Below are 56536 nucleotides of genomic sequence, written 5' to 3' on the forward strand. Positions count from 1 at the left end.
TGCGTCAGGACCGATTGCCGCTCGCTCTGCGCCCAGACCCCGCAAACAAGGGTGCGGCCCTGCGCCTCGCGCAGATCGACCGCGACGGTCACACCACCACCGCTGTCATAACTGCCACCGTCCACAACCGGGTTGGGTCCGAGCCGTGCCACCACCTGCGGGCCGGTGGCGGCAGAGCAGGCGGCCAGTCCGAGACCGGCGACAAGGGTAAGGGCGATACGCGTCATGCTGGCCTCCGTGATCATCCGTGTCTGACCAGAACATAGGCAATCGCGCGGGATATGCCAGCGCCACCGCCTAGCCAGAGGTGGCGAACGCCTCGGTTTCCTTCAACATTTCGGGATACCAGCGTTCGAGCGCGGGCAGGAACCCCGCGCGCAGCCGCGCCGCCTGCGCGGGCGTCAGGTCCTCGCGCCAGACACCCGCCTGTCCGCGCGCAAAGAATTTCTGCATCCCTTGAGGCCGTTCGATAAAGCCGAGCGTCTCTTCCTGTCGCTTCATCGCCTCGAAACTCGTGGCCTTGATCGCGCGCGCCAGCTTCGGCCCGTCCACCTTGACGCGCAGGAATTTCTCCAGCAGGGCGCGCATCGCCTTGCCGGGGCTGGCAAGCAGATCCTCGTAGCGCACCACATGCAGCGGCAGGCCACCGGCATGGGTCCAGGTGTGGATATGGTCGTCCCAGCGGCCCAGAAGATCGACGATCCCCGACGGCGTGCCGGTGACCGTATCGGGGTTGAGCATCTGGGTAATCGCAGTGTCCAGATCGCAATTCTGATGTCGCGCGAAGGACGGGGCCAGATCGAACGGGTTGCGCAGGATGTAGATCGCCGCCGCCGTCACCTCGGGGGGGATCACATCCTGATCGAAAAGGCGGACCGGCTGGCAATGGGTCTTGACGAAATGATGGTCGGGTTTCGAGGCCGCGATGAGGCGCAGCGCCTTGCCGCGCACCGCCATCCACTCTTCCAGATTGGTGCCGTGATATTTGCCCCCGGCGGCGGCATCAAAGAAATCCGCGCGCGTATCACCGGTGGTGAACTGCCGCAGGTTGTTGATATCGGGCGCCTTTCCCGGCGGCATGAAGTAATGCGCCAGAAGCGACCGCATCCAGGTGTTGCCGGATTTGGGATAGCTCGCCAGCCAGATGATGCGCCTCAGATCGCTCATTCCAGATATCCGTAACGCTTCATCGTCGTGCCCAGCTTGTCGCGGATGATGTCCGCCAGCGCCGGATCGAGATCGGTTTTCCACTGATCCTTCTGGCCCTTGCCGAAGAACTTTTCGCTTTCCTTCGGCTTTTCGATGAAGCCGGACTGCTCTTCCTGCCTGGACAATTCGTCGAAGCTTGAAAACCGGATCGCCCGTTGCAGGCGCTCGGGGTCCACCGGCACGCCGATCAGCTCCAGAGCCTTGGAAAAGTGCGTCTCGGGGTCTTCAAGAAGGTCTTCGTAGCGCAGCACAAGCTGCGGCCAGGGCGCGTATTTCACCCAACTGCGCACATGACCTTCCCATGTCCCGAGAAAGTCGGCGACCGAGGTTTCAACCGGGAGGTTGGCGTTCTCGGGATGGGTGATGCGTTCGACCGCAACCTCGTGGGTCATCCGGTAATGGCGCGCGTAAGACAGCACCATGTCGAGCGGATTGCGCATGATGTAGATCGACGCGCGGGTGAATTTCTCGGGGATAAGCTCCACCTCGTAGGCGGTGACGCGGGCATTGTGGGTCTTGACGAGGTTGATGTCGGCATTGTTGTTCACGATGCCGCGCAACACCTTGTGGCGGTATTGCAGGGTGAGCGCCACGCGGTTGAGGTCAAGCTTGCGGCCCGCCACCGCGTGATAGGCGGCGGCCATGGAATCGCCGCTGCCAACGCGGCGAACCTCGTTGATATCAAGCGGCTTTTGGGTGTTCAGCAGGTAATTGGCGAGAAACACCCGCGTCCAGGTGTTGCCGGATTTCGGGTAGGAGGCCAGCCAGACGATGCTGCGTTTCATGCTTTGGGCGATCCTCTTGTCATGCGGAACCCTCTCCCAATAGAAAAGGCGGGGGATAATGTCACCCCCCGCCCCGGTATTAAAGACCCGTCAGATCAGAACGACAGGTTGATCGAGGTTGCGATCAGAGTGCCTTCGACTTCGGTGTTCGGGTTTGCGAACCCTGCATCGGTCGAGCCTTCTGCATAGAGCGCGTAGACCGTCCAACGGACGCCTTTGCCCAGCGTGCGGCTGGCGGCGAGCTGGTAGGCTTCATACTCGGCTTCGCCACCGGCATTGTTGTCCCACTCACCCTGGAAGGTGTCGAAACCGATCGACCACGGGCCAGGGATGTCATAGGTCACGCCAAGGCTCCAGCCTTCCTGGTCGTTTGCCAGGCCGCCGTTGTCGTTCGAGCCGTAGTGGCCGCCGAACTCGAACCCGGCAAAGCCGATGGTCGCGCCGATTGCCCAGGCTTCGGGATCGTCCGTGCCTGCGATGCCGGTGTTGTTCTCGGCAGTGCCGTAACGGGCTGCGAAGTTGATGTCGACGCCGTTGAACGACTGCGAATAGGCAAGGCCGATATCCCAGATGTCGGTCACGCCGATATTGCGGTCAACACCACCGTTGTTACCGGCGTTGTTCGCGCTGTTGGCTGCCGAAAAACCACCGTTGACCGTGGCGGCGTAGGAAACGCCGAGGGTCAGGCCGTTGAACGACGGGGTGTAGTAGGTGATGCGCGGAACGTCGTTGTTGCCGAGAACCTCGATATAGGACGAGATTGCCGCCTGACGGAAGTTCCAGGGCAGGTTACCACCGTTGCCGGTCGAGATCGGGATGAAGCCCGACAGCGACGGCGAGTTGATGCCGATCACGCCGCCGACCTGCGGTGCTGCGACCATCATCTTGTAGCCGGCCGAGTTCTCGTTGCCGAGGTCGATGCGGCCAAGCGTGTCGGACGAAATCGACATGAAAGATTCGTCGACGATCGCGCCGCCGGTGTTCTTCGATTCGTACTGAACGTCGATACCGAAGGTCAGGCCGTTGTCGAGCGTGACCGACGGCTTGAAGTGGATTTCCGCGTTGGTGAAGGTGTCAACGCCGTCGAAATCGGCACCGGCCTGGGCAGCGGTGTTCGAATCAACCGAAACGTAACCGACGTGGGTGTTGTGGAAACCGCCCCACTTCATGTTCCATTCCTGGGCCGAAGCCGGTGCAGCCATGGCGACGCCGAGTGCGATCGCGCTGGTGCTCAGAAGATGCTTTTTCAAGGGTGTCCCTCCTCAGAAGCAAGATTTCATATCCGCCGCACCAGTCATTGACACGGCTTGGAGATGGAATGCGCCAAACCCACCATGTGAGTCAACGCAGCCACCCCTGCCCGCGTGCTTCCTGTCGGGAATGTGGCTCAGAAACCACACACCTTTCGGACAGGCGGCCAAGGGCAGAAAATGCCGGAATTGAAAGGAAGTTACATCATGGGGCCGATGCCGTGATCCTGGCCCGCTGAAACGGGGGCGCGCGTTCGCCGCGCCCCCGTCGTCTGGCGTCGTTTCAGAAGCTCAGATTGATCGAGGTGGCGATGATCGTGCCCTCGACCTCGGTGTTGGGATTGGCCGAGCCGCCGCCGCCGGGACCCGCCGCAAGCCCGTTCGCATTGACCGTGCCTTCGGTGTAGATCGCATAGACCGCCCAACGGACACCTTTGCCGAGCGACCGGCTTGCCCCCAGTTGATAGGCCTCGTATTCGGCCTCGCCGCCGATATTGTCGTCCCATTCGCCCTGGAACGTGTCGAACCCGATGTCCCACGGGCCGGGAAGGTCATAGGTCACGCCGAGGCTCCAACCCTCCTGATCCGGCATCAGCCCGCCGTTGTCGTTCTCGCCGTAGTGGCCACCAAAGGTCCACCCGGCGACACCGAAAGTCGCGCCGAGGGCCCAGACATCGGGATCGTCCGTGCCCGGCAGACCGGTGTTGTTCTCGGCGGTGCCATAGCGCGCGGCAAGGTTCACATCGACGCCGTTGAAGGACTGCTTGTAGACCAGACCGATATCCCAGATGTCGGTCACGCCGATATTGCGATCCACACCACCGTTGTTGCCGGCGTTGGCGTTGCTGTTCCCGGCACCGAGGTTGCCGTTGATCGTGGCCGCATAGGACACCCCGAGGGTCAGGCCGTTGAACGAGGGCGTGTAATAGGTGATGCGCGGCACGTCGTTGTTGCCCAGCACCTCGATCCCCGAAGAAATCGCCGCCTGACGGAAGTTCCACGGCAGGTTGCCGCCCGAGCCGGTGTTGAGCGGGATGAACCCCGAGAGCGTGCCGGTGTTGATGCCGAGCACGCCTTTGACCTGCGGTGCAGAGACCATCATCTTGTAGCCGGCCGAGTTCTCGTTGCCGAGGTCAATGCGGCCGAGCGTTTCCGACGAGATCGACAGGAACGATTCGTCAACCGTCGCGCCCCCCGTATTCAACGCCTCGTATTGCACGTCGATACCGAAGGTCAGGCCGTTATCGAGCGTGATCGACGGCTTGAAGTGGATTTCCGCGTTGGTGAAGGTGCCGACACCGTCGAAATCGGATCCCACATGGGCGGCGGTGTCCGAATCAAAGGAAGAATAGGCGACATGGAAGTTATAAAAACCGCCCCATTTCATGTTCCATTCCTGGGCCGCCGCAGGCGCGCCCAACGCGACGCCAAGGGCGATCGCGCTTGTTCCAAGCAGGTGTTTGTTCATGAGTGATGTCCTAGGTGAGTGGATAAGGCCGCTGCGCGGAATCGGCGCTTTGGCTCACATGAGGGTGAGCGACGCGGACCTCACGAACAAAGCAACTCCCCGTGAGCAGCCCCTGGACCGGTGCGACTGTGGCGCTTGGGATACAAAACGGTCACGCGCGAGGCTGAGCCGAGGCCATGCCAGGAAAAACCAGGCGCGCACAGGTTGCCCCGCGCGCGCCCTTTTTTATCGTCACTCAGAAGCTGAGGTTGATCGAGGTGGCAATCAAGGTGCCTTCGACTTCGGTATTGGCGTTCTGCGGGCCAACGGGAACCGCGATGTTGGCGGGATCGTTGTTGAAGCCATTGCCGTTCACGCTGCCCTCGGCATAAAGCGCATAGATGGTCCAGCGCACGCCCTTGCCGAGCGAACGGCTGGCGGCAAGCTGATAGCCCTCGTATTCGGCCTTGCCGCCCTGATTGTCGTCCCATTCGCCCTGGAACGTATCAAAGCCGATATCCCAGGGGCCGGGGATGTCATAGGTGATCCCAAGGCTCCAGCCCTCTTCGTCGGGCATCAGCCCGCCATTGTCGTTCTCGCCGTAATGGCCGCCAAAGGCCCAGCCGGCAAAGCCGATGGTCGCGCCCACGCCCCAGACATCGGGATCGTCGGTGCCCGGCAGACCGGTGTTGTTCTCGGCGGTGCCGTAACGCGCGGCGAGGTTGATATCGACGCCGTTGAACGACTGCGAATAGGACGCGCCGATATCCCAGATGTCGCTCACGCCGATATTGCGGTTCACGCCGCCGTTGTTCCCGGCGTTGCCGTTGCTGTTGGCCGCCGAGAAGCCGCCATTGACCGACGCGGCATAGGAGATGCCGAGGGTCAGGCCGTTGAACGAGGGCGTATAGTAGGTGATGCGCGGTACGTCGTTGTTGCCCATGACCTCGGTAAAGGACGAGATCGCCGACTGGCGGAAGTTCCACGGCAGGTTGCCGCCCACACCGATCGAGATCGGGATGAAGCCCGACAGCGACGGCGAGTTGATGAGGATCGTGCCGCCGACCTGCGGCGCCTCGAGCATCAGCTTGTAGCCCGCCGAGTTCTCGTTGCCGAGCTCGATCTTGCCGAGCGTGTCGCTCTGGATGAACATGAACGATTCGTCGATGATGGCGCCGCCGGTGTTCTTGGCCTCATACTGGACGTTGACGCCGAAGGTCAGGCCGTTGTCGAGGGTGACCGACGGCAGGAAGTGGATTTCCGCATCGGTGAAGGTGTCGACGCCGTCAAAATCGCTCCCCGCCTGCGCGGCGGTGTCCGTATCCACGCTGACATAGCCGACATGCGTGCTGTGAAAGCCGCCCCATTTCATGTTCCATTCCTGGGCCGCCACCGGCGCGCCCATGGCGACGCCCAAGGCAATCGCGCTTGTTCCAAGCAGGTGTTTGTTCATGAGTAATGTCCTCGCTGAGTGGGTCAGGCCGTTGCGCGCGAGCGGCGCGTTGGCTCACAGCAGGGTGAGGGACAGAGACCTCACGGGCAAAGCAACTCCCCGTGAGCGGCCCGAAGAGACATAAAACTGTGACGCGCAGGACACGTGGACGCCCCGCGCAAGGCAGAACCGATGCCATGCCATAGAACAGCAAGGGCGCGCAGGTTGCCCCGCGCGCCCACTGTCCTGCACCCCCGGTGTCCAGCGCCCTGAGGCCCGGTGCCGAGGGATCAGAACGAGAGGTTGATCGAGGTGCCGATCAGCGTCCCCTCGACCGAAGTATTCGCCACCGGCGCGCCGGCGATGGCCGCAAACGTGCCGCCCGCATCGCCATTGACCGTTCCCTCGGCATAGATCGCGTAGATCGTCCAGTTCACACCCGGCCCCAGATCGCGGCTTCCGATGATCTGGTAGGCCTCGTATTCGGCCTTGTCGCCCGAACCCGCGCCGGTGCCGGACCATTCCCCCTGATAGGTGTCGACGCCGATCAGCCAGGGACCGGGAAAGTCGTAGGTGACACCAAGGCTCCAGCCTTCCTCGTCAGGGGTGAGATTGCCGTTGTCGTTCTCGCCGTAAGAGCCGCCGACCACGAACCCGGCAAAGCCGATCGTGCCGCCGACGCCCCACACTTCGGGATCGCTGGTGCCGGCAATGCCGGTGTTGTTCTCCGCCATGCCGTAGCGCGCGGCGAGATTGAGGTCGATGCCATTGAACGACCGCTCATAGGCCGCCGCAATGTCGATGATGTCCGTAACCCCGATATTGCGGTCCACGCCGCCGTTATTGCCGGCCTTGCCGGGGCTGTTGGCCGACGAAAACGCCGTGTCCGTCGCGGTCGCGGCGTAGGAAATGCCCAGCGTCAGCCCCGAGAAGGAGGGCGAGTAATAGCTGATGCGCGGCACCTGTTCGTTGCCCAGAACCTCGGTGAAGGAGGACAGCGCCGACTGCTGGAAATTCCACGGCAGGTTGCCGCCCACCCCAGCCGAAAGCGGGATGAAGCCCGACAGCGAGGGCGAGTTGATCCAGAGCGAGCCATCGACCTGCGGGGCCGACACGATCATCTTGTAACCGACCGAATCCGTATTGCCGAGTTCGAACCGCCCCATGCGCTCGCTCTCGATCGTCATGAAGGAAGTGTCGACAAAGGCGGCGGCATTGTTCTTGGTCTCGTATTCGACGTTGATACCGAAGGTCAGGCCGTTATCGAGCGTCACCGACGGCGTAAAGCTGATCTGCGCCTCGCCATAGGTGTCCACGCCGTCGAAATCGGTGCCCGCGAGTGCGGCCGTGTCCGAATCGACCGAAGCAAAAGCCACATGGGCGGTATAATAGCCGCCCCATGTCATGTCCCATTCCTGCGCACCGGCCGGCGCGGCCATGGCCAGACCTGCGGCAATGGCAGTTGTGCTCAGAAGCTGCTTTTTCAAAGGATGTCCCTCCTGGTATGCGGCTCTTGTCGACCGCACTGTTTCTGCCCTTGGGCGATGCGCTACTGTGTGCTTCGGCATGGAGGTGTCAACGCCTCTCGAATGGCGGGCCTCATGCAACTCACGCCTGTGGCGCGAAAATCACAGACCCCCCGCATGGCGCAGGATCCGCGCCACCGCCGTGTCGAACGCCGCGTCATCGACCGTGAGCGCCACACGCACCCAGGTGCGCAGCGTGTCGCCGAAGGAGGTGCCGGGCATGAGGGCGACGCCCTCCCGCGCCAGCAGATCAAAGGCGTATGCCTCTCCGTCCATGCCGGTCGCGCTCACGTCGATCATGGCGAACATGCCCGCCTCGGGGCGGTGCACCCGCAGCCGACCTGCGTCCTGGAGCGCCGCAGCCAGTCGCGCGGCCCGCGCCGCATAGCGCGCGCGCATTCCGCCCGCGACCTCCGAACCGTCACGAATCGCCGCCTCGGTCATGTCGGCAAGGAAGGGCTGATTGCCGAACAGCATCACCTCCGCCAGCGGCAGGAGCGCCTCGATGAAAGGCTGCGGGCCGACGCACCAGCCGCTGCGCATCCCCGGCGCGGCGTGGCTTTTGGAGATCGACGACACGGCGATCACCCGGTCGGCCAGATCCGGCATCGCGAGAGGCGAGGCAAAGCGCGCGCCCTCGAACACAAGCTCCTCGTAGACCTCGTCCACCACGATCCAGAGGTCGTGCGCCCGTGCCACAGCGCCAAGCGCGGCGATATCCTCGGGGGCCAGCAGCGCGCCGGTCGGGTTGTGCGGCGTGTTGAGCAAAAGCACCCGCGCGCGCCCCTCCACCCGCGCCGCCACATCCCCCGCCGCCACGTCCCCCGCCGCCATGCGAAACCCGCGCGCAGGGTCAAGCGGCACCGGCACCATCCCGGCCCCGGTGGCGCGGATCACCCCCTCATAGGTGGCATACATCGGATCGCCCACAAGGACCGTGTCGCCCGGCCCGGCCAGCGCCGCCATCACCGCGTAAAGCGCCGTCTGCGTGCCGGGAAAGCAGATCACCTGATCGGGGCTGAAGGCGCGTCCGCGCCGCGCGGAATACTGCGCGGCCAGCGCCGCGCGCAGCCCAAGCTCGCCGCGCCCGTTGGAATAGCCCGTGCGCCCCGCGCGCATCGCCCGCGCCGCCGCCTCGATGAGCGCCTCGGGCGCGGGCACGTCCGGCTCGCCGATGGTCAGCCGGATCACGTCGCGCCCCTCGGCGGCCATTTCGGCGGCGCGCGTGTGCACCGCCCATTTCGCGCCACCAAGCCCCGCCAACCGCTCCGTCACCGCCGCAAATCGCATCTCGCCCTCCAGATTTGCGCCGGACCATGGCGCGGGTCGCGTCCGGGCGCAAGCCGCCCCGTCGCCGGATCGTGATGCGACGCAGGGTGCCGCGCGTGGTAGGCTAGCCGCGTCAACCATCAGGGGAGGACGCGATGGCACGGACAATCGGAAACCCGCTGAGCTGGCTTGCAGAGGCCGCCATCGGCGCGGGCCGCGAAGCCGCCGAGGCGCATGACGGGCTGAGCGGCACACAGACCGCCCCTCCCGCCGTGCGCGCCCTGACCGAGGCCGACCTGCGCGAGGCCCTGCGCAAGGGGCTGGCCGATTTCACCGCCCTGCGCAGCGACGTGATCTTTCTGGTCGCGATCTATCCGGTGATCGGCCTCGTGCTGACGCTGGTGGCGTTTCACGGCGCGCGGCTCGAGATGGTGTTTCCGCTGGCGGGCGGGTTCATCCTGCTGGGGCCGGTGGTGGCAACGGGGCTCTACGAGATGAGCCGCCAGCGCGAGAGCGGCACGGCCGTAGGCTGGGGCGCGGCCTTTGACGTGATGCGCACCCGCGTGATCGTGCCGGTGGTCGTGTTGGGCGCGGGGCTTGTGGCGCTCTTTCTGACATGGCTTTACGCCGCGCATGTCATCCATGCGCTGACCCTCGGCGCGGCAATGCCGGACACGGCCGGGGCCTTCCTTCGCGAGGTTCTGACCACCGGCGCGGGCTGGCTCATGATCGTGCTCGGCATGGGCGTGGGGCTGGTTTTTGCCGCGCTCGTTCTGGCGACAAGCCTCGTGGCCTTTCCCATGCTGATCGACCGGCGCGCGGGCGTCATGCAGGCTGTGGTCACCTCGATTGCCGTGGCCCGCGCCAGCCCCGCCGTGGTGGCCCGTTGGGGGCTGATCGTGGGCGTGGCGATGTTTCTGGGCGCGCTGCCCGCCTTTCTGGGGCTGGCGCTGGTGCTGCCGGTGCTGGGACACGCGACATGGCATCTCTACCGCGCCGCCGTGCCGCAAGACTGAGGCGGCAAAAGGCGCTCAACCCGCCTCGGCCAGCCGCGCCACGTAGCGCGCCAGCGTGTCGATCTCGAGGTTGACGCGGTCGCCCTCGGCGACCTCTCCCCATGTCGTCACCGTCTGCGTGTGCGGGATGAGGTTGACGCCGAACGTATCGCCCGAAACCTCGTTCACCGTCAGCGAGGTGCCGTTGAGCGCGACCGACCCCTTGGGCGCGATGAACCGCGCAAGCGAGGCTGGCGCGCGGAAGGTGAGGCGCGTGCTGTCGCCCTCCTCGCGCCGCCCGATCACCTCGGCCAGCCCGTCCACATGCCCCGAGACGATATGCCCGCCCAACTCGTCGCCCACGCGCAGCGCGCGCTCCAGATTGACCCGGCCCCCTTCGGCCCAATCGCCCAGATTGGTTTTCGACAGGGTTTCGGCAGAGATATCGACCTCGAACCAGTCCGCCCCGAGCGCCACGACCGTCAGGCACACGCCGTCACAGGCAATCGACGCCCCGATGTCGATGCGTCCCGTGTCATACCCCGTGCCCAATCGCACCCGCATGTCGCCGCGCCGCTCGATCCTTGCGATGCGCCCGATATCGGTGATGATGCCCGTGAACATGGCCTGCCCTCCGCTCTTTGCCCCATGGCCTAGCCCCGCGCGCGGACCAAGACAAGCGGCAGTGCCGCAAAAGGCTTATTTTCGCCGGATTTCCGCGCTATGACACGTCGTCAAGAGCAGTCAAACGGTCCATCCAACCATGCCCCAAGCCCCCCGCGCCTTTCTGTTCCTTCAGGGACCGCACGGGCCGTTCTTCTGGCGGCTGGGGCAGATGCTGCGTCGGGCGGGGGCGCGCGTCCACCGCGTCGGCTTCAATGCCGGTGACCGGGTATTCTGGCCCGAGCGTGCAAGCTACACGCCCTACCGCGACGCGCCCGAGCACTGGCCCGCAACCCTGCGCCGCCTCATCGCCGGGCACAGCATCACCGATATCGTCCTTTACGGCGATACCCGCCCGATCCATGCCGAGGCGGTGGCCATCGCACGCGCGGCAAACATCACCGTGCATGTCTTCGAAGAGGGCTATATGCGCCCCTACTGGATCACCTATGAACGCGGCGGCAGCAACGGCCATTCGCGCCTGATGGAGACCAGCGTGGACGAGATGCGCGCGGCGCTCGCGCAATCCGACATGGACACGGCCCTGCCCCCCGCAAGCTGGGGCGACATGCGCCAGCACATCTTTTACGGCGCGCTCTATCACGGCTTTGTTCTCTTTCTGAACCAGCGCTACCGCCGCTTCAAACCCCATCGCGCACTTGGCGTCGGGCAGGAATTCGCGCTCTATCTCAAGCGGCTCTTTTTCATGCCGGTTCAGGCGCTTGAGCGGCGCGTTGCCACATGGCGCATCCGCACGGGCGGATTTCCCTATCATGTCGTGCTGTTGCAACTCGAACATGACGCCTCGTTTCAGGCGCATTCGCCGTTCTCGTCGATGACCGAGTTTCTCGAAGTGGTGCTCGACGGGTTCGCGCGTGGCGCACCGGGGCATCATCACCTTGTCATCAAGGCGCATCCGCTCGAGGACGGGCGCGCGCCCATCCGCGCCACATTGCGCCGCCTGACCGCCGCGCATGGCCTGCGGGGCCGCGTCCATTACCTGCGCGGCGGCAAGCTGGCACCGCTCCTCGATGAGGCGCGCAGCGCCGTCACCGTCAATTCCACCGCCGCGCAACAGGTGCTCTGGCGCGGCATCCCGCTGCGCACCTTCGGCGCGGCGGTCTATGCCAAGCCCGAGTTTGTCTCGACCCTGCCGCTGCCGGAATTCTTCGCCCGCGCCGAGCGCCCGGACCGCCGCGCCTATGCCGACTACCGGCGCTTTCTGTTGGAGACCAGCCAGTTGCCCGGCGGGTTCTATTCCGCCCGCGGCCGCCGTCAGGTGCTGCGGCAGGTGGTGGACATGATGCTCGCCCCCGACGATCCCTATGACGCGCTGCGCACCGGCACCGCGGCACCACGGCAACAGTTGCGCCTCGTTCCCTGACCCAGTCGCCACGAAACGCTGGATTTTCAAAGGCAACTCGGCTAATTTGACAAAAAAAGACCGAGGCAGACAATAACAGGTCGAGGAGACCGGGCAGTGACAACCTCCAGAACCCGATGGGTCAAACCCGTCGCCGCGCTGATGATTCTGACAATCGTCGCGGGCTGCGGCCTGCCACGCATGGGACCCAACAAGCGCGAGCTTTATGCCGGATCGGTGCAGCAACAGGGCGATGCCTTTGTCGTCACCGTCAATGACCGGGTGACGCGCGCCACCGCCGTGCAGCCCGCGCTCGGCTTTACCGATGATTTCCTCAACGCGGGCCTGCTCGGCTCGGATCAGATCAGCCCCGGCGACACGCTGGGTCTCACGATCTGGGAAAACGTCGATGACGGGCTTCTGGCCGGGGCCACGTCGAACCAGACCCTTCTGGAGGAAGTGCAGGTTGACGGATCGGGCTTCATCTTCGTGCCCTATGCCGGGCGCATCAAGGCGGCGGGCAACACGCCCGAGGGCGTGCGCCGTGTGATCACCGAACGTCTCGAACAGCAAACCCCCGATCCACAGGTCGAGGTGCGCCGCGTGGCGGGCAATGGCTCGACCGTGTCGATCAGCGGCGCGGTCGGCGGTCAGGGCGTCTATCCGATCGAGGCCCCGACGCGCCGCCTGTCGGCGATGATCGCTGCGGCAGGCGGCATTGCGATTGCCCCGGAAGTGGCGCAGATCACGGTCATTCGCGGCGACAAGCAGGCCAAGGTCTGGTTTCAGGACATGTTCAGATATCCGCAGTTCGACATTCCGTTGCGCGGCGGCGACCGTGTCCTTGTCGAGGCCGATACCCGCTCCTACACCGCGCTCGGCGCAACCGGCACACAGGCGCGCGTGACCTTCGAGACGCAGACCCTCTCGGCGCTCGAGGGGATCGCGCAGGTGGGCGGGCTCAGTGTCGCGGCGGCCGATCCCACCGGCGTTTTCGTGCTGCGCAACGAACCTGCCGATATCGCCAACATGGTGCTTGGGCGCGATGACCTGATCGGCGCGCAGCGCATGGTTTATGTGCTCGACCTGACCAAGCCCAACGGCATGTTCCTTGCCCGCGATTTCGCGCTGCGCGACAATGACACGATCTACGTCACGGAAGCACCGTTTGCGCAATGGGGCAAGGTGATCGCGGCGCTGACCGGCACGCTTGGCGCGGTCGGCTCGGTCTCGACCGCCTCGGCGACCCTCTCCGGGGACTTTTGACGGCAATGCCAGTGCCTGAACCCGCCGGGGCCATCTCCCGGCGGGTTTTCCATTTCAACGGCGGGTTTCTCCGGCAGCGGCGCTTGCGGCGCATCCTCGCGCTTGCGGGATATGATCTGCGCCTCGGCTGGCCCGGAAAGGACGACCTTGTGGCGGTCTGGGGCCGCTCGCCCTATGCGCTGCGCGGCGAGACGGTCGCGGCACGGACCGGCGCGGGTCTCCTGCGGATCGAGGATGCCTTTCTGCGCTCGGTCCTGCCGGGGCGTAGCGGCGCGCCGCCGCTTGGCCTGCTGATCGACCGCACGGGCGTGCATTTCGACGCCTCCCACCCCTCCGACCTCGAAGCGATCCTTGCCCGCCATCCGCTTGACGAGACCCCGCTTCTGAACCGCGCGCGCGGTGCCATGGCGCGGCTGCGCGAGGCGCATCTTTCCAAATATTCCGGCACCGATCCCGACCTGCCCTGCCCGGCACCGGGCTATGTGCTGGTGATCGACCAGACGCGCGGCGACGCCTCGGTGCGCCATGGCGGCGCGGATGCGGCCACGTTCCGCGACATGCTGGTCTGCGCGCAGCTTGAGCATCCGCGCGCCCCCATCGTGATCAAGACCCACCCCGAGACCGCGCAGGGCCACCGCGCGGGCCATTTCAACGCCTCTGACGCCTCGGACCGCGTGCGCCTCCTCGCCGATCCGGTCAGCCCCTGGCACCTGCTGGAGGGGGCCATCGCGGTCTATACCGTCAGCTCGCAAATGGGGTTCGAGGCGATCCTCGCAGGCCACCGCCCGCATGTCTTCGGCCAGCCCTTCTATGCCGGCTGGGGCCTCACGACGGATCGCCACCCCGCCCCCCTGCCGCGGCGCGGCCGCGGTCTCACCCGGGCACAGCTTTTTGCCGGGGCGATGATCCTTTACCCCAAATGGTATGACCCCTGCCGGGATCGTCTGTGCGATCTGGAAACCGCGCTCGGCGCGTTCGAGGCCGAAACCCGCGCCTGGCGCGAGGATCGACGAGGCTGGAACGCCTGCGGGATGCGGCTGTGGAAACGCGCGCCGATGCAGGGGTTTTTCGGGCGCTATCGCCGCGTGACCTTTGATCGGGCCAACCCGGATCGCCCGACGATGGTCTGGGCCTCGGCGCGCGCATCCGCCCCCGAGGGCGCGGTGCGCGTCGAGGACGGCTTCCTGCGCTCGCGGGGCCTCGGGGCGGATCTCGTGCCGCCCCTGTCGCTCGTGCTCGACGATCTGGGCATCTATTACGATCCGACCCGCGAGAGCCGACTGGAACGCCTGATCGCCGCGCGCGCACGGCTGCGCCCCGATCAGGCGGCGCGCGCCGAGGCGCTGATCACCACGCTCACCCGCCACGCCTTGAGCAAATACAACCTCGGCGCGCCCGCCCCCGATCTGCCCCAAGGCCACCGGATCCTTGTGCCCGGACAGGTCGAGGACGATGCCTCGATCCGTCTGGGCGCAGGAGAGATCACCACCAATCTCGGGCTGATCCACAAGGTGCGCGCGGCCAATCCCGGGGCCCGGATCCTCTACAAGCCTCACCCGGATGTGGAGGCCGGGCTGCGCCCCGGCGCGATTGCCCCCGAACTGCTTGCCGGTCTGGTGGATGCGGTCCTTGACGGCACCGATCCCGCGACGCTTCTGCCGCTGGTCGACGAGGTCTGGACCATGACCTCTCTGATGGGGTTCGAGGCGCTGTTGCGCGGCGTGCGTGTGACCACAACCGGCGCGCCCTTCTATGCGGGCTGGGGCCTCACGCGCGATCTGGGCGCGGTGCCTGCGCGCCGCACCGCGCGCCCCGGCCTCGCAGGCCTCGTTCACGCCACGCTCATCGACTATCCGCGCTACCGCGACCCCGTCTCGGGCCTGCCCTGCCCGGTGGAGGTGGTGGCCGAGCGTCTCGCCCATGGCCCCCTGCCCCGTCCGGGCCCCGCCAACCGGATGCTGGCCAAGCTTCAAGGCGCGCTCGCCACCCATGCCCGGCTGTGGCGCTGACCGGGTTTCATCGTTCCTTAAATACTCATTTCAACGCTTGCCACGCAGGCTTAGTGCAGGTTGTGCTGCGCGCCGGTGCCCTCTTCATCCATCAACCCGCGCCCGGTGGCGAAACGGTCGAGACGAAAGCGTGTGGCGACCGGGTGCGGGCGGTCGGTGGCAATGAGATGCGCGGTCACGTCGCCCGAACCCGGCACCGCCTTGAACCCGCCATAGCACCAACCGCAATTGAGATAGAGCCCCGCGACATGCGTCCGGTCGATGATCGGCGAGCCGTCGGGCGACATGTCCATGATCCCGCCCCAACTGCGCAAAAGCTGCGCGTTGCCGATCATCGGCATGAGCGCAAGACCCGCCTCCATCACATGTTCGGCCATGGGCAGATTGCCGCGCGCCGCATAAGACGCGTAGAAATCCAGATCGCCGCCAAAGACCAGCCCGCCCTTGTCGGACTGGCTGATGTAGAAATGCCCCATGCCGAAGGTCACGACATGATCGAGGCAGGGCTTCAACCCCTCGGTGACGAAGGCCTGAAGCACATGGCTCTCGATCGGCAGGCGCATTCCGGCCATGGCCGCCACCTGGCTTGAACGGCCCGCGACGATCATCGCCACCTTGCCCGCGCGGATGGCCCCGCGCGTGGTCTGCACGCCGGTGACGCGGCCGCCCTCGATGTCGATTCCCGTCACCTCGCAATTCTGGATGAGGTCGACACCGCGCGCGCTCGCCCCCCGCGCAAAGCCCCAGGCCACCGCATCGTGGCGCGCCGTGCCCGCGCGGCGTTGCAACAACCCGCCATAAATCGGAAAGCGGGCACTGTCGAAATCGAGGAACGGCACCATCCGGCGCACAGCCTCGCGATCCAGAAGTTCGGCATCGTCGCCCTGGTTGCGCATGGCGTTGCCGCGCCGGGCGAAAGCGTCGCGCTGACCGTCGGAATGGCACAGGTTGAGCACGCCGCGCTGACTCATCATCGCGTTGTAATTCAACTCCTGCTCCAGCCCCTCCCAGAGCCGCAGCGAATGGCTGTAAAATTCCGAATTGCCCGGCAGGCCGTAATTGGCGCGCACAATGGTGGTGTTGCGCCCGACATTGCCGCCGCCCAGCCAGCCCTTTTCGAGCACCGCCACATTGGTGATCCCGTGCCGCGCGGCCAGGTAATAGGCCGTCGCCAGCCCGTGCCCGCCGCCGCCGATGATCACCACGTCATAGCTGTCCTTTGGCGTCGCATCGCGCCAATGCGCCTGCCAGCCGCGATTGCCGGTCAGCCCTTCCTTCAAGATACGCAGCGCCGAGAACCGCATGATGCCTCCGTGCCAAAGCGGGCCTTGCCCCTGTCATAGCAAGGGCAGGGCCACGGCCCCGCCCCCGTTCCCGCCCTTTTCAGGCCAATGCGCGACGCAGCCCCGTCAGAGCCCCATCGCGCGATAGCTCGACGCCACGCGCGCGATCGACACCAGATAGGCCGCCGTGCGCAGATCGGTCACATCCTCGCGCCCGTGCCAGATCTCGCGCATCGCCTGATAGGCCGTGCGCATCGTGTCATCGAGCCCCGAGCGCACCAGTTCCAGCTCGCCCGCGCCACGGAGATATTTCTGCTTGAAATCGGGCGAGATCTCCCAGGCGTCGCCGATACCGCGATTGAGCCGCTCAAGCTCGTTCACGATAAGCTGGTGGCGAGACTCTTCCTGCCGCCGTCCGATCCGGCCAAAGCGGATATGGCTGAGGTTCTTGACCCATTCGAAATAGGACACCGTGACGCCGCCCGCGTTGGCATACATGTCGGGAATGATCACCGTGCCCTTCTGGCGCAGGATCTCGTCCGCGCCCGCCGTGACCGGGCCATTGGCCGCCTCGATGATCAGCGGGGCCTTGATCCGCTCCGCATTCCCGAGGTGGATCACCCCTTCGAGCGCGGCGGGCACGAGGATATCGCACTCATGCTCCAGCGCCTTGGCACCGTCCCTGATGTATTTGCCGTCCGGGTAGCCGTCGACGCCACCATGGCGCGCGATCCAGTTGCGCACGGCTTCCACGTCGAGCCCGTTATCGGAAAGAAGCGCGCCGTCGCGCTCGATGATCGCGGTGATCTTGCAGCCGTCCTCTTCCGACAGGAACTTGGCCGCGTGATAGCCCACGTTGCCAAGACCCTGCACCACCACGCGCTTGCCGTCGAGCGTGCCCGAGAGGCCCGCCTTGGCGATATCCTCGGGGTGGCGAAAGAATTCCTGAAGCGCGTATTGCACGCCGCGCCCGGTGGCCTCGGTCCGGCCCTGGATGCCGCCGGCATTGACCGGCTTGCCGGTGACGCAGGCGCGATAGTTGATATCGGTGGTGGCCATGCGCTTGTATTGATCGGCGATCCAGGCCATCTCGCGCTCGCCCGTGCCCATGTCGGGGGCAGGCACGTTCTGCGCGGGGTGGATCAGGTCGCGCTTGATCAGCTCATAGGCGAAGCGGCGGGTGATCTGCTCCAGCTCGTGCTCTTCCCACTCGCGCGGGTCGATGCGCAAGCCCCCCTTGGAGCCGCCGAACGGCACCTCGACCAGCGCGCATTTGTAGGTCATCAGCGCGGCCAGCGCCTCGACCTCGTCCTGATGCACGGCCATGGCGTAGCGGATACCGCCCTTGACCGGCTCCATATGCTCGGAATGGACGCTGCGATAGCCGGTGAAGGTGTGGATCTGGCCGCGCAGCCGCACGCCGAAACGAACCGTGTAGGTGGCGTTGCAGACGCGGATCTTTTCCTCCAGCCCCGGCGGCAGGTCCATCAGCGCCACGGCGCGGTTGAACATCAGATCGACGCTTTCGCGGAATGTCGGCTCTTGTCTGGTGGTCATGGTTGCCCCTCCCTGCTGTGGCGGGCCGATGTGAAATCGACCATTCCCCGCCCATGCGATGGTTAAGGGATGCAGGGCGCATGTCGAGTCGAAAATCCGGAATCCTTGGCCGATAACGCGATCGGTCGGGCGCTCCCCCGGTTATGATCCCCCGAGTTCGTCCACGAAGCAGAAACAATCCAGAGCGTGTTATTAGATTGTATTTCCAAATGGTTAACTTTGACCATGCGACTCATGGCGGCCACAATTTGACCACATTTGAAGGCGAAGAAACGCGATGGAAAAGCGGGCATGCTTGGGGCGGCATGCGGGCTTATATGGTGAGAAGGTATCGAGATGCGTTTGCCTGAAGAAATCCGACCGGCGGTCGTTGCGACCACGCTTCATGATGTGACACCCGCGTTCCGACGCCGGAACCGTCACCGCCTCCTGCGGCAAGAGGATGGCTCTGCCACCCTCTTCGGGCTGTTCATCTTCGTCATCATGCTGATGATGGGGGGGATCGCGCTTGACACGATGCGCCACGAATCCACCCGCGCCGAATTGCAGACCACGCTTGACCGCGCGGTGCTGGCCGCGGCAACGGCGCGCACCGAGGCCGAGGCGCGCGACATCATCGAGGATTATTTCGCCAAGGCCGGTCAGTCGGACTTCCTTATGGCGGAGCTGGATGACGACATCACCGTGACCCTGAACAGCGCGAGCATCACCGCCCGCGCCGGCGGCACGATCGAGACCTTCCTGATGCGCCTCAACGGTGTCGAGACGCTCGATGTCGCCGGGATTTCAACCGCCGAGGTGCACATCCCCAAACTCGAGGTCGTGCTTGTGCTCGACGTCTCCGGGTCGATGGCCTCGAACAACAAGATCGGCAACCTGCGAGACGCAGCCAAGGAATTCGTGACGACCGTGCTCGATCAATCCACGCCGGGCAACACCGTCATCTCCATCGTGCCCTTCAGCTTCTCGGTCAGCCCGCCGCTGTCGATCTACAACGCGCTCGCCGTTAACGAAACACACGATTATTCGACGTGCCTGGAATTCAGCGACAACGACTACACGCACGCCACTCTGACCAGTGGGTCGTCCTCGCTCAGCAACGGCATTCCAGTGAACCAGATGATCTATACCTCGCGCTACGGCACCTTTGACAATCTCAACCAGAGCTGGCGGACGTGCTACAACGACGACTACATGCGCATCCTGCCCTACTCGACAAGCGAGGCCGCGCTGCACGCCAAGATCGACGCGCTCCAGCCCGATGGCAACACGTCCGGTAACGAAGGCATGAACTGGGGCGCGGCGCTGCTCGATCCGACCTTCCGTCAGGTGACAAGCGCCATGATCGCGGCCAACGATCTCGATCCCGCGCGCGCCACCGTGCCCGCCGATTACAATGATGGCGAGACCCTCAAGGTCATCGTGTTCATGGGTGACGGGGCGAATACCACGTCCAATTTCTTCGACAAGTCGCCGCCGAAATACCGCGGGCCGAATTCCGACCTGTTCGAGGTCAAGCACCAGGAACGTGTGTTCAGTTACGCCTACAACAAGAAGAACATCCATGACCTTCGTTATGGCAGCGACGGCCTGTCGAAATGCGGTAGCAAGAACTGGGTTTGCATCTACGAGGCGAACGGCCCCGAAAAGTCTGTCTATTACCTTCATAGTCCGCGCTTCAACGACTACTATGCCATCGAGGACGACAAGTTCCTCTCGGCGAGCGCGTTTGCCAACATTCCAAACACGCTGGAGGGCTATGTCAGCACCACGCAACTCGACTGGGAAATCACCTGGGGCTTGATCTCGCCGGACTTTCACAAGCGCATCACCGGCATGGACGATGCCTGGAACGATTTTATCAGCTCGGAATTCATCGACGGCAACAAGAAGAATGTCCTGATGCAAAGCGTGTGTGGCGCCACCAAACGCGAGGGTGTGGTTGTCTATTCCATCGGCTTCGAGGTGCCTACGGGAGGCACCGCCGAGCGCGAACTGATCAAATGTGCCAGCACCGACGGCCATTACTATCGCGCCAGCGGAACGAGCATTTCCTCGGCGTTCAGCTCCATCGCCGCCAACGTCAAAACGCTGAGGTTGACCCAATGATGCGCTTCATTCCCAAGAGCTTGCGCAAGGTCGCGCGAAATGAGGACGGGACAGCGACGCTCGAATTCGTCCTGGTGGCCCCGCTCCTTGTCAGCTTCATCATCTTCTCGGTGGAACTGGGTATCGTGACCATGCAATCGGCGATGCTGGAACGCGGGCTGGACATCACCGTGCGCGACATTCGCCTTGGCACCGGCTCGGCCCCGCAGCACGATGACATCAAGGACAGCATCTGCGATAACTCCTTCGTGATCGCGAACTGCCGCGAAAAGCTTCGGCTGGAGATGGTTCCGACCGATCTGCGCAACCTCGCAGTGCTGGACCCGACCCCCGATTGCACCGACGTGGAGGAGCCCGCAAAACCCCTGCGCGCGTTCATTCCGGGCGGGCAGAACCAGCTCATGCTGTTGCGCGCCTGCCTGAAATACGAGCCCATCTTCCCCGACGCCATCCTGGGACGCGCCTTGATCAGGGATACAAACGGCGAGGCTGCCTTCGTCGCAATGTCCGCCTTCGTGCAGGAGCCGATCTGATGCTGATTGATCTTCACAAGCGCCTCGCGAGCCTTCTGCGCCGCTTTCATCGTGACGAGCGCGGCGTCGTGGCCATGGAAACCGTGATCATCATGCCGTTTCTGGTAACGGGCCTTCTCTTCGCGCTCGGGTTCTACGATTTCTATCTTCAGAAAAACGTGCGCGACAAGGCGACCTATACCATGACCGACGCGCTGTCGCGCGAAACCTCCGTGATCGACGCCACCTATATCGACAACCTCAAGACCACGTTCGACATGATCGCGGGCTCCCGTAGCCCCTCGCAGATGCGGGTTTCGGTGATTCGCTTTCACAAGACGTCGAACAATAACGACTGGTACGAACTGCGCTGGAGCGAGGTGCGCGGCAACGGTGGCCTGTCCGCCCTCACGCAGGCTGATATTGACAAGGCAGAAGAGGTGGCACGTCTGCCGCTCATGGTTGGTGGCCAGGACCTGATCCTTGTCGAGACGAGCGGGCGGCACGTTCCGATTTTCGCCAGCGAGTTCATCGACACTCTCGAACTCAACACGCGCATGTTCATGACGCCGCGCTTTGCCTCACAGCTTTGTTTCACCGGGGTCTGCGTCCCCACAAGCAGCTGAGCGGTTCAGCCCTTGCGCGCGTCGATCCGGGCCTGAATGACCTCGGCCATGTATTTGGCCGGGGTGCCAGGTGTGACACCACCCACACCCACCCTGCGCCCGATCCGCCACCAGAGACCCGGCTCCCAGACAAAGGGGCCCTTGCTGCGCAGCGTGATCATGAACCCGTTCGAGGGCTTGAAGGCAAAGACGCCGCGATCCACCGAAAGGATCTCGTCCATCGGCGCAAGGATGCGCCCGTCGGTCGAGCGCAGTCCGTCGGCGGTCAGTTCCAACCGCTCGGCCGTCGCGCGCCACATACGGTGTGCGCACCACAGCGCGACAGACCCGAGCGCCACCTGAAACGCCTGCCAGCCGAGACCGGGCGAAAGCGCCGCCGCCATGTAGAGCATGATCGCGCCAAGACCGGCAAGCGAGCCGACCCCGATCATCCGTCGCCCCGGCGATGCGCCCAGCACCGCCTCGATCCGCCCTTGCGTCACCGCTCTCTCCCTCTTTTGCACCGGCTTGCACACCGGCGCACAGCGTCTCTTGCGCAGGCGAACAAAGCCGCCCCTGCCCGCGCCGCGCGCCTCTCCCTATATCTCGGGGAAAGGAGAGTGACCATGTCCATAAGACCCGTTCTCGAGACCCGCGCCGCCAGCCCCACGATGGAGGGGGCAGGCGTGCACCTGCACCGCGCCTTCGGCTTTCACGAGCCCACAGAGCTTGACCCCTTCCTGCTCTTCGACGATTTCCGCAACGACGACCCCGCACGCTATGCCAAGGGCTTTCCGTGGCATCCCCATCGCGGGATCGAGACCATTACCTATGTGCTGGCCGGTGAGGTCGATCATGGCGACAGCCTTGGCAATACCGGCGTGCTCGGCGCGGGCGATGTGCAGTGGATGACCGCCGGGTCGGGAATCCTGCATCAGGAAATGCCGCGCGGCGACGCGCAGGGGCGGATGCACGGGTTTCAGCTCTGGGCCAACCTGCCCGCCGCGCAAAAAATGTGTGCGCCACGTTATCAGGACGTGCAGGCCGCCGACATCCCCGAGGTGACCGACGATGACGGCACGCGCGCGCGCGTCATCACCGGCAGTTTCTGGGGCAAGCGCGGCCCGGTCGACGGTATCGCCGCCGATCCGCAATACCTCGACATCTCGGTGCCGCCGGGGCGGCGCAAGGTCATCAAGGTCGATACCTACCGGCGCAGCTTTGCCTATATCTTCGCGGGCAGCGGGCGCTTTGCCGATGCCTCCGACCCGACCGGCGTGCTCCTGGAAAAGGAGGTGGCGGGCCAGGAGGTGCATATCCGCGACGCCTCGGGCGACCGCACGCTGGTGCGCTTCGGCACCGGCGACGAAATCACCGTAGAGGCTGGCCCCGACGGCATCCGCTTTCTGCTCGTCTCCGGCGCGCCGCTTGCCGAACCTGTGGCCTGGCACGGCCCCATCGTGATGAACACGCAGGAGGAGTTGCGCCAGGCCATGCGCGATCTGCGCAACGGCACCTTCATTCGCGGTTAAGACAGGGGGACGGGATGCGCCCGTCCCCCGTCAGCCCAGTGCGTCTGAGCACCGCTTGCAGGTGCCGGGATGCTTGTGCGTGCCCACATCGGGCAGGATCTTCCAGCAGCGCTGGCATTTCGCCCCCTCGGCCCGCTCGAAGACCACGCCGACCATCTCGACCTCGGGCAGGCGGAACGCCTCGGCGGGGCGCGGATCGGCGCTCAGGATCAGGTCCGAGGTGATGCAGATATCGGCGAAATCCACCGATTTCAGCGCCTTGAGCATGTCTTCATCGCGCACATGCACGATGGGGGCCGCCTCGAGGCTCGCGCCGATCACCTTGTCGCTGCGTTGCACCTCGAGTGCTGCCGTCACCACGCGCCGCGCCGCGCGCACCGCTGCCCATTTCGCCGCCAGCGGCTCATCGAGCCAGTCGGCGGGCGTCTCGGGCATGTCGTGCAGATGCACGCTGTCGTCGTCGCCGGGAAAGCGCGAGAGCCACACATCCTCCATCGTGAACACCAGCACCGGCGCGAGCCATGTGGTCAGCCGGTGAAAGAGCAGGTCCATCACCGTGCGCGCGGCGCGGCGGCGCGCGGTATCGCCGTCGCAATAAAGCACATCCTTGCGGATATCGAAGTAGAAGGCGCTCAGATCGAGGGTGCAGAAGTTGAATATCTGCTGAAAAACCCCTTGGAAATCATAGGTCTCGAAGCCTTTTCTCACCTTGTGATCCAGCTCTGCCAGCCGGTGCAGCACCCAACGCTCCAGCTCGGGCATCTCCGATGGTGCCACCCGGTCGGCTTCCGTGAAAGGCGCGAGCGCCCCCAGCATGAATCGCATCGTGTTGCGCAAGCGGCGATAGCTGTCGGCCACGCCCTTGAGAATTTCCGGCCCGATGCGCAGATCGGCGGTGTAATCCGCCTGCGCCACCCAGAGCCGCAGGATATCGGCACCGTATTGCTTGATCACCGCCTCGGGGGCCACGGTATTGCCCAATGATTTGGACATCTTGTTGCCCTTCTCATCGAGGGTAAATCCATGGGTCAGCACCCCGCGATAGGGCGCATGCCCCATCGTGCCGCAGGCTTGCAGCATCGAGGAATGGAACCAGCCGCGATGCTGATCGGTACCTTCAAGGTAAAGATCGGCCATGCCGTCCTCGGAGCCATCCGCGCGGTCGCGCAGCACGAAGGCATGGGTGGAGCCGCTATCGAACCACACATCGAGAATGTCATCGACCTTGGTCCAGTCCTCGGGGTTGACGATGCCAGATAGAAACCGCTCTTTCGCGCCGTCCTTGTACCAGGCATCGGCACCCTCTGCCTCAAAGGCGGCGAGGATGCGGGCGTTCACCTCTTCATTGCGCAAAAGATAATCCGGATCCGTGGGTTGCGCGCCGCTCTTCACAAAACAGGTGAGTGGCACGCCCCAGGCCCGCTGGCGCGAGAGCACCCAATCGGGCCGTGCCTCGATCATCGAATAGAGCCGGTTGCGCCCGGTCTTGGGCGTCCACGTCACCAGCTCGTCGATGGACCGCAGCGCGCGCTCGCGGATCGTGGTGCCGTATTGGTCCTGCCCGTCGCCCACGGGCCGGTCAATGGCCGCGAACCATTGCGGCGTGTTGCGGTAGATCACGGGGGCCTTGGAGCGCCAGCTATGCGGATAGCTGTGCTTGATCTTGCCGCGCGCGAGCAGCCCGCCCACCTCGATCAGCTTGTCGATCACGGCCTTGTTGGCATTGCCCTCTTTCCCCTTGCGATCAAGGATGAACTTGCCGCCGAAAAACGGCAGGTCGGGGCGGAACGAGCCGTCATCCATCACGTTATAGGTGATGACCTGATCCAGCATGCCGAGATCGCGGTAAAGTTCGTATTCCTCCATCCCGTGCGACGGCGCGCAATGCACGAAGCCGGTGCCTTCCTCGTCGGTGACAAAATCAGCGGCGCGGAAATCGCGGGGGGCGTCCCATTCGCCCATTCCTCCCTCGGCTCCCGCCAGCGGGTGTTGCAGCGACAGGCCAGCCAATTCATCCGCGCTCACCCCGCGCAGGCGGGTATACATCCCCTCCTCCAGCCGCGCGCGTGTCATCACATCCTCCGCCAGATTATCCGCCAAGAGATACCGCTCACCAGCCGTGGCCCAGCACTCTGCGGGCGTGGCCGTAACCTCGTATAGCCCGTAAGAGATTTCAGAACCGTAAACGACGGCCTTGTTGGAGGGGAGGGTCCAGGGCGTGGTGGTCCAGATCACCACATGCGCGCCGACCAGCCCGTCCCGGGCCTGACCAGGGACCTCTGATCCGGTTTCAGGAGACCCCGGTTCAAGACCGGGGTTGCCGTGCCCCTTGGCCACGGCAAACTTCACCCAGACCGTGAAACTCTCCTTGTCGTGATATTCCACCTCCGCCTCGGCCAGCGCGGTCTTTTCCACGGGCGACCACATCACCGGTTTGGAGCCCTGATACAAAGTGCCCGTCATCAGGAATTTCTGGAACTCCTCCGCGATGATCCGCTCGGCGCGGAAATCCATCGTGAGATACGGGCGGTCCCATGCGCCGGTGATGCCCAGCCGCTTGAATTCCTCGCGCTGGATGTCGATCCAGCCCTCGGCAAATTTCCGGCATTCCTGACGGAAATCGACGATATCCACCTCGTCCTTGTTGCGCCCCTTGGCGCGGTATTGCTCTTCGATCTTCCACTCGATGGGCAACCCGTGGCAATCCCAGCCGGGGATATAGCGCGCGTCGCGGCCCATCATCTGCTGCGAGCGCACCACCATGTCCTTGAGGATCTTGTTCAGCGCGTGACCGATATGCAAATGGCCGTTGGCGTAGGGCGGGCCATCGTGCAGGGTAAAGGGAATCCGCCCCGACGCGTTCTCCCGCAGCTTTTCATACACCCCGATCCGCGCCCAGCGCGCCAGCCAGTCAGGCTCGCGCGCGGGAAGGCCCGCACGCATCGGGAAATCGGTTTCGGGCAGGTTGAGCGTGTCCTTGTAGTCGGGCAGGTCGGCGCACATGGGGGCGTCCTTCGTCAGGTCCGGGGATTTTGCGATGAGACGCGGCGCGATGGCTCAAACGCCTTGTCCCGGCGGCTCGATCTGGTCAGAGCGCCGGGCATGTAATTCGAATGATGATCGCGGCATCAAGCGTCATGGCCCGCCTTATAGGCGCGCACCCGGCAGCCGTCCAGAGGGCGCGGGCCCCCGCTTTCTTGAAAAGAAAGCGGTCCGAAATCTTTTGAAGATTTCGGACGTGGCCGCCATGCGGCGGGACGCCCTCTTGCATGTGCGCGGGCGCTGTCGCATCTCGGGACCATGAGCATCGCCCTGCCCCCGCGTTTCCCCGTCACCCGCGCAGAGATCGCGCGCGTGGTCGCGGCCTTCTACGCCGCCGTGCGCGCCCATCCCGGCCTCGGGCCGGTTTTTGCCGTCCACGTCACCGACTGGCCCGCGCATGAGGCGAAGATCACCGATTTCTGGGCCAATTCGATCCTGCACGAACGCTGTTATGACGGCTCTCCGATGGCGGCACATGTCAACGCGCGCAATGTGCAGCCGGGCATGTTCTCGACCTGGCTGGCACTCTTCGACAGCGTTCTGGCGCGCGAGCTTTCGCCCGATCAGGCCGCCGCCTGGTCGGAACTGGCGCACCGCATCGGCCGCAGCTTGCGCGCGGGCGTGGTGGATCGCAGCACCCATCCCGGCGGCGTGCCCAGGCTGCGCTGACTCACACCGCGCCCAGCACGGTGCCCAGAGCGATGATCATCCCACAGGCCAGCACCGGGCCGATCACGGCGACCATGAAGATATCGCCATAGGCCTGCCGGTGCGTCATCCCGCAAATCCCCAGCAGCGTAATCACCGCGCCGTTATGCGGCAGGGTATCCAGCCCCCCGGTCGCCACCGCCACCACCCGGTGCAGAAGCGCCGGATCGACCCCCTGCGCCGCCGCCTCGGCCAGCATCGAGAGCCCAAGCGCATCGAGCGCGATCGACATGCCGCCCGAGGCCGAGCCGGTGATCCCGGCCAGCGCGCTTGACGACAGCGCGGCCGCGACCAGCACATTGCCACCCGAGAGCCCGTCAAGGCTTGCCCGCAAGACCTCGAACCCCGGCAGGGTGGCGATCACCGCGCCAAAGCCCACCAGGCTCGCGGTATTGAAAAGCGGCAGGAGCGCGGACTCGGCGCCCTTGTTGAGCGCCTGCATCACCTTGGGCGGGCGCGTGAAGAGAAGCGCCAGCACCAGCGCCACCGTGAGCGCCGCGATCACCGACCACAGGCCCTTGACCCGCGCCAGGTCGGTCGCGCCATAAAGCGGGCGCGCCAGATAGCCGGTGTCGAGCGCGGGCAGGACGGCCGCGCCCATGGCGAGCGTCACCACCGCTACGGACAGGATCGGCAGCGCCGCGCGCCAGAGCGGCAGCCTGTCCCGAACCCCGTCATCCCCGGGCCGCGTGGGGGCCTCTTCGCCCGCCAGCCAGTGCGCGCGCAACCGCAGCCAGACCATGCCGAACCCCAGCATGACGAGCGCCGCGACGATCCCCAGAACCGGGGCCGCAAAAGGCGTGGTGCCGAAAGTGGCCATCGGGATCGCGTTCTGGATCGAAGGCGTGCCGGGCAGCGCCGTCATGGTAAAGGTGAACGCGCCCAGCGCGATGGTCGCCGGAATGAGCCGCGCGGGCACCCCCGTCTCGGCGAAGAGCGCGCGCGCCAGCGGCCAGGCGGCAAAGGCCACCACGAAAAGCGACACGCCGCCATAGGTCAGCACCGCGCAGGCCAGCACCAGCGCCAGAATGGCATTGCCCGCGCCAAGCGCGCCCGCGATGGCCGTGGCGATGCGGTCCGCCGCGCCCGACACCTCCATCACCCGGCCAAAGAGCGCACCCAGCAGGAAGAGCGGAAAGAAGGCCACCACAAAGCCCCCCGCTGCCTGCATGAAAATTTGCGTATAGCCCGCCAGCACCGGCGCGCCCGACAGCGCCGCCGCCAGCGCCGCCAGAACCGGTGCCAGCACCAGCACCGAGATCCCCGCCCAGGCCCCCGCGATCAGGAGGCCAAGCGCCACAAGGATGAGAAGAACCGCCATGCCGCACCCCGCCATTTCTGCGGCGCAGCATAGCGCGGCACGGCGCGGTTAACCAGCTATGGCGTGGCCAGAACCGCCGAGACCGGCGCGAGCGCCACGCTGGCCGCGCGGTCCTGCAAGCCCCAGAGCAACAGGGCGCTGATGGTGTCGGGGCGCACGCGGCCCAGCATGATCACGCCTTCGTCCTGCTGGCCCGCGCGCATCGCCCCCTGATCGAGGAACCGCCGAACCGCGCCCGCATTCTGCCCCTGCCCGTCGATATCGCGGAAGAGCGTCGCCGAGGGCACCCCCTCGCGCGCGATGAGTTTCTGCGCGGTGTTGAGGCCATTGGGCAGCATGACGATGCCATGCCCCGTCTCGCTCAGGATCGGGGCAAGCTGCGCGCTCGCCTCGCGGCTACCCTGAAGCCCGGTGCCCGTGCCCTCGATCACCGCCACCGCCTGCGGCAGCGCGGCAAGCCATGCCTGCATGGCGGTCTCGGCGTCGGCGGCGGTGGCGCTCTCGGGCAGGTCCGCGGCGATGAGCACCTCGAAACCCGCATCGCGATAGCGCGCAGCGGCTTCCGCCGCATCCGGGCGGCTGGCGGGGATGGCAAAGCTCAGCGGATAGGGAAACGCCTGCAACGCCTCCAGCCCCAGCGTGCCCTGCCCCTCGTCGAGCAGGACGATGGCCATGAGCGGCCTGTCCGCAGGCGGATCGAAGGCCACGGCGTTGCGGCGCAGCGCACCCTCGGGCGCTTCGGGCCCGTCGGGGCCAGTCTCGGCGGTCTCGGCCTCGGCGGTCCCGGCGGCTGTCTCGGGCGCTTCGGGGGCGTCACCGATGCGCGGCAGGCGGCCCACGGTCACGCCCTCCGCGCGATTGCCAAGCGTGTCCGATGGCGCAAGGCGCGGCGACGCGGGCACCGCCTCGGGCGCGGGCGCGCCCTCATCGGGGGCGACCGGTTCGATCACCGCTTGCCGCGTGTCAGGGGCGTCTTCGGCGGGCGGCACCTGCGCGGCGACGCTGTCTCGCCCGTCATCCGCCTCGTCGGCGGGAGCCACGGGTTCGGTGATCTCGGTCTGCACGTCGGGGGCCGTTGCCGCCTCCTGCCGGGGGGCGTCCTGCGGGGTTGGCGGCTGGGGCGCGGCTAGCCCCGCATCCAGCTCTCCCGGATCGGGCGCGGGGGGCTGTGCGGGATCGGTCGAGATGACAAGCCGCGCCTCACCCTCTGGCCGGGCGGGGGCCGCGGCCTGTGGCGCGGGCAGAACCGGGCTGTCACTGCCCACCGCGACACGGCCCTCTGCCGGCGCGCCCTCTGGCGGCGCGCCAAGCGTGCCCACTGTCCCCGTATCAGGCACGGCCACGGGCGCGGTGTCGGCCCCGGCGAGCGGGCCGAGATCGTCGCGGCCGGGGTCCTCGACACGCGGCGCGCCCCCTTGCGCCGGGCCTTCGGTCACACCCGGCAACGCCGCTTCGCGGTCTTCGCGCACCGCATCGAAGCCCGAGCCGGGCGGCACCTCGACCGCACGCGCCTCGGGTGCCGTTTCGCGCACCGCCGCCATGTCGGCCAGATCGCTGACCACCGATACCGTGCCCAGAACCAGACCCGACAAGGCCAGCCCCGTCACCATTCCTGCCAATGCCCCGCGTATCACTGCCTTGCCCCCGTGGTCTCTGCCCGTTTGCCGTCATTCCGGCCTAGCGCCCCTTGACGGTGCCGCGCAAGCCTGAACAAGTATACTCCGACCGGCCCCGAGGCCAACAGCCCCCTTGACCGAAGGACAGGCACAGATGTTGCTCTTGATCGACAATTACGACAGTTTCACCTACAATCTCGTGCATTACGTGGGCGAATTGGGGGCCGAGACCCTCGTCATCCGCAACGATGCGCTCGATGTGCAGGCGGCGATGGCGCTGCGGCCTGCCGGTATTCTCCTCTCTCCGGGGCCGTGCGACCCCGATCAGGCCGGGATTTGCCTGCCGCTGACGCTGGCCGCCGCCGAGGCGGGGATCCCGCTTCTGGGCGTGTGCCTCGGGCATCAGACCATCGGGCAGGCCTTCGGCGGGCGGGTGGTGCGCCATTCCGAGATCGTGCATGGCAAGATGGGCGTGATCCACCATACCGGCAAAAGCGTGTTCGCGGGCCTGCCCTCACCCTTCGAGGCAACGCGCTATCACTCGCTGGTGGTGGAGCGCGAGAGCCTGCCCGCGTGTCTGGAGATCACCGCCGAACTCGGCGACGGCACGATCATGGGGCTGCGCCACCGCGAGCACGAGATCCACGGCGTTCAGTTTCATCCTGAATCCATCGCCTCGCAGCACGGTCATGCGCTGTTGAAGAATTTCCTCGATCGCATGACGGTGCCCGCATGAGCGATATCCGCGCCCTCATCGGCACCGCAGCCGACCGCGCTCTGACCCGCCCCGAGGCGGAGGCCGCGTTTGAAATCCTCTTTGCCGGAGAGGCCACGCCCGCACAGACGGGGGGCTTTCTCATGGCGCTGCGGACGCGCGGCGAGACGGTGGACGAATACGCCGCCGCCGCCACCGTGATGCGCGCCAAATGCCACCGCGTGCGCGCACCCGAAGGGGCGATGGACATCGTGGGAACGGGGGGCGACGGCAAGGGCACGCTCAACATCTCGACCGCGACGGCGCTGGTGGTGGCGGGGGCGGGCGTGGTGGTGGCCAAGCACGGCAACCGCAACCTCTCGTCCAAATCCGGTGCGGCCGATGCGCTCACGGCGCTTGGCGTCAAAGTGATGCTGGGGCCCGAGGCGGTGGAAAAGGTGCTGGCCGAGGTCGGCATCGCCTTCATGATGGCGCCCATGCACCATCCGGCGATGGCCCATGTCGGCCCGGTGCGCGCCGAGCTTGGCACGCGCACGATCTTCAACATCCTCGGGCCGCTGACCAATCCGGCGGGGGTCAAGCGGCAACTCACCGGGGCGTTCTCGCGCGATCTGATCCGGCCCATGGCCGAGACGCTGGGGCAGTTGGGGTCAGAGCGCGCCTGGCTGGTGCATGGCTCTGACGGCACCGACGAGATGACCATCACCGGGATGACATGGCTGGCCGCGCTGGAGGAAGATGGCTCCATCCGCGAGGCGGAACTGCACCCGGAGGATTTCGGCCTGCCGGTCCATCCGTTCGAGGCCATTCTTGGCGGATCGCCCGAGCAGAATGCCGTCGCCCTCTCGGGGTTGCTCGATGGTGCGCCGGGGGCCTACCGTGATGCGGTGCTTCTCAATGCCGCCGCCGCGTTGACCGTGGCGGGGCGCGCGGGCAATCTGCGCGAGGGCGTGGCCATGGCCGCCGAAAGCATCGACTCAGGTGCCGCGCGCGCGCGGCTGACCGCTTTGGCGAAACTGACATCGGAGGCCACATGAGCACCCCGACCATTCTGGAAAAGATCAAGGCCTACAAGCTGGAAGAAATCGAAGCCGCCCGCGCCGAGCGCCCGCTTGACGAGGTGGAGGCGCTGGCGCGCGAGGCCCCGCCCGTGCGCCCCTTCGCCGACGCGCTGCTGAAGGCGTCGAAAAACGGCTATGGCCTCATTGCCGAGATCAAGAAGGCAAGTCCGTCAAAGGGTCTCATCCGGGCCGATTTCGACCCCGCCGCACTGGCGCAAGCCTATGCCGAGGGCGGGGCCGCGTGCCTGTCCGTTCTGACCGATACCCCGAGCTTTCAGGGCGCGCCCGACTATCTCAGACAGGCCCGCGCCGCCTGTAACCTGCCCGTGCTGCGCAAGGATTTCATGTATGATCCCTATCAGGTCGCCGAGGCGCGCGCCTGGGGGGCCGATTGCATCCTCATCATCATGGCGAGCGTCTCGGACGCGCAGGCCGCCGAGCTTGAAGAGGCGGCGACGGCGTGGGGCATGGACGCGCTCATCGAGGTGCACAACCGCGAGGAGCTTGACCGCGCGGGCGCGCTCAAATCCATGATGATCGGCATCAACAACCGTGATCTCAACACGTTCGAGACCTCGCTCGACACCACCCGCAACCTGTCGAAATTCGTCCCCCCCGAGCGCATGATCGTCTCCGAGAGCGGGCTGGCCACGCCCGACGATCTGGCCGAGATGGCCCGTTATGGCGCGCGGGCGTTTCTCATCGGCGAGACGCTGATGCGCGCCGAGGACGTGGCAGCGGCAACGCGCGCCCTGCTCGCCAATCCGCTGACTGCCGGGGGGTTCTGAATGGCGAGGCTCAGCCATTTCGACACGCAGGGTCATGCCCATATGGTCGATGTCTCGGACAAGCCCGTGACCGATCGCATGGCCGTCGCCGAGGGCCATGTGCGCATGGCGCGCGCCACCTATGACATCATCGCCGAGGGGCGCGCGAAAAAGGGCGATGTGCTCTCGGTCGCGCGGCTGGCCGGGATCATGGGCGCGAAGAAGACGCCCGATCTCATCCCGCTCTGCCATCCGCTGCCCGTCACCAAGGTGGCGGTGGATCTGACCCTTGACCCGGACCTGCCCGGCGTGCGGATCGAGGCGACGGTCAAGACCTCGGGCCAAACGGGGGTGGAAATGGAGGCGCTGACGGCGGTCTCGGTCGCGGCGCTCACGGTCTATGACATGGCCAAGGCAGTGGACAAGGCGATGGAGATGGGCGGCATCCGGCTGCTGCTGAAGGACGGCGGCAAGTCGGGGCGGTATGAGGCGTCATGATATCGGTTGACGAGGCTCTCGCCGCGCTCTTCGCCCTTGTCAGCCCGACGGAGGTGGAGGAGGTACCGCTCGCGCAGGCGGCGGGCCGGGTGCTGGCGCGCGACGTGGCGGCGGGGCGCGATCAGCCACCCTTTGCGGCCTCGGCGATGGATGGCTATGCGATTGCCGATGACCCTGCCCCCGGCGCGGTGCTGACCGTTATCGGCGAGGCGGCGGCGGGGCATGGCTTCGGCGGCCGCGTTGGTGCGGGCGAGGCGGTGCGGATATTCACCGGTGCGCCGGTGCCCGACGGTGCCACCCGCGTGATCATGCAAGAGGATGTGACGCGCGCGGGCGACCGGATTACGCTTGGCGAAAATATCGGCTCTGGCGACAATATTCGCCCCTTGGGCGGTGATTTTCGCAAAGGAGAGACGATTCCCGCGCCGCGCCGCCTGCGCCCCGCCGATCTGGCACTGCTGGCTTCGATGAATATCGCCCGCGTGCCGGTGCATCGCCGCCCCGGGGTGGCGCTTGTCGCCACGGGCGACGAATTGGTGATGCCCGGAGAGGCCCCCGGCCCCGATCAGATCGTGGCCTCCAACGGTTTCGGCCTCAAGGCGCTCCTTGAGAGCCATGGGGCCGTGGCGCGGCTCTTGCCGATTGCGCGCGACACGCGCGCCTCGCTCGAGACCGTGCTCGGGCTGGCGGCGGGCAATGACCTGATCGTGACGATTGGCGGGGCCTCGGTGGGCGATCACGATCTGGTGGCGCGGCTGGGGCCGGAACTGGGGCTGGAGCGGGATTTCTACAAGGTGGCCATGCGCCCCGGCAAGCCGCTGATGGCGGGCCGGATGGGCGCTGCGGCGATGATCGGACTGCCGGGCAACCCGGTCTCGGCCATGGTCTGCGGGCAGGTCTTCATCGCGCCGATGCTCGCCGCGATGCAGGGGCTTGGGGCAGCGCGCGCGCCGCGCCTGACGGCGCGTCTCGCCAGCCCCCTGCCCGCCAATGGCCCGCGCGAGCATTACATGCGCGCGCGGGTCGGCCCCGAGGGGATCACCGCCGAGGACCGGCAGGACAGTTCGCTCCTGAGCATCCTTGCCCATGCCGACGCGCTTCTTGTGCGCCCGCCCCACGATCCGGCGCGCGAGACGGGCGAGGCGGTGGACTATCTGCCGATCTGACTCGGCACCGGTCTGCCCCGTCCGGGGAACGACACCAGCCATGTGACTGACGCAACGCCGATTTGCACCTGCCCACATGGCAGAATGCTGCGCCGCAGTATACATATGATGCAAGCGCAGCGATCCAGGGAACGCCAGATCATGACCTACTCATCCCATACCGGCCACAGTGCCGCGACCTCTATCGGCGTGGCGCAAATCGCAACTGCGCCGCTCCGGGCCATCGGATTCTTTTTCCGGTCGATCATCGAGGCCAACCGCATGGCGCGCGAAGTCGAGACGATGATGCGCCTCAGCGATGAGACGCTCCTCGATATCGGCCTCACGCGCGACGAGATCATCCCCGGTGTCGCGCGCAAATACGGCCTGCGCGACACGATCTGAGCCATGCTGTCAGGGCCGCAAAGGGCCCTGACCCCTGCCCCGGATCACGCGGCGGAACGGGCGTTCGCGTGCAGTCGCGCATTGACGGTCTCCACGATGCCCGCAAATTCGACCGTATCCACCCCCTGCTGTTCCGCGATGAGCTTGACCAGCATATCGACCCGCTCGATGCGGTCAGCGCCGCCCTCGATGGCGCGGGCGGCAGAGGATGGCTTGAGCAGCCCGTTGGCCGCAGTCGCGTATTTCTCGAACGGCACCGCATCGCCCGCATCGGCTCCAAGGCGGCGCACCACCTCATCCACGGTGCTGTAAATCCGCTCTGACAGGGCAGGATCGCCATGCACGGCCTCCTTGATGGCGCGCGCGCCCTCGGGAAGCACGCAGCGGTAATTCCCGGTCAGCAACATGCTCCATTTGGCAAAGGGAACGAACAGCGAGTCGAAGACGCGCAGCTTGACCGGCACATCCTTGCCGTCCACCGTGACCGCGTCGATCGCGCTCTCCAGATCGCGCAGGATGCGGGTGTGGGCCTCATCCTCGAAGGGGGCGGCCTTGAAATTGGTGGGCAGGCCGACATGCAGCGTGTTCGGCCCCTCGTCGGGCACGCGGTAAGCCTGCGGATCGGGGCTGCACAGGGTGACGGTGCCGGGACGGAACCCGGCCCAGGCCTTGGGGCAGGTATAGGCGGCCTCGAGGCGCGATGTGTCGAGCGCCTCGATCCGGCGCAGATAGGGCAGCGGCGGCATGTTCATGATCGACAGGCACGGGGTGCCCGCAGCGGCGATCCGGCCCAAGAGATCGACGATGGTGTCGGCGCAATATTGCGGTTCCGACATGGCCAGCGCCACCATATCGTAATCGGCGGGGTTCACGTCCTCGGGTGCCAGAGCGTTCAATGTGCCGGGCAGGTCATCCGAGCGAAACGACCGATGCTCCTCCTCGTCGCGCAGCTTGATGCGCACATCCGTGCCCTCGGCATTGATCAGGTCCGCCGTCGCCTGACGGCAGACCAGCGTCACATCCTGTCCCGCCATCAAGAGCTTGGTGCCAAGAAGCGAGCCATAGGAGGCGCCGAGGATTACGATGCGATAGGTCATGTTCGGCCTTTCCGGAGAATGCTGTGGGGTCTGAAGATTTGCGACACTATACCCGGACGGCTTGATTCCTCCACGAAATTTATGTCAATGTGTATGAGGTAAACATTACTATGGTTCTTTTTGTAATGTTGTGAGAGGCATGACGTGGCAAAGACACTGATCGGCCCGCAACTGCGCCAGTTGCGGCGTGACCGGGGACAGACACAGGCCGAAATGGCCGGGAAACTGGGCGTGAGCGCATCCTATATCAACCTCCTGGAAAACAATCAGCGCAGCCTCTCGGTGCAGCTTCTCATGCGCATCGCCGAGGTCTATGCCGTCGATTGGCGCGAACTGTCGCGCGACGAGAGCGCGCGCCGCGTGGCCGATCTGCGCAATGCGCTGCGCGACCCGGTCTTTGCCGGTGATCAGCCCGATATTCAGGAATTGCGCGGGGCGGTCGATCATGCGCCCCGCCTGGTTGATCGTTTTCTGGACCTGCACGCGGCCCATCGCACGGCCCTGGAAAAAATTCTGAGCCTGGCGGGGGAAAGCGGCTCGGACGAGCTTTTGCGCATGTCGCCCGAAACCGTGATCCACAATTTCTTTCGTGATCACGGCAATCACTTTCCCGATCTGGAACAGGCGGCGGAGGCGGCCGCGCCCGCCGATTTCGCAGCACCCGAGGACCGCTTCTTTGCCTTGCGGCAACGGCTGGAACAGCGCCACGGTGTCACCACGCACATTCGCAAGATCGGGCATCTTGGCGATGCGCTGCGCTATTACGACGAAGACGCGCGGGTCGTTTATCTGTCCCAGGCGCTCAACACCGCCAATCGCGTCTTTCAACTCGCCCATGTGCTGTGTCTGGTCGAATATCCCGATGTCCTGTCCGGAATCGTCCGGCGCAGCGGCCTCGCGTCGCTCCCTGCGCTGGCACGGCTGCGGGTGGAACTGGCCAATTACTTCGCCGCCGCGCTCCTGATGCCCTATGACGCCTTTCTGCGCGAGGCCGAAGACGCGCGCTATGACATCGACCGGATCGCGGCGGTGTTCAGCACCTCCTTCGAGCAGGTGTGTCAGCGCCTGACCACCCTGCAACGCGACGGCGCGCGCGGGGTGCCGTTCTTCTTCCTGCGCATCGACAAGGCGGGCAATGTCACCAAACGGTTCAACTCGACCTCGTTTCATCTTGCGGAATATGGCGGCTCCTGCCCGGTCTGGAACATCCATACCGCCTTCTACACGCCGGGTGTGATCATGCCGCAATTCGTGGAGATGCCCGATGGCGCGCGTTATTTCACCGTCAGCCGCACCGTGCATCGCCCGGTGTTCAGCGAAGAGACGCAAGACCGCCGCCTGACGCTTGCGCTTGGCTGCGAGGCGAAATTCGCGCCGCGCCTGCGCTACGCGTCGAGCTACAATTTCGACGATCCCAAGCTCTATGCGCCCATCGGTCTGAATTGCAATCTCTGCCCGCGTCAGGCCTGCTCGCAGCGCGCGCATCAGCCGCTGCTGATGGAATTGCCGATGGACGAGAACCGGCGCGGCAGCACCCGCTATGAAAGCTGAAAGGGGGCCGGTTGGCCCCCTTTCGCGTCTTTTGCCCCTTACTCCGCCGCGCGGGATCGGCGCGGGCGCAGATATTTCAGCGCCGGCAACAGGATCAGGATGATCGCGGTCACCATGATCGGCATCGAGATCGGGCGGGTAAAGAAGATCGACGGATCGCCCGAGGACAGCAGCAACGACTGGCGCAGGGTCGGCTCGGCAATCGGCCCGAGCACGATGGCCAGAACCGCCGGTGCCAGCGGATAATCGAACTTCCGCAGGAAGAACGCCCCGAAGCCGAAGACCAGGATCAGCCAGATATCGAACATGTCCTGCATGGCGGCATAGCCGCCCACGATCGACAGCACGAATATCACCGGTGCCAGCACGGTGAACGGCATCCGCAGCATCCAGATGAAGAGCGGAATGGCGGATATGTTCACCAAGAGGGCAAAGACGTTCGACACATAGAAAGACCCGATCAGCCCCCAGACGAAATCCGCCTCCTCGACAAAGAGGCGCGGACCCGGTGTCAGGCCCCAGATCACCATGCCGCCCAGAAGAATGGCCGTGGTCGGAGAGCCGGGAATGCCAAGCGTCAGCATCGGCAGCATGGAGCCGGTCGAGGCCGAGTTGTTCCCCGCCTCGGGGGCGGTCACGCCACCGACATGGCCCTTGCCGAATTCATGCTTGTTCTTCGACACCATCTTGGTGATCGCATAGGACATGAGCGAGGCGGGCGTCGCGCCAGCCGCCGGAAGCACCCCTACGAAGAAACCGAGAAACGATCCGATCGCCGTGCCTTTCCAGCCTTTGCGGGCGGTCTCGCCGATATCCTCGACAATCCCCTTGACCGACATGTCCGCATTCGTCGTGGTGATCTTGCCGCGCGTGCTCTCCAGCGTCCAGAGCATCTCGCCGATGCCGTAGACGCCGATGGCCAGCACCAGAAAGCTGATCCCGCCGAGGAACCCCTTGAGGTCGAAGAGCAGAAGCCGGGGCGCGCCCGAGACCTGGTCAAAGCCGACCGTGGCCAGCACCAGACCGAAGCAGATCGAAAAGACCGTCTTGGCGATGTCGTCGCCGCCAAGCCCCACGAAGGTCGCGAAGGCCAGCAGCATGAGCGCGAAAATCTCGGGCGGGCCGAAACTGAGCGCAACCGTCGCCAGCAGGGGCGCGAACCCGGTAAAGAGCAGGTTCGATACCGTGCCGCCGATGAAGGAGCCGAAGGCGGCCGCAACCAGCGCAAGGCGCGCCTTGCCCATCATCGCCAGCGGCCGACCGTCGAAGGTGGTGGCCACCGCCGTGGATGCACCGGGAATGCCCAGCGTGATCGACGAGATCGCCCCGCCATACATCGCGCCATAGTAGATCGCCGCGAGGAATATGATCGCCGAGCCGGGCGGCACCAGAAACGTCACCGGCAAGAGGATCGCAACCCCGTTGACCGATCCCAGACCGGGCATCGCCCCGATGAAGAGACCGAGCGTCACACCGATCAGGATCAGCAAGAGGTTCAGGGGCTGGATGGCGACCAGCATACCGTCGCCCAGTAGGGATAGAATTTCCATGGCTTGGTTATCGCCCTTGTGTCAGCTGCGCCGTGGACGGCTCAGTAAATGATGTCGTAGAGGACGTTGAAGACCGGGTCGGTAAAGCTCAGCCCCGTGGGCATGCTGATCTGCATGAGCCCCTCGAAGAAGAAGAACAGCCCGAGCGGGAACAGCAGCACCATCGGCAAGGTCAGCCGCCAACTGTGCTGACCAAGCAGTTTGAGATAATAGAGCAGGAAAACCGCGATGGCCCCATACATCGACACGATGTCGATGAGCGCGACAAAGCCCACGATCCCGCCCCCGACAAGCAGCAGCGTCTTGACGCCGAAGCTGTCGAGCACCGGCTCTTGCGAGCGCGATTGCGGCGACACCTGCCGCACCCAGTTGAGCGCGACAAATCCCGTGGAGATCAGCATCCCGACCGACAGCCAGAATGGCCAGAAACCGCCCTGGGGACCGCTTCCCCGCGTATACCCGATCCCGTTCGCGGATGCCTTGTACATCAGGTAGATGGAAAGGAGGGCCAGCACGCCCGCCGTCACTATTTCGCCAACACGCATTTGTCAGCCCTCCCTCGTTTCATCATACCTTGCGGCGGATCACTTCATGCCGGACAGAAGTTCGGTGTGGTTCTCGACCTGCACCTTCCAGTAGCCACGCTGTTGGTCGGCATCCATCCAGAGCGGCGAGAGCGACTCTTTTTCGAGATAGCCCTGCCATTCCTCGGTGTTGTAGATGTCGGCGAACAGCGCCTGATAGTAGGCGGCGGCCTCATCCGACATGCCCGGCGCGCCGACAACGGCCCGCTGGTTGTAGTAGCTGAAGTCATGGCCCTTTTCCTTGAGCGTCGGGATGCCGGGATAGGCGTCCATCTGTTCGTCGGAGAAGACCAGCAGCGGCCGCACATCGCCCGACTGGAAGAAACCGCGCGCCTCTGCCGGGTTGTTCACCGTTGCCATGATCTGCTGACCGGCAAGCGCCGCCGCGACCGCGCCGCCGCCGTCGAAGGGGATATACTTGAGCTTGAGACCGTAGGCATTGCTCAGATAGGCAAAGACGATGCTGTCTTCCTGCCCGGTGCCGGTCCCGCCGACGACATACTCGCCATCCGCCGCCTTGACCGTCTCCAGCCACTGCTCGAACGTTTCGATGCCGCTATCCTTGTGAACCCAGAGCGCGAACGGATCGACACCCATCATCGCAACCGGGGTAAAGGTCTGGATGTCGATGCCGAGGTCAGGCTGCCGGATCGGCGTGGCGAAGAACGAGTTGAGCGTCACGAGAAGGGTGTGATCGGGGTCGCTCGCGCTGTTGAGCCAGATCAGGGATTCGGCACCGGAGCCGCCGCCCTTGTTGTTGGGGATCAGCGGACGGCTGGTCATGTCCTTCTTCTCGACCACCGACTGAATGAAGCGGGCGATCTGGTCCGCGCCGCCGCCCGGTCCCGCCATGATGACGAAATCGACCGGCTTGCGCGGCTGCCATTCCGCCATGGCCGCCGGCGCGGAAAGCCCCAAGGCGGCGATACCGATTGCCAAAGTTTTCAGCATATTCATTGTCTTCCTCCCGTTGATGACCGATAGCCGGTCAGGTTTGGTATGGATCCGGCGCGCTTTGGCCCTCCTCGGCCGTCCGGCGCGCAACGAAGCCTGTGGTGAGTCTTCCTTTGATCCTTCTGTGCCTGTGTTCGGAAAACTCCGTCGTCCTGCTCTTCCCCTCAATGCACCATGACCACGGGAATCGCGGCCTCGGCCACGATGGTAGCGGAATTTCCGCCAAGAAGGGTCTCCCGCTCATAACTGTCGTGATAGGCCCCCGTGATCAGCATGTTCGCACCCGTCTCCGAGCATTTCTGCAACAACATGCGCCCGACATTGCCGCTGCGCTCGAAGGCATGGATCTGAGCGGTAATGCCGCGCTGTGCGAGATATATCTGGAACTCCTCGGGCGTGGCCGTGTGCTCGATCGTCCCGGCCGTCAGGATCGTCACCCGGTCCGCGCGCTCGATCAGCGGCATGGCCAGCGCCACCGCGCGCGACGCCTCGAGCGACCCGTTTCAGCCGATCGCCACATGGCGGCCGATATCGGCGGATACCTCTTCGGTCTCGGCGCAGACCAGAACCGGCCGCCCGGAGGTGAAGAGCGCCGATTTCAACGTGTTGTAGCCCAGGTTCTCCTCCTTGCTGGGCTTGGCCACGCAGATGAGATCCGCCAGACGGCCGTAATGGCGCACCACCTCGGCCTGCTTGCCCTCATATTCGCGGAACGCCGCTGTGGGCTTGCCGGGGGCACGCGGCTCCACGCTGATGCCGTGGCGCGCAGCCTCCTTGAGAAACGCGGTGCGGCGATGGCCTTCTTCGTAATCCGCGCGCTTGCGGCTGGCCTCTGCCAGTTGCTTGCGCAGGAAGGTGGGGATCACCACGCCGTAAGGCATCATGTCCTCTGGCCTCGGGTGGGAATGGACCACCCGGACATGGGCGTTGAACCGCTTGGCCAGCGCGGCGGCATGAGCAAAGATGACCGCCCCCAGCCCGTCATCGCGCATCGGCATCAGAATGGTATGGAGCGATGACCGGTCCATGATCAGAACAACCCGTCGATAAGGCCGTCTTCATTGATGCGGATCGCCTCCGCCGAGGGCACCTTGGGCAGGCCCGGCATGGTCATGATCTCGCCGCAGATCACCACGACAAATCCTGCCCCCGCCGACAGCCGCACCTCGCGCACCGGCAGGCTGTGCCCGTCGGGCGCGCCACGCCGGTTGGGATCGGTGGTAAAGCTGTATTGCGTCTTGGCCATGCACACGGGCAGGTTGCCATAGCCCTGATCCTCCCACTCCTTGAGCTGGTTGCGGATTTTCGCATCCGCCACCACCTCGTCGGCGCGGTAGATTTCCCGGGCGATGGTCTCGATCTTCTGAAAGAGCGGCATCTCGTCGGGATAGAGCGGCGCATATTTGGCCGATCCGCCCTCGACCAGCGCGACCACCTTGCGCGCCAGTTCCTCTGTGCCCTTGGAGCCTTGGGCCCAGTGCTTGCACAGCACCGCCTCGGCCCCCTGGCTTGCCACGAACTCCTTGACAGCCTGAACCTCGGCCTCGGTATCGGTGACGAAATGGTTGATGGCCACCACCACCGGCACGCCGAATTTCGCCAGGTTCTCGATATGGCGCCCAAGGTTCGGACAGCCCGCCTTGACCGCCGCCACGTTCTCGGCACCCAGATCGGCCTTGGCCACGCCGCCGTTCATCTTCATCGCGCGCACCGTGGCCACGATCACCACCGCCTCGGGGGCAAGCCCCGCCTTGCGGCACTTGATGTTCATGAACTTCTCGGCCCCGAGATCGGCACCAAAGCCCGCCTCCGTGACCACGTAATCCGCCAGCTTGAGCGCCGTCGTTGTCGCCACGACAGAGTTGCAGCCATGCGCGATATTGGCGAAGGGCCCGCCATGCACGAAGGCCGGATTGTTCTCCAGCGTCTGCACAAGATTGGGCTGCATCGCCTGCTGCAAGAGCACGGTCATCGCGCCGTCGGCCTTGATGTCCCGGCAATAGACCGGCGTCTTGTCGCGGCGATAGGCCACGATGATATCGCCCAGACGTTTTTCGAGGTCCGCCAGATCGGTGGCCAGACACAGGATTGCCATGACCTCGGAGGCCACGGTGATGTCAAACCCGCTCTCGCGCGGGAAGCCGTTGGCCACGCCGCCGAGGTTGCACACGATCTCGCGCAGGGCGCGGTCGTTCATGTCCATGACGCGGCGATAGACCACGCGGCGGATGTCGATTTCCTGCTCGTTGCCCCAGTAGATATGATTGTCCAGCATCGCCGCCAGCAGGTTGTGGGCGCTGGTGATGGCGTGGAAATCGCCGGTGAAATGAAGGTTCATCTCCTCCATCGGCACCACTTGGGCATAGCCGCCGCCCGCGGCCCCGCCCTTCATGCCGAAGCACGGCCCGAGGCTGGCCTCGCGGATGCACACGGCCGCCTTCTTGCCGATGGCGTTGAGACCGTCGCCCAGACCCACGGTGGTGGTGGTCTTGCCCTCGCCCGCCGGCGTGGGGTTGATCGCCGTGACAAGGACAAGATGGCCGTTCTTGCGCCCGGAAAGCGACTTGATGAAGTCTTCCGAGACCTTGGCCTTGTCATGGCCGAAGGGCAGCAGGTGCTCGCTCGGGATGCCCAGCTTGGCACCGATCTCCTGAATGGGCTTCTTGGTCGCGGCGCGTGCAATTTCGATGTCAGACATATTGTGTTCCCATCAGGTTTCTACGGTTTTCAGGTTCCAAGGGTGGCCCCGGTGGCCAGCCCGGCGGCGCCCGCCCATTCGGACGCGGGCATCTTGGCCCCGCCCTTGGGCCGCACCCGCTTGATCAGGATGCGACCTCCCACGCATTGCACCGCAACGCCGTCGTCGGTTATCTCGCGCACGCGGCCCGATATGCCGTCACCCGGCACAAGGGCGCAGTCGAAGATATCCACCTCGGCCCCGTCGAGCGTGGTCCAGGCCCCCGGCGCGGGATTGGTGCCGCGAATGAGGTCATAGACCTGTTTGACCGGGCGGTGCCATTCGATGCGCGCGTGAGTGCGGGTGCACCGGCGCTCATAGGTCGCGCGGCTCTCATCCGGCACGATGCGCGGCGGATTGCCCGAGCGGTAGAGGTCGCAGACCGTCAGCACGCTCTCGACCGCGTGCGGGTATATCTTCTTGAAATAAAGGTCGATCACGGTGTCGTCCGGGCCGATCTCGCATTCCCATTGCAGAAGGCTGTCGCCCTCGTCCAGCCCGTCGGAGGGGTAGAACCACGAATAACCCGATCTGGTGGCCCCCATGATGATCGGCCAGTTGACCGCCGACGGCCCGCGATGCAGCGGCAGAAGCGAGGGGTGAAAGCAGATCGAGCCATGAGTCGGCGTGTCGCGCGCGGCCTCGGGCACGAAGACGTTGACAAAGGCCATGATCATCAGGTCGGCCTTGTGCGCGGCCAGTTGCGCAAGCGTGGCGGGATCGTCGAAATTGGCCGGCTGATGGACCGGCAGACCCGTCTCAAGCGCCAGTTCCTTGACCGGATCGACCGGCTTGCCGTCCCGGTCCGGCTCGCAGTAGACGGCAACCACCTCGTCCGTCCCGGTCTCGAGAAGCCTGGCCAACACATCCTTGCCAAAGGCCTGCTGCCCCATCACGATAAGTCTCATCTCGTCCTCCCGTCCGTGCGGCGGGCCGGCCTGCGCCGCGCCCTGCCCTCACGGCTTCATTATTCGGCTGCCGTCCTCGCACTCCCGACCGCGCCTGACTCCAGGATGCCGGCCAGTTCCTCCCCGTCATAGCCGAGTACGTCGCGCAGGATTTCCTCGGTATGCTCTCCCAGAAGCGGCGAGCGCGTCACCTCGACGGGGCTGTCGCTGAGCTTGATGGGGCAGCCGACCGAGGTGTAGCGCCCGCGCGTCGGGTGATCGACATCGACGATCGTGCCGGTCGCGCGCAGGCCCTCGTCCTCCATGATCTCCTTGGTGGACAGGATCGGCCCCACCGGGATATCGAGCGGATTGCAGATATCCATCACCTCGAACTTGGTCTTGGTCATGGTCCATTCTTCGATACGCCCGAAGATCTCGTCAAGCTTGTCCAGCCGCTCGGGCGGGGTGGCATAACCGGGCGCGTCCTTCCACTCGGGTGCGCCGATCACGTCGCAGACCTTTTCCCAGACGGCGGCCTGCGTGATGAAATAGGTATAGGCGTTGGGGTCGGTCTCCCAGCCCTTGCACTTGAGGATGCGCCCCGGCTGGCCACCGCCCGAATCGTTGCCCGCGCGCGGCGTGGCATCGCCAAACGGAATGCCCTTGCCATGTTGCGAATATTCGGTGAGCGGCCCGGCGGCGAGGCGCTGCTGATCGCGCAGCTTGACCCGGCAAAGGTTGATCACCCCGTCCTGCATCGGTGCCAGCACCTTCTGCCCCCGGCCCGAACGCTCGCGCTGATAAAGCGCCGTGACGATGCCAAGCGCCAGATGCAGCCCGGTGCCGCTGTCGCCGATCTGCGCGCCGGTCACCAAGGGCGGGCCATCGAGAAAGCCGGTGGTCGAAGCCGCACCGCCCGCGCATTGCGCGACGTTCTCATAGACCTTGCAATCCTCGTATTTGCCGGGACCGAAACCCTTGACCGAGGCCATGATGAGGCGCGGGTTGATTTCCTGAATCCGCTCCCAGGAAAACCCCATCCGGTCAAGCGCGCCGGGCGCGAAATTCTCGACCAGCACATCGCAGGTCTCGATCAGACGGGTCAGCACCGCCTTGCCCGCCTCGGTCTTGGGGTTGAGCTCGATCGAGCGCTTGTTGTGGTTGAGCATGGTGAAATAAAGGCTGTCGGCCCCCGGCACATCCACCAGTTGCTTGCGGGTGGCGTCGCCCACGCCGGGACGCTCCACCTTGATCACGTCGGCGCCGAACCACGCCAGCAACTGCGTGCAGGTCGGACCCGATTGCACATGGGTGAAGTCGAGGATCTTGACGCCTTCAAGGGCTTTCATGTGTCTCTCCGTCTCTTGGCCAAGTGGGCGCGTTCACCGTGCCCCGGTTGGTTGAAATCAGTCTTTGCGCGCCTGCGGATAGAGGCGCTGCGCCACCACCGATTGCGGGTTCAGATTGCCGATATTGCCGCTTTCCCGGCCCGCCGCCGGGTCGATCATCGCGTTGATCAGGGTGGGCTTGCCAGTGTCGAGCGCCTCATACACCGCCTTGCGCAGTTCGTCCGGCGAACGGGCGATGACACCCACGCCGCCAAAAGCCTCGATCATCATGTCATAGCGCGCGCCTTTCACGAAAACCGTGGTCGCAGGATCGTCGCCGCCGCCCCAGTTCTCGCCATCGCCGCGATAGATGCCGTCATTGTTGAACACCACCGTGCAGATCGGCAGGTTGTAGCGGCACACCGTCTCGATCTCCATGCCGCAGAAGCCGAAGGCGCTGTCGCCCTCGACCGCCAGCACGCGCTTGCCGGTCTCGATGGCCGCCGCGATGGCCGATCCCATGCCGATCCCCATCACCCCCCAGGTGCCCACGTCGATGCGGTGGCGCGGCTTGTGGATGTTGACGATCGAGCGGCACTGATCGAGCGTGTTGGCCCCCTCGTTGACGAGGATCGTGTCGGGATGATCGTTGATCGCGTCCTTGATGACGCCAAGCGCGCCGTGATAATCCATCGGATCGTTGTTGTTGCGCAGCCGCGCGGCCATTTTCTCCATGTTGGCCGTGGCCTTGGCGTTGACCGCATCGAGCCAGTCCCTGGGCGGGGCGATCCCGGCCCCGTCCATGGCCTTGAGCAGGGCCTCGCAGCACGACCCGATATCGCCTACGATCGGGGCCGCAATCTCGACGTTCGAGTCCATCTCCTCGGCCTCGATATCCATCTGGACAAAGCGTTTTGCCCCCGGCTCGCCCCATTGCTTGCCCTTGCCGTGGCTGAGCAGCCAGTTGATCCGCGCGCCCATCATGATGACCACGTCCGAATCCTTGAGCACCATCGACCGCGCAGCGGCGGCGCATTGCGGATGGGTGTCGGGCAGCAGGCCCTTGGCCATGGACATCGGCAGGAACGGATAGCCCGATTTTTCCACCAATTCGCGGATCAGATCGTCACATTGATCATAGGCCGCGCCCTTGCCGATCACGATCAGCGGACGTTTCGCGTCCTTCATCACCGCGATGGCGCGGTCGATGGCCGATTTCGCCGGGATCTGGCGTTGCGCGGGCTCGATCACCTTGACGAGCGAGCGCGCCCCCTCGGCGGCATCCACCACCTGCCCCAGCATCGCGCCGGGAATATCGAGATACACGCCGCCGGGCCGCCCCGACACCGCCGAGCGGATCGCCCGCGCCACGGCAATCCCGATATCCTGCGCATAGGTCAGCCGGTAAGCCGCCTTGCAGAAGGGCTTGGCCATGGCCAGTTGGTCCATCTCCTCGTAATCGCCCTGCGCCAGATCGACGATCTCGCGCTCCGACGAGCCGGAAATCAGGATCATCGGCCAGCAATTCGTGGTGGCATTGGCCAGCGCCGTGAGCCCGTTCATGAAGCCCGGCGCCGAGACGGTCATGCAGACGCCCGGCATCTTGGTCAGGAACCCCGCGACGGAGGCGGCGTAGCCCGCATGCTGTTCGTGACGGAACGAGATCACCCGCATCCCCTGCGCCTGCGCATAGCGGCCCAGATCGGTGATCGGGATGCCCGGCACGTTGTAGATGGTCTTGATCCCGTTGAGCTTGAGCGCGTCGATCAGCAGGTGAAAGCCGTCCGTGACGTCATCTGTCTGCTCAGTCGGCGCTGCGGGTGCGTGGGCTACGGCCATGTCGGTCCTCCGGTTTCCAGTGGTCCGCGGCATCGGTCGCGGACGGGGTCGGGCAATCAGCTATTGGCAGCGTTTTGGGTTTCCAGGGTCGCGTTGCGGGTCAGGTTCAGGCGGCCCCAGGTCTTGCGGATGTGGTCATGCAGTTGCATCGTGTGCTCGCGCACCTTGTTGGCGGCATCCTCGGCGTCGCGACGCTCGAGCGCCTCGATGATCTCGGCATGATCGACGACAGACCGCTTGACGCGGTCGCCCTCCCACATGGAGCGCAGGCGCACGGCCTTGATATGCAAAAACACCCCCTCGGCCATGGTCTTGAGCAGGGCGCAATGCGAGATTTCGAGGATGTGCAGGTGGAATGTCAGGTTGTCGTCGGAATATTCCGCGATCCGCGTGGCCGATGTGGCGTCATGGTATTTCTCGGCGATCTTGCGCAGCGTTGCGATTTCGGTGTCGCTCGCACGTTCGGCGGCAAGACGGGCGGCCATGCTCTCGAGCGCCGCCCAGGCGATGATCATCTCGAGGATTTCCTCAAGGCTCTTGCGTTGCAGGAACACGCCCTTGCGGGGCACAACCGTCAACAGCCCGTCCGCCTCGAGCCGCGCTATGGCATCGCGCAGCGGCGTGCGGGAGATCTGCAACTGCTCGGCCAGCGTGCGCTCATCAAGGCGCAGATCGGCGTCGTCCTCATAGATGTTCATCTCGAGGATCGCCTCGCGCAACCTCTCGTAGACATGATCCTTGAGCGTGAAATTCGACGCAATCGGCCGTAGCTTCATGTTATCATCCCCAACATCGCCCGTGCCCCCGGGCACATGCGGTGGCCCCGTGGTATACCATAAGCCAGCAGACCCGACCGGGCAATTCGTTTTTTGAAAAATCGTCGCCGCAAATGCATCTTGCGCGGCGCGGCGCGCCAGCGATGGCGTTGTTCCGAAAGGAAAACCCCCTTTATGCGGCCCGACAGGGCGGCACGCACAAAGGACATGAGAAACGCGTCACATACCGTTGATAAAAATCAATATAATTGCATTAGCGGGACAATCGTCGCCCGGTGTTGACCGCCGCCCTGGGGGGGCCGGATTGCCGCGTTGCAGCGCCCCCCTTCCTCCGATCTGTCACCCCCGCCGGGCCGGAATGCCCGCGCCGTTTTCACCCCCGGACATATCGCTGTTGATGGCCCGTCATATACGTGGTATCTGGCATACCACAGCCACAACGCCAAGCCGCTTTTCAGTATCCGGGGAGACAGGTCATGCTCATTCGCGCCGCCGACAGCGCGCTGGTCATCATCGACATGCAGGAACGTCTCGTGCCCGCCATGCAGGCCCCGGCCCGGACCATCCGCAACACCCGCACCCTCAAGGCCAGCGCCGAGGAAATGGGCGTGCCGGTCATCATGACCGAACAATATCCCGCCGGGCTGGGCCATACCGTCCCCGAACTCGCGCCGGGGCCGGGGACCACCGTGCTTGCCAAGATGCATTTTTCCTGCATGGAAGATGCGGGCTTTGCGGCGCATTTTCACGGGCTCGGGCGCAAGCAGGCGGTCATCGCCGGAATGGAGGCGCATATCTGCGTTGTTCAGACCGCCGCCAGCCTGATCGAGGCGGGGTTCGAGGTGTTCGTCGTCTCGGACGCGACCGCCTCACGCACGATCGAAAGCGAACAGGCCTGCATCGCGCGGCTGAGCGCCAGCGGCGCGGGCATCGTCACGACCGAAATGGTGGTCTTCGAATGGCTGGGCCGCGCCGGAACCCCGGCCTTCAAGCGATTGTTGCCGCTGATAAAATAACGGCCACGGCCGCCTCACCCCGGAACGGAGCCCATATGATCATCCACGCGTATCAGGCGAAGGCGCTTTTGCGGGCTTACGGGGATCCGGTTTCGGATGGGCGCGTTGTTCTGCGCGCGGACGAGGCGAAGACGGCGGCTCGGCCGAAGAAGAGGCCGCGCAGTTCCTGAAAGACGAGAAAAAGCGTGGCCGCTGGAAACCGACCGCAGGCTTCATCGCCGGACGCACCGCCCCTGCGGGCCGCCGCATGAGCTTGGCAAGGCCGTGCTCAAGGCCATCGGCTGAGACCAGGGACAAGACCGACGCGCCCATGGACCTTGTCCCGCGCGGCGGCGTTGACTTCTTGTGGTTTCTGGTATACCACAGAAAGTGGGCAAAGGAGGAGACGACCCATGTTTCTTGCGGAATACCAGTCCAAGGAATTGCTTGCACAATATGGCGTCTCGGTCCCGGATGGACATCAGGCCCGCAGCCCGGAGGAGGCGCAGCGCCTCTGCAAGGAGATCAAGGCCCCTAAATACGTGGTCAAGGCCCAGATCGGCGCGGGCGGGCGCGGTCTTGCGGGCGGCATAAGATTTGCCGCCACCCCCTCTGCCGTGGCGCAGGAAGCGGGGCGTCTGCTCGGAGGGGTTCTGGTCACCGACCAGACCGGACCGGCGGGCGAGGTCGTGGATCTGATCCTTGTCGAGGCGGCCATCGACATCGCGCAAAGCTGCTTTGTGGCCATCGCGCTCGATCCGTCGAGCGGGGGTCCCATGCTCTTGGCCTCGGGCGCGGGCGGGGTGGAATTCGAGCAACGCGCCCGGATGGACGAGAGCATCGCGCAAGGCTGCGCCTTGCCCGAGGACAGCGCCGGGGCGCGCGCGCGCATCGCGGAATTCCTCTCTGGCATCGGCCTCACCGAGGCGCAGGACGGCGCGCTTGACGCGATTTTCGCCGCGCGCCGCGCCTTCATGGACAACGACATGACGCTGGTGGAGATCAACCCCTTTGCCCGCACCCGGGACGGTCGATGGATCGCGGTTGACGCCAAGGTGGCGATCGACCCCAACGCGGGCTTTCGCCGCCCCGAATTCGCCTCGATGGTGGCCGAGCGCCCCGCCCCGGCCGATGAACTGGCGGCGGCGCGGCACAACATCAACCTCGTGCGGCTCGAGGGCAATATCGGCGTGGTCGCCAATGGCGCAGGGCTGGGGCTTGCCACCAATGACATGATCGTCGATGCGGGCGGCAAGCCTGCGAATTTCATGGACATCCGCACCACCGCAAGCAGCATGGACGTGGCGCGCGGGATCGAGATCCTGCTGGGCGACGGTCGGGTGACGGCGATCCTGCTCACGATCCATGGCGGCGGCATGACCACGGCCGATACGGTCGCGGAGGGGGTGAATTTTGCCTATGCCAAGGCCGCGCGCAAACTGCCGGTCATTGCCTACATGTCCGGCAAACATGCAGATTGGGGCCACCGCATCCTGCGAGACCGCAAGGTGCCGGTCGAAAGCTGCGACACGATCACCGCCGCCATCGGCCGGGTGGTCGCGCTGGCAGGTCAGGGGAGGACACGCTGATGGCGATCTTTGTCAATTCCGAAACGCGGCTCATCGTGCAGGGCATGACCGGGCGGTCGGGCACGTTCTACACCGATGAGGCGATCCGCTATGGCACGACCTGTCTGGGCGGTGTGCGTCCCGGCAAGGGCGGCAGCAGCCATATCGGCCTGCCGCTTTTCGATACGGTCGCGGAGGCCGTGGCGGCGACACAGGCCAATGCCAGCCTCGTGATCGTGCCCGCCACGCACGCCGGGCCTGCGATGATCGAGGCCATCGAGGCCGGGATCGGCGTGGTTGTCTGCGTGACCGAGCGCGTGCCGCAGCATGACATGAGCCGTGTCAAACAGGCGCTTGCCGGCACCGACACGGTTCTGATCGGCCCCAATTCCCAGGGCATCCTGACCCCCGGACAGTGCAAGATCGGCGTCATGCCCACGGTCAATGCCCTGCCCGGCCATATCGGCATCGCCTCACGCTCGGCCTCGCTCACCTCCGAGGTCCTGGCGCAATGCAGCAAGGCCGGGCTGGGCCAATCGACCACCGTGGGCATCGGCGGCGACACGCTGCATGGCGTGGGCTTTGTCGAGTGTCTCAAGGCGTTCCGCGACGATCCCGAAACCGAGGCGGTCGTGCTCATCGGCGAGATCGGCGGGCGCGGCGAGGAAGAGGCCGCCGCCTATCTCGAAACGGTCGATTACGGCAAGCCGGTGGTCGCCCTCGTGGTCGGGCGGCACGCGCCGCGCGGGCGGCGGATGGGCCATGCGGGCACGCTCTCGGTTCTGGGGGGCGGCACGGCGGCGGACAAGATCGCGCGCCTGCGCGCCGCCTGGGTCGAGATTGCGGCCCATGCCGATGACGTGGTCGCGGCCGTGGCGCGCGCCACCGCCAGGACCCCTGACACGGCGGCCACAAGGTGAGCGACCTGCCCGACACCATGCGCGTCATTGAAATGACCGCCCCCGGCGGTCCGCAGGTTCTGATCCCCGGCACCCGCCCCCTGCCCGCCTGCGGCGCGGGCGAGGTCCTGATCCGCGTCACCGCTGCCGGCGTGAACGGCCCGGACCTTGTGCAGCGGCGGGGCCATTACCCCGCACCCAAGGGGGCCTCGGATCTGCTTGGTCTCGAAGTCGCGGGCGAGGTGGTCGCCTGTGGCGAGGGTATCGACCAATGGCACCCCGGCGACCGCGTCTGCGCGCTGACGAATGGCGGCGGCTATGCCGAGTTCGTGGCGGTGAATGGCAGCCATTGCCTGCCGATCCCCGAGGGCGTGGACGAGGTCGAGGCGGCAGGCCTGCCCGAGACCTTCTTTACTGTCTGGAGCAACGTGTTTCTCGATCACAGCCTGCCGGAGGGCGGCGTCTTCCTTGTCCATGGCGGCGCGGGCGGGATCGGATCGACGGCGATCCAGTTGGGCAAGGCGATGGGGCTAAGCGTGCTGACCACGGTCGGCGATGAGGCGGCAGCGGATTTCGTGACCTCCCTCGGGGCCGACCGCGCGATCGACTTCCGGACCGAGGATTTCGTCGCCGTCACCCGCGAGGCAGGCGGCGCGGATATCATCCTCGACATCATCGGCGGCGACTATGTCGCGCGCAACATCAAGGCGGCGCGCCATGATGCGCGGATCATTCAACTGGCCTTCAACCACGGCTCGAAGGTCGAGATCGACCTCATGCCGGTGATGCTCAAGCGGATCAGCTACACCGGATCGACGCTGCGCTCCCGGCCCGAGGCCTTCAAGACGCGCGTGGCGCAGGCGCTGCGCCGTGACGTCTGGCCGCTTTTCGGGACCGGCGCGGTGCGCCCGGTGACGCATCGCGTCCTGCCGATGACCGAGGCCGCCGAGGCGCATCGGCTGATGGAGGATGGCGGGCATCGCGGCAAGATCCTGCTGCGGCCCTGACGCAGGCGGATACCTGACGGGCGCGGGGGACAGTTTGGCCTGTTGGTGCCATTCGGGCGTTTCGCCCGCGCGGCCTCTGGTCGTGATCGCACGGGGGCTTCCAACGACCGCTTCAGGCCGGACCCGGTCATTCACCGCAACAGCCCCCTTGTCGCCGCGCCCGGTCGCGCGCATCCTCGCGCCATGACAGATCTGCCCACATGGGGCGTGGTGGCCACGATCAAGGCCCCGGCCCGCGACATCCTGAGCTTTGCCGCCCATCATCTCGATCTGGGCGCGCATCGCGTGCATGTCTATCTCGACGCCCCGAACCCGGAGGCCGAGGCAGCGTTGCGCGCCCATCCCAAATGCCGGGTGATCCTGTGCGATGACGCCTATTGGCAGCGCCGCCGCAACAAGGGCCGACCCGAGGCGCATCAGCCGCGTCAGAGCCTCAACGCCACGCATTGCCTCAATCGCCGCCCGGACGTGGCGTGGCTCGCGCATATCGACGTGGACGAATTCCTCTGGCCCGCCACCCCCCTGCCCGCGCAGCTTGCCGCCCTGCCCGAGGACTGCCTCAGCGCGCGCGTCCGCCCCATCGAGGCATTCGCCCCCGACCCGGACGATCCACCGCCCGAGGGCGTGCAGTGGTTCAAGTCCTGCGCACGGCTGACGGGGACGCGCGCCGAAGAGACGGCGGCGATTTACCCGACCTTCGGCGCGCATCTCAACGGCGGGTTTCTCAGCCATGTGGCGGGCAAGGTCTTTGTCCGCACCGGCCTGCCCGACACAAGCCTGCGCATCCACAACGCCTTTCGCGGCAAGGCGATGGATGACACCCCGGCAGAACTGACCGAGACGCGCCTGTGTCACCTGCACGCCCATGACTGGCAGGACTGGCGCGCGCGCCTGCGCTATCGCCACGCGGCAGGGGCTTACCGGCCCGACATAAAGCCGCCGAGCGTGGGCGCGCTGCCGATCCATGACCTGCTGGCGCATGTCGAGGCCGAGGGCGGCGAGATCGGCTTGCGCGCTTTCTTCGCCGAGGTCTGCACCGCCACGCCCGCCCTGCGCGCGCGGCTCGAGGCCCACGGCCGCCTCCATGCCATCGCGCTTGAGCTTGACGCCAAGCGCGCGCGTCACTTCACCGATGCGCGCCGGGTCCGCCCGCATTGACCCCTCGCGCTGCTTGCTGTAAGGCGGGCGCAGCGGGCGGCCCGATTGGGGCTGGTTGTGCAATGGTTGCGCACGCCCATGACTGATGCGCGGGCCAAGACCAGTGTCCGCAAAAAGCGGATACACATGACCACATTCAGCGATCTGAACCTCAACCCCAAAGTTCTCAAGGCCGTCGAAGAAGCCGGCTACATCACGCCCACGCCGATTCAGGCCGATGCCATCCCGCCCGCACTTGCAGGGCGCGACGTGCTCGGGATCGCCCAGACCGGCACCGGCAAGACCGCCGGTTTCACGCTGCCGATGCTGTCGCTTCTGGCGCGCGGGCGCGCGCGCGCGCGGATGCCGCGCAGCCTTGTGCTCTGCCCCACGCGCGAGTTGGCCGCGCAGGTGGCCGAGAATTTCGACACCTATTCCAAGTATCTCAAGCTGACCAAGGCGCTGCTCATCGGCGGCGTCAGCTTCAAGGAACAGGACAAGCTCATCGACAAGGGCGTTGACGTTCTCATCGCCACGCCGGGCCGCCTGCTCGACCATTTCGAGCGCGGCAAGCTCTTGCTCACCGGCGTGCAGATCATGGTGGTGGACGAGGCCGACCGGATGCTCGACATGGGCTTCATCCCCGATATCGAGCGGATTTTCTCGCTCACGCCCTTCACCCGGCAGACATTGTTTTTCTCGGCCACCATGGCCCCCGAAATCGAGCGCATCACCAACACGTTCCTCACGTCCCCTGCCCGTGTCGAGGTGGCCCGTCAGGCGACCGCGAGCGAGACCATCGAACAGCATGTGGTGATGATCAAGCCCTCGCGCCGCGACAAGGCCGATGCCGAGAAGCGCGCCGTGCTGCGCGCGCTGATCGACGCCGAGGGCGCGGCCTGCTCCAACGCGATCATCTTCTGCAACCGCAAGGTCGATGTGGATATCGTGGCCAAGTCGCTCACCAAATACGGCTATGACGCCGCGCCCATCCATGGCGATCTTGAACAAAGCCAGCGCACGCGCACGCTCGATGGGTTCCGCGCCGGCGAGTTGCGCTTTCTCGTGGCGTCAGACGTGGCCGCGCGCGGGCTCGATGTGCCCGCGGTCAGCCACGTGATCAATTTCGACGTGCCGGGCCACCCCGAGGACTATGTCCACCGCATCGGCCGCACCGGTCGCGCGGGCCGCTCGGGCAAGGCGCTGACGATCTGCAATCCACGCGACGAAAAGGCGCTCGCGGCCGTCGAGGCGCTGATCCAGCGAGAGATCGCGCGCCTGCCCGACCCGACCGCCGGCAGCGCCCCTGCGCCCGAAACCACACCCCAAGAGGCCCCCGAGCGCGCGCCGCGCCCCAGCCGAAGCCGCTCGCGCAGCCGCTCTGTCTCGCGCAAGGACGCAGCCCCCGCCGAGACGCCAGAGGCCATGCCCGCCGAGGTTGTCCCGCAAGAGCGGGCCGAGGAGGCGCGCCCGTCGGCGCAAACCGAGACGCGCCCGACCAATCGCACCGAGACGCGCTCGAAGGAGCGTGGCGAAAGCCGGGGCGAGGAGCGCCGGGAGAACCGCGGCCAGCGCCGCGACGACAGCGGCCCGAGGGTCGTCGGCATGGGCGATCACCTGCCCGGCTTCATCGCGCTCAGCTTCGACGAGCGGCGCGCCGGCTGAACCTGCTCAACGCGCGATCACGATATCCGCGCAGAGCCCGCCCATCCGCGCGCTTTCCCCCAGCCGCAGCGTGCCGCCATGGGCACGCGCCACGTCGATCACGATCGACAGGCCAAGCCCCACGCCCGTGCCGCGATTCTGGTTGCGCGCGGGCTCGAGCCGCGTGAACGGGCGCAGCGCCTCCTCGCGCCGCTCGGGCGGGATGCCGGGCCCATCATCCTCGACCCGGATGCGCAGCGTCTTGGGACCGAGCCAGACCGAGACCTCGGCGCGCGTGCCGTAGCGCACGGCGTTGGTGATCAGGTTCTCGACCGCGCGCCGCACCGCATGGGGCCGCAAGGCCACCTCGCCCGCGCCCTCCGCCTCGTGCAGGGTCACATCGACCGCCGCGCGCTGCATGTCGGCCACCACCTGCCGCACCAGCGCAACGGGATCGACCGGCTCCGGTGCGCTCTCCTGCGCGCCACGCGCGAAGTCGAGAAAGCCGTCCAGAAGGCGCTGCATGTCATCCACATCGCGCAGCATCGGCGCGGCCTCGTCCTCGTCGATCATTGCCAGTCCCAGCCGCAGCCGCGTCAGCGGCGTGCGCATGTCATGGCTGACGCCCGAGAGCATCAGCGTGCGCTGTTCGATCTGCCGCTCGATCCGCGCGCGCATCTCGACAAAGGCACGCCCCGCCGCGCGCACCTCGGTAGCACCTCCGGGGCGGAACGGCACATGGTTGCCGCGTCCGAATGCCTCCGCCGCCTCGGCCAGCCGCGTCATGGGACGCAACTGCGCCCGCAGATAGAGAAAGGCCACCAGCGTCATCAGCCCGCCCGCCACCATCAGGTTGACGAAGAGCAGATGCGGACGGCGCGCCGAGACATGGCCGCGATTGACCACCACCTCCATAAAGCCCGCGCTGTCCGGAAAATAGAGCCGCACATCGCGGTCATCGGGCAATATGATCGCCGCCAGATCGGGGAAATGCCGCCGCATCTCGCGCACCACCACGATACCCGAGAAATCATACCACCGGCGGAAATCGCGCGCGGGGATCTCCGCCTCCGCCACAGGCCGGATCGTGATGCCGAGCGTCGTGGCGACGTCGGGCGCATCCGCCTCACGCACAAGCCGCACCTCGCGCGCCACCGTCTCGACCATCTGCTCGGTCACGCCCTCGAAATGGCGCTGCACGAACACCACCGAGACCACCACCAACAGCGTCACCACCGGCACGAGCAGGCTCAGCACGGTGCGCCCGAACAGACCGCGCGGCAGATAGGGTTTGAGCCATCGAAGCATCATGGCTAAACCTACGCCGGGCACGGCGCGGAAGGAAGAGCGATGCAGGCCAGCGGTGAGAACGCGCCCCCGGCGGGCGTGGCGCGGGAGATGGGCGGTGATGTGCGCGCGATCCTCGCGCCGAACCCCTCGCCGATGACGCATTGGGGCACGAATACCTATCTCCTGGGCACGCGGGCGCTTGCCGTGATCGACCCCGGCCCCGACGACCCGGCCCATCTCGCGGCGATCCTCGGCGCGCTCGGGCCGGGGCAGAGCGTCAGCCACATCTTCGTGACCCATGCCCATCTCGACCATTCACCGCTTGCCGCGCGGCTGTCGGTGGTCACCGGCGCGCCGGTGCTGGCCTATGGGGACGCAGTGGCGGGCCGAAGCGCGGTCATGGCACGGCTGGCCGAGGCGGGCGGGATCGGCGGCGGCGAGGGGGTGGATGCCGGTTTCGCCCCCGATCTCGTGCTGTGCGACGGCGAGCGGGTGGCGGGCGACGGCTGGCAGATCACCGCCCATTGGACGCCCGGACATTTCGGCAATCACATGAGCTTTCAGGCGGGCGGGGATGTCTTCAGCGGCGATCTGGTGATG

At 65.6% G+C, this 56536-nt stretch carries 50 protein-coding genes and 1 pseudogene (2 of these 51 cut by a window edge); 24 read left to right on the forward strand and 27 right to left on the reverse strand.

From position 1 onward, the window contains the following. From ABIE57_RS07650 to ABIE57_RS07685, 8 genes are all read right to left on the reverse strand, one after another. Positions 1-227 carry the start of a hypothetical protein gene (locus tag ABIE57_RS07650; protein ID WP_354538410.1) on the reverse strand. The gene continues 274 nt to the left of window position 1, outside the view, so 227 of the gene's 501 nt are visible here — the first part of the coding sequence; the start codon lies at positions 225-227; its stop codon lies off the left edge, out of view. Between the two features lie 70 nt (positions 228-297). Next, entirely contained in the window at positions 298-1167 is an 870-nt protein-coding gene (locus ABIE57_RS07655; protein ID WP_354538411.1) for a sulfotransferase domain-containing protein, read from the reverse strand. Continuing rightward, positions 1164-1994, reverse strand: coding sequence for a sulfotransferase domain-containing protein (locus ABIE57_RS07660; RefSeq protein ID WP_354538412.1), 831 nt, complete (start codon positions 1992-1994; stop codon positions 1164-1166). The genes ABIE57_RS07655 and ABIE57_RS07660 overlap by 4 nt, the downstream gene beginning before the upstream one ends. A gap of 95 nt (positions 1995-2089) precedes the next feature. Further along, positions 2090-3244 (reverse strand): porin, encoded by a 1155-nt coding sequence (locus ABIE57_RS07665; RefSeq protein WP_354538413.1) that lies wholly within the window; start codon positions 3242-3244, stop codon positions 2090-2092. Positions 3245-3527: 283 nt separating this feature from the next. Continuing rightward, positions 3528-4712 (reverse strand): porin, encoded by a 1185-nt coding sequence (locus tag ABIE57_RS07670; RefSeq protein ID WP_354538414.1) that lies wholly within the window; start codon positions 4710-4712, stop codon positions 3528-3530. Positions 4713-4947: 235 nt separating this feature from the next. Further along, entirely contained in the window at positions 4948-6144 is a 1197-nt protein-coding gene (locus ABIE57_RS07675) for a porin (protein WP_354538415.1), read from the reverse strand. A 269-nt stretch (positions 6145-6413) separates the two neighbouring features. Further along, complete coding sequence (locus ABIE57_RS07680) at positions 6414-7649, reverse strand: porin (RefSeq protein WP_354538416.1); 1236 nt, start codon at positions 7647-7649, stop codon at positions 6414-6416. 102 nt (positions 7650-7751) lie between these two features. Further along, positions 7752-8939 carry a pyridoxal phosphate-dependent aminotransferase gene (locus ABIE57_RS07685; RefSeq protein ID WP_354538417.1) on the reverse strand — a complete coding sequence of 396 codons (1188 nt, stop codon included), beginning with the start codon at positions 8937-8939 and terminating at the stop codon, positions 7752-7754. 134 nt (positions 8940-9073) lie between these two features. On the opposite strand from ABIE57_RS07685, the gene ABIE57_RS07690 reads away from it, so the two are divergent. Beyond that, the gene (locus tag ABIE57_RS07690; protein ID WP_354538418.1) at positions 9074-9934 is read left to right on the forward strand and encodes a DUF2189 domain-containing protein; all 861 of its coding nucleotides are present in this window, start codon (positions 9074-9076) and stop codon (positions 9932-9934) included. Positions 9935-9949: 15 nt separating this feature from the next. On the opposite strand, the gene ABIE57_RS07695 is transcribed toward ABIE57_RS07690, so the two are convergent. Continuing rightward, the gene (locus tag ABIE57_RS07695) at positions 9950-10537 is read right to left on the reverse strand and encodes a riboflavin synthase (RefSeq protein ID WP_354538419.1); all 588 of its coding nucleotides are present in this window, start codon (positions 10535-10537) and stop codon (positions 9950-9952) included. Between the two features lie 139 nt (positions 10538-10676). On the opposite strand from ABIE57_RS07695, the gene ABIE57_RS07700 reads away from it, so the two are divergent. The 3 genes from ABIE57_RS07700 to ABIE57_RS07710 all read left to right on the forward strand — a co-directional run bounded on the left by ABIE57_RS07700 (position 10677) and on the right by ABIE57_RS07710 (position 15214). Further along, positions 10677-11960 carry a capsule polysaccharide biogenesis protein gene (locus ABIE57_RS07700; RefSeq protein WP_354538420.1) on the forward strand — a complete coding sequence of 428 codons (1284 nt, stop codon included), beginning with the start codon at positions 10677-10679 and terminating at the stop codon, positions 11958-11960. A gap of 141 nt (positions 11961-12101) precedes the next feature. Next, the gene (locus tag ABIE57_RS07705) at positions 12102-13205 is read left to right on the forward strand and encodes a polysaccharide biosynthesis/export family protein (RefSeq protein WP_354538478.1); all 1104 of its coding nucleotides are present in this window, start codon (positions 12102-12104) and stop codon (positions 13203-13205) included. A gap of 5 nt (positions 13206-13210) precedes the next feature. Next, positions 13211-15214: a capsule polysaccharide biogenesis protein gene (locus tag ABIE57_RS07710; RefSeq protein WP_454283725.1), complete on the forward strand. Its 2004-nt coding sequence runs from the start codon at positions 13211-13213 to the stop codon at positions 15212-15214. 50 nt (positions 15215-15264) lie between these two features. On the opposite strand, the gene ABIE57_RS07715 is transcribed toward ABIE57_RS07710, so the two are convergent. After that, positions 15265-16518, reverse strand: a complete 1254-nt coding sequence (locus tag ABIE57_RS07715) for a sarcosine oxidase subunit beta family protein (protein ID WP_354538422.1) — start codon at positions 16516-16518, stop codon at positions 15265-15267. 105 nt (positions 16519-16623) lie between these two features. Next, a complete protein-coding gene (locus ABIE57_RS07720) occupies positions 16624-18054 on the reverse strand; it encodes a Glu/Leu/Phe/Val family dehydrogenase (RefSeq protein WP_354538423.1) in 1431 nt (476 codons plus the stop codon). 336 nt (positions 18055-18390) lie between these two features. On the opposite strand from ABIE57_RS07720, the gene ABIE57_RS07725 reads away from it, so the two are divergent. The 3 genes from ABIE57_RS07725 to ABIE57_RS07735 are packed head-to-tail and all read left to right on the forward strand — an operon-like array spanning position 18391 to position 21301. Beyond that, the gene (locus ABIE57_RS07725) at positions 18391-20163 is read left to right on the forward strand and encodes a pilus assembly protein TadG-related protein (protein WP_354538424.1); all 1773 of its coding nucleotides are present in this window, start codon (positions 18391-18393) and stop codon (positions 20161-20163) included. Continuing rightward, positions 20160-20696, forward strand: a complete 537-nt coding sequence (locus ABIE57_RS07730) for a TadE/TadG family type IV pilus assembly protein (RefSeq protein ID WP_354538425.1) — start codon at positions 20160-20162, stop codon at positions 20694-20696. The genes ABIE57_RS07725 and ABIE57_RS07730 overlap by 4 nt, the downstream gene beginning before the upstream one ends. Then, positions 20696-21301 carry a TadE/TadG family type IV pilus assembly protein gene (locus ABIE57_RS07735; protein ID WP_354538426.1) on the forward strand — a complete coding sequence of 202 codons (606 nt, stop codon included), beginning with the start codon at positions 20696-20698 and terminating at the stop codon, positions 21299-21301. The genes ABIE57_RS07730 and ABIE57_RS07735 overlap by 1 nt, the downstream gene beginning before the upstream one ends. Before the next feature lie 5 nt (positions 21302-21306). On the opposite strand, the gene ABIE57_RS07740 is transcribed toward ABIE57_RS07735, so the two are convergent. Then, the gene (locus ABIE57_RS07740; RefSeq protein ID WP_354538427.1) at positions 21307-21783 is read right to left on the reverse strand and encodes a hypothetical protein; all 477 of its coding nucleotides are present in this window, start codon (positions 21781-21783) and stop codon (positions 21307-21309) included. A gap of 123 nt (positions 21784-21906) precedes the next feature. Between ABIE57_RS07740 and ABIE57_RS07745 the strand changes: the two genes are divergently transcribed. After that, positions 21907-22812, forward strand: a complete 906-nt coding sequence (locus ABIE57_RS07745; RefSeq protein WP_354538428.1) for a pirin family protein — start codon at positions 21907-21909, stop codon at positions 22810-22812. 30 nt (positions 22813-22842) lie between these two features. Here ABIE57_RS07745 and ileS read toward each other — a convergent pair whose 3' ends face one another. Next, the gene (ileS, locus tag ABIE57_RS07750) at positions 22843-25815 is read right to left on the reverse strand and encodes an isoleucine--tRNA ligase (protein WP_354538429.1); all 2973 of its coding nucleotides are present in this window, start codon (positions 25813-25815) and stop codon (positions 22843-22845) included. A gap of 297 nt (positions 25816-26112) precedes the next feature. Between ileS and ABIE57_RS07755 the strand changes: the two genes are divergently transcribed. Then, positions 26113-26523 carry a group III truncated hemoglobin gene (locus tag ABIE57_RS07755; protein ID WP_354538430.1) on the forward strand — a complete coding sequence of 137 codons (411 nt, stop codon included), beginning with the start codon at positions 26113-26115 and terminating at the stop codon, positions 26521-26523. A gap of 1 nt (position 26524) precedes the next feature. On the opposite strand, the gene ABIE57_RS07760 is transcribed toward ABIE57_RS07755, so the two are convergent. Both ABIE57_RS07760 and ABIE57_RS07765 read right to left on the reverse strand, forming a co-directional pair. Beyond that, positions 26525-27883: a GntP family permease gene (locus tag ABIE57_RS07760; RefSeq protein ID WP_354538431.1), complete on the reverse strand. Its 1359-nt coding sequence runs from the start codon at positions 27881-27883 to the stop codon at positions 26525-26527. A 56-nt stretch (positions 27884-27939) separates the two neighbouring features. After that, positions 27940-29490, reverse strand: coding sequence for a divergent polysaccharide deacetylase family protein (locus tag ABIE57_RS07765; protein ID WP_502950132.1), 1551 nt, complete (start codon positions 29488-29490; stop codon positions 27940-27942). A gap of 163 nt (positions 29491-29653) precedes the next feature. Between ABIE57_RS07765 and ABIE57_RS07770 the strand changes: the two genes are divergently transcribed. The 6 genes from ABIE57_RS07770 (at position 29654) to ABIE57_RS07795 (ending at position 34090) form a co-directional block, all read left to right on the forward strand. Beyond that, positions 29654-30235: an anthranilate synthase component II gene (locus tag ABIE57_RS07770; protein WP_354538432.1), complete on the forward strand. Its 582-nt coding sequence runs from the start codon at positions 29654-29656 to the stop codon at positions 30233-30235. Beyond that, the gene (gene trpD / locus ABIE57_RS07775; protein ID WP_354538433.1) at positions 30232-31251 is read left to right on the forward strand and encodes an anthranilate phosphoribosyltransferase; all 1020 of its coding nucleotides are present in this window, start codon (positions 30232-30234) and stop codon (positions 31249-31251) included. The genes ABIE57_RS07770 and trpD overlap by 4 nt, the downstream gene beginning before the upstream one ends. Beyond that, positions 31248-32063 carry an indole-3-glycerol phosphate synthase TrpC gene (trpC, locus tag ABIE57_RS07780; protein ID WP_354538434.1) on the forward strand — a complete coding sequence of 272 codons (816 nt, stop codon included), beginning with the start codon at positions 31248-31250 and terminating at the stop codon, positions 32061-32063. The genes trpD and trpC overlap by 4 nt, the downstream gene beginning before the upstream one ends. Further along, on the forward strand, positions 32064-32540 hold the full coding sequence (gene moaC, locus ABIE57_RS07785) for a cyclic pyranopterin monophosphate synthase MoaC (RefSeq protein ID WP_354538435.1): 477 nt from the start codon (positions 32064-32066) through the stop codon (positions 32538-32540). Continuing rightward, positions 32537-33706 carry a molybdopterin molybdotransferase MoeA gene (locus tag ABIE57_RS07790; RefSeq protein WP_354538436.1) on the forward strand — a complete coding sequence of 390 codons (1170 nt, stop codon included), beginning with the start codon at positions 32537-32539 and terminating at the stop codon, positions 33704-33706. Before moaC ends, ABIE57_RS07790 begins: the two co-directional genes overlap by 4 nt. Before the next feature lie 141 nt (positions 33707-33847). Further along, positions 33848-34090, forward strand: a complete 243-nt coding sequence (locus ABIE57_RS07795) for a DUF1127 domain-containing protein (protein ID WP_354538437.1) — start codon at positions 33848-33850, stop codon at positions 34088-34090. A 44-nt stretch (positions 34091-34134) separates the two neighbouring features. Here the strand turns inward: ABIE57_RS07795 and ABIE57_RS07800 are convergent, their stop codons facing one another. Further along, positions 34135-35187 (reverse strand): ketopantoate reductase family protein, encoded by a 1053-nt coding sequence (locus tag ABIE57_RS07800; protein WP_354538438.1) that lies wholly within the window; start codon positions 35185-35187, stop codon positions 34135-34137. A 144-nt stretch (positions 35188-35331) separates the two neighbouring features. Between ABIE57_RS07800 and ABIE57_RS07805 the strand changes: the two genes are divergently transcribed. Next, a complete protein-coding gene (locus ABIE57_RS07805) occupies positions 35332-36738 on the forward strand; it encodes a helix-turn-helix domain-containing protein (protein WP_354538439.1) in 1407 nt (468 codons plus the stop codon). A 38-nt stretch (positions 36739-36776) separates the two neighbouring features. On the opposite strand, the gene ABIE57_RS07810 is transcribed toward ABIE57_RS07805, so the two are convergent. The 10 genes from ABIE57_RS07810 to ABIE57_RS07855 all read right to left on the reverse strand — a co-directional run bounded on the left by ABIE57_RS07810 (position 36777) and on the right by ABIE57_RS07855 (position 47396). Next, a complete protein-coding gene (locus tag ABIE57_RS07810; protein ID WP_354538440.1) occupies positions 36777-38288 on the reverse strand; it encodes a tripartite tricarboxylate transporter permease in 1512 nt (503 codons plus the stop codon). A 41-nt stretch (positions 38289-38329) separates the two neighbouring features. Further along, positions 38330-38833: a tripartite tricarboxylate transporter TctB family protein gene (locus ABIE57_RS07815; protein WP_354538441.1), complete on the reverse strand. Its 504-nt coding sequence runs from the start codon at positions 38831-38833 to the stop codon at positions 38330-38332. A 39-nt stretch (positions 38834-38872) separates the two neighbouring features. After that, positions 38873-39829, reverse strand: a complete 957-nt coding sequence (locus ABIE57_RS07820; RefSeq protein WP_354538442.1) for a Bug family tripartite tricarboxylate transporter substrate binding protein — start codon at positions 39827-39829, stop codon at positions 38873-38875. Between the two features lie 161 nt (positions 39830-39990). Further along, the gene (locus ABIE57_RS07825; RefSeq protein WP_354538443.1) at positions 39991-40290 is read right to left on the reverse strand and encodes a universal stress protein; all 300 of its coding nucleotides are present in this window, start codon (positions 40288-40290) and stop codon (positions 39991-39993) included. Between the two features lie 39 nt (positions 40291-40329). After that, on the reverse strand, positions 40330-40854 hold the full coding sequence (locus ABIE57_RS07830) for a putative universal stress family protein (RefSeq protein WP_354538444.1): 525 nt from the start codon (positions 40852-40854) through the stop codon (positions 40330-40332). Positions 40855-40856: 2 nt separating this feature from the next. Beyond that, a complete protein-coding gene (locus ABIE57_RS07835) occupies positions 40857-42524 on the reverse strand; it encodes a formate--tetrahydrofolate ligase (RefSeq protein ID WP_354538445.1) in 1668 nt (555 codons plus the stop codon). A 29-nt stretch (positions 42525-42553) separates the two neighbouring features. Further along, positions 42554-43471 carry a methionyl-tRNA formyltransferase gene (locus ABIE57_RS07840; RefSeq protein ID WP_354538446.1) on the reverse strand — a complete coding sequence of 306 codons (918 nt, stop codon included), beginning with the start codon at positions 43469-43471 and terminating at the stop codon, positions 42554-42556. Between the two features lie 59 nt (positions 43472-43530). Further along, on the reverse strand, positions 43531-44802 hold the full coding sequence (gene frc, locus ABIE57_RS07845) for a formyl-CoA transferase (protein WP_354538447.1): 1272 nt from the start codon (positions 44800-44802) through the stop codon (positions 43531-43533). Positions 44803-44859: 57 nt separating this feature from the next. Continuing rightward, entirely contained in the window at positions 44860-46620 is a 1761-nt protein-coding gene (gene oxc, locus ABIE57_RS07850) for an oxalyl-CoA decarboxylase (RefSeq protein WP_354538448.1), read from the reverse strand. Between the two features lie 56 nt (positions 46621-46676). Further along, positions 46677-47396: a GntR family transcriptional regulator gene (locus tag ABIE57_RS07855; protein WP_354538449.1), complete on the reverse strand. Its 720-nt coding sequence runs from the start codon at positions 47394-47396 to the stop codon at positions 46677-46679. A gap of 476 nt (positions 47397-47872) precedes the next feature. On the opposite strand from ABIE57_RS07855, the gene ABIE57_RS07860 reads away from it, so the two are divergent. The 7 genes and pseudogenes from ABIE57_RS07860 to ABIE57_RS07890 all read left to right on the forward strand — a co-directional run bounded on the left by ABIE57_RS07860 (position 47873) and on the right by ABIE57_RS07890 (position 54667). Next, positions 47873-48412 (forward strand): hydrolase, encoded by a 540-nt coding sequence (locus ABIE57_RS07860; RefSeq protein WP_354538450.1) that lies wholly within the window; start codon positions 47873-47875, stop codon positions 48410-48412. A 124-nt stretch (positions 48413-48536) separates the two neighbouring features. Then, a pseudogene (locus ABIE57_RS07865) lies at positions 48537-48671 on the forward strand (succinate--CoA ligase subunit alpha); the annotation flags it as partial. 133 nt (positions 48672-48804) lie between these two features. After that, positions 48805-49980 carry a succinate--CoA ligase subunit beta gene (locus tag ABIE57_RS07870; RefSeq protein WP_354538451.1) on the forward strand — a complete coding sequence of 392 codons (1176 nt, stop codon included), beginning with the start codon at positions 48805-48807 and terminating at the stop codon, positions 49978-49980. Further along, positions 49980-50879, forward strand: coding sequence for a succinate--CoA ligase subunit alpha (locus ABIE57_RS07875; RefSeq protein WP_354538452.1), 900 nt, complete (start codon positions 49980-49982; stop codon positions 50877-50879). Before ABIE57_RS07870 ends, ABIE57_RS07875 begins: the two co-directional genes overlap by 1 nt. A 17-nt stretch (positions 50880-50896) precedes the next feature. Further along, a complete protein-coding gene (locus ABIE57_RS07880; protein WP_354538480.1) occupies positions 50897-51865 on the forward strand; it encodes an NAD(P)H-quinone oxidoreductase in 969 nt (322 codons plus the stop codon). Positions 51866-52048: 183 nt separating this feature from the next. Further along, complete coding sequence (locus ABIE57_RS07885; RefSeq protein ID WP_354538453.1) at positions 52049-53023, forward strand: glycosyltransferase family 2 protein; 975 nt, start codon at positions 52049-52051, stop codon at positions 53021-53023. A 126-nt stretch (positions 53024-53149) separates the two neighbouring features. Next, positions 53150-54667 (forward strand): DEAD/DEAH box helicase, encoded by a 1518-nt coding sequence (locus ABIE57_RS07890; RefSeq protein WP_354538454.1) that lies wholly within the window; start codon positions 53150-53152, stop codon positions 54665-54667. A 6-nt stretch (positions 54668-54673) separates the two neighbouring features. On the opposite strand, the gene ABIE57_RS07895 is transcribed toward ABIE57_RS07890, so the two are convergent. After that, positions 54674-55957 (reverse strand): ATP-binding protein, encoded by a 1284-nt coding sequence (locus ABIE57_RS07895; protein ID WP_354538455.1) that lies wholly within the window; start codon positions 55955-55957, stop codon positions 54674-54676. Positions 55958-55996: 39 nt separating this feature from the next. On the opposite strand from ABIE57_RS07895, the gene ABIE57_RS07900 reads away from it, so the two are divergent. Beyond that, on the forward strand, positions 55997-56536 hold the 5' portion of the coding sequence (locus ABIE57_RS07900; RefSeq protein WP_354538456.1) for an MBL fold metallo-hydrolase. Its footprint extends 393 nt past the window's final position; 540 of the gene's 933 nt are visible here — the first part of the coding sequence; it begins with the start codon at positions 55997-55999; the stop codon falls past the right edge of the window.

Origin of the sequence: Roseovarius sp. MBR-6 (assembly GCF_040547525.1) — a bacterium.
Lineage (GTDB): Bacteria > Pseudomonadota > Alphaproteobacteria > Rhodobacterales > Rhodobacteraceae > Roseovarius.

Excerpts from the sequence above, each read along its gene's own strand:
- ABIE57_RS07825 (WP_354538443.1), bottom strand. The coding sequence starts at position 40,290 with ATGCCGCTGATCGAGCGCGCGGACCGGGTGACGATCCTGACGGCCGGG.
- ABIE57_RS07720 (WP_354538423.1), bottom strand. The coding sequence starts at position 18,054 with ATGACCACCAGACAAGAGCCGACATTCCGCGAAAGCGTCGATCTGATG.
- ABIE57_RS07820 (WP_354538442.1), bottom strand. The coding sequence starts at position 39,829 with ATGAATATGCTGAAAACTTTGGCAATCGGTATCGCCGCCTTGGGGCTT.
- ABIE57_RS07795 (WP_354538437.1), top strand. The coding sequence starts at position 33,848 with ATGACCTACTCATCCCATACCGGCCACAGTGCCGCGACCTCTATCGGC.
- ABIE57_RS07760 (WP_354538431.1), bottom strand. The coding sequence starts at position 27,883 with ATGGCGGTTCTTCTCATCCTTGTGGCGCTTGGCCTCCTGATCGCGGGG.
- frc (WP_354538447.1), bottom strand. The coding sequence starts at position 44,802 with ATGAAAGCCCTTGAAGGCGTCAAGATCCTCGACTTCACCCATGTGCAA.
- ABIE57_RS07855 (WP_354538449.1), bottom strand. The coding sequence starts at position 47,396 with ATGAAGCTACGGCCGATTGCGTCGAATTTCACGCTCAAGGATCATGTC.
- ABIE57_RS07735 (WP_354538426.1), top strand. The coding sequence starts at position 20,696 with ATGCTGATTGATCTTCACAAGCGCCTCGCGAGCCTTCTGCGCCGCTTT.
- trpC (WP_354538434.1), top strand. The coding sequence starts at position 31,248 with ATGAGCACCCCGACCATTCTGGAAAAGATCAAGGCCTACAAGCTGGAA.
- moaC (WP_354538435.1), top strand. The coding sequence starts at position 32,064 with ATGGCGAGGCTCAGCCATTTCGACACGCAGGGTCATGCCCATATGGTC.
- ABIE57_RS07815 (WP_354538441.1), bottom strand. The coding sequence starts at position 38,833 with ATGCGTGTTGGCGAAATAGTGACGGCGGGCGTGCTGGCCCTCCTTTCC.
- ABIE57_RS07875 (WP_354538452.1), top strand. The coding sequence starts at position 49,980 with ATGGCGATCTTTGTCAATTCCGAAACGCGGCTCATCGTGCAGGGCATG.
- ABIE57_RS07860 (WP_354538450.1), top strand. The coding sequence starts at position 47,873 with ATGCTCATTCGCGCCGCCGACAGCGCGCTGGTCATCATCGACATGCAG.
- ABIE57_RS07690 (WP_354538418.1), top strand. The coding sequence starts at position 9,074 with ATGGCACGGACAATCGGAAACCCGCTGAGCTGGCTTGCAGAGGCCGCC.
- oxc (WP_354538448.1), bottom strand. The coding sequence starts at position 46,620 with ATGGCCGTAGCCCACGCACCCGCAGCGCCGACTGAGCAGACAGATGAC.
- ileS (WP_354538429.1), bottom strand. The coding sequence starts at position 25,815 with ATGTGCGCCGACCTGCCCGACTACAAGGACACGCTCAACCTGCCCGAA.
- ABIE57_RS07730 (WP_354538425.1), top strand. The coding sequence starts at position 20,160 with ATGATGCGCTTCATTCCCAAGAGCTTGCGCAAGGTCGCGCGAAATGAG.
- ABIE57_RS07700 (WP_354538420.1), top strand. The coding sequence starts at position 10,677 with ATGCCCCAAGCCCCCCGCGCCTTTCTGTTCCTTCAGGGACCGCACGGG.
- ABIE57_RS07800 (WP_354538438.1), bottom strand. The coding sequence starts at position 35,187 with ATGACCTATCGCATCGTAATCCTCGGCGCCTCCTATGGCTCGCTTCTT.
- ABIE57_RS07880 (WP_354538480.1), top strand. The coding sequence starts at position 50,897 with ATGCGCGTCATTGAAATGACCGCCCCCGGCGGTCCGCAGGTTCTGATC.
- ABIE57_RS07705 (WP_354538478.1), top strand. The coding sequence starts at position 12,102 with ATGATTCTGACAATCGTCGCGGGCTGCGGCCTGCCACGCATGGGACCC.
- ABIE57_RS07755 (WP_354538430.1), top strand. The coding sequence starts at position 26,113 with ATGAGCATCGCCCTGCCCCCGCGTTTCCCCGTCACCCGCGCAGAGATC.
- ABIE57_RS07675 (WP_354538415.1), bottom strand. The coding sequence starts at position 6,144 with ATGAACAAACACCTGCTTGGAACAAGCGCGATTGCCTTGGGCGTCGCC.
- ABIE57_RS07835 (WP_354538445.1), bottom strand. The coding sequence starts at position 42,524 with ATGTCTGACATCGAAATTGCACGCGCCGCGACCAAGAAGCCCATTCAG.
- ABIE57_RS07685 (WP_354538417.1), bottom strand. The coding sequence starts at position 8,939 with ATGCGATTTGCGGCGGTGACGGAGCGGTTGGCGGGGCTTGGTGGCGCG.
- ABIE57_RS07830 (WP_354538444.1), bottom strand. The coding sequence starts at position 40,854 with ATGGACCGGTCATCGCTCCATACCATTCTGATGCCGATGCGCGATGAC.
- ABIE57_RS07790 (WP_354538436.1), top strand. The coding sequence starts at position 32,537 with ATGATATCGGTTGACGAGGCTCTCGCCGCGCTCTTCGCCCTTGTCAGC.
- ABIE57_RS07770 (WP_354538432.1), top strand. The coding sequence starts at position 29,654 with ATGTTGCTCTTGATCGACAATTACGACAGTTTCACCTACAATCTCGTG.
- ABIE57_RS07655 (WP_354538411.1), bottom strand. The coding sequence starts at position 1,167 with ATGAGCGATCTGAGGCGCATCATCTGGCTGGCGAGCTATCCCAAATCC.
- ABIE57_RS07725 (WP_354538424.1), top strand. The coding sequence starts at position 18,391 with ATGCGTTTGCCTGAAGAAATCCGACCGGCGGTCGTTGCGACCACGCTT.
- ABIE57_RS07710 (WP_454283725.1), top strand. The coding sequence starts at position 13,211 with ATGCCAGTGCCTGAACCCGCCGGGGCCATCTCCCGGCGGGTTTTCCAT.
- ABIE57_RS07895 (WP_354538455.1), bottom strand. The coding sequence starts at position 55,957 with ATGATGCTTCGATGGCTCAAACCCTATCTGCCGCGCGGTCTGTTCGGG.
- ABIE57_RS07890 (WP_354538454.1), top strand. The coding sequence starts at position 53,150 with ATGACCACATTCAGCGATCTGAACCTCAACCCCAAAGTTCTCAAGGCC.
- ABIE57_RS07660 (WP_354538412.1), bottom strand. The coding sequence starts at position 1,994 with ATGAAACGCAGCATCGTCTGGCTGGCCTCCTACCCGAAATCCGGCAAC.
- ABIE57_RS07745 (WP_354538428.1), top strand. The coding sequence starts at position 21,907 with ATGTCCATAAGACCCGTTCTCGAGACCCGCGCCGCCAGCCCCACGATG.
- ABIE57_RS07810 (WP_354538440.1), bottom strand. The coding sequence starts at position 38,288 with ATGGAAATTCTATCCCTACTGGGCGACGGTATGCTGGTCGCCATCCAG.
- ABIE57_RS07715 (WP_354538422.1), bottom strand. The coding sequence starts at position 16,518 with ATGCGGTTCTCGGCGCTGCGTATCTTGAAGGAAGGGCTGACCGGCAAT.
- trpD (WP_354538433.1), top strand. The coding sequence starts at position 30,232 with ATGAGCGATATCCGCGCCCTCATCGGCACCGCAGCCGACCGCGCTCTG.
- ABIE57_RS07670 (WP_354538414.1), bottom strand. The coding sequence starts at position 4,712 with ATGAACAAACACCTGCTTGGAACAAGCGCGATCGCCCTTGGCGTCGCG.
- ABIE57_RS07840 (WP_354538446.1), bottom strand. The coding sequence starts at position 43,471 with ATGAGACTTATCGTGATGGGGCAGCAGGCCTTTGGCAAGGATGTGTTG.
- ABIE57_RS07870 (WP_354538451.1), top strand. The coding sequence starts at position 48,805 with ATGTTTCTTGCGGAATACCAGTCCAAGGAATTGCTTGCACAATATGGC.
- ABIE57_RS07885 (WP_354538453.1), top strand. The coding sequence starts at position 52,049 with ATGACAGATCTGCCCACATGGGGCGTGGTGGCCACGATCAAGGCCCCG.
- ABIE57_RS07695 (WP_354538419.1), bottom strand. The coding sequence starts at position 10,537 with ATGTTCACGGGCATCATCACCGATATCGGGCGCATCGCAAGGATCGAG.